Source organism: Paenibacillus thailandensis, assembly GCF_042685365.1.
Classification (GTDB): Bacteria; Bacillota; Bacilli; order Paenibacillales; family Paenibacillaceae; genus Paenibacillus_AP; species Paenibacillus_AP thailandensis.
This window is the reverse complement of record NZ_JBHUMY010000002.1, coordinates 1-45,460: the sequence shown is the minus strand read 5'-3', so window position 1 is coordinate 45,460 and position 45,460 is coordinate 1. Positions and strand designations below refer to the sequence as shown.

The 45,460-nt window shown below is 55.7% G+C and carries 36 protein-coding genes and 3 riboswitches; of the genes, 30 read left to right on the top strand and 6 right to left on the bottom strand.

Features of this window, described 5'->3' with window-relative positions:
* Positions 1–93: 93 nt before the first annotated feature.
* From ACFSW5_RS03560 to ACFSW5_RS03545, 4 genes are all read left to right on the top strand, one after another.
* Positions 94–786 (top strand): ABC transporter ATP-binding protein, encoded by a 693-nt coding sequence (locus tag ACFSW5_RS03560; RefSeq protein ID WP_379269974.1) that lies wholly within the window; start codon positions 94–96, stop codon positions 784–786.
* On the top strand, positions 783–2,066 hold the full coding sequence (locus tag ACFSW5_RS03555) for an ABC transporter permease (protein ID WP_379269972.1): 1,284 nt from the start codon (positions 783–785) through the stop codon (positions 2,064–2,066). Before ACFSW5_RS03560 ends, ACFSW5_RS03555 begins: the two co-directional genes overlap by 4 nt.
* 15 nt (positions 2,067–2,081) lie before the next feature.
* Entirely contained in the window at positions 2,082–3,155 is a 1,074-nt protein-coding gene (locus ACFSW5_RS03550; protein WP_379269970.1) for an efflux RND transporter periplasmic adaptor subunit, read from the top strand.
* A gap of 168 nt (positions 3,156–3,323) precedes the next feature.
* Positions 3,324–3,992, top strand: coding sequence for a DUF4304 domain-containing protein (locus ACFSW5_RS03545; protein ID WP_379269968.1), 669 nt, complete (start codon positions 3,324–3,326; stop codon positions 3,990–3,992).
* Positions 3,993–4,422: 430 nt separating this feature from the next.
* Here ACFSW5_RS03545 and ACFSW5_RS03540 read toward each other — a convergent pair whose 3' ends face one another.
* Positions 4,423–5,427 carry a LacI family DNA-binding transcriptional regulator gene (locus ACFSW5_RS03540; RefSeq protein WP_379269966.1) on the bottom strand — a complete coding sequence of 335 codons (1,005 nt, stop codon included), beginning with the start codon at positions 5,425–5,427 and terminating at the stop codon, positions 4,423–4,425.
* Positions 5,428–5,936: 509 nt separating this feature from the next.
* Here ACFSW5_RS03540 and ACFSW5_RS03535 point away from each other — a divergent pair.
* The 11 genes from ACFSW5_RS03535 (at position 5,937) to ACFSW5_RS03485 (ending at position 23,313) form a co-directional block, all read left to right on the top strand.
* On the top strand, positions 5,937–7,310 hold the full coding sequence (locus ACFSW5_RS03535) for an ABC transporter substrate-binding protein (protein WP_379269964.1): 1,374 nt from the start codon (positions 5,937–5,939) through the stop codon (positions 7,308–7,310).
* 226 nt (positions 7,311–7,536) lie between these two features.
* Positions 7,537–10,488 carry an extracellular solute-binding protein gene (locus tag ACFSW5_RS03530; protein ID WP_379269960.1) on the top strand — a complete coding sequence of 984 codons (2,952 nt, stop codon included), beginning with the start codon at positions 7,537–7,539 and terminating at the stop codon, positions 10,486–10,488.
* Between the two features lie 18 nt (positions 10,489–10,506).
* The gene (locus ACFSW5_RS03525; RefSeq protein ID WP_379269958.1) at positions 10,507–11,469 is read left to right on the top strand and encodes a carbohydrate ABC transporter permease; all 963 of its coding nucleotides are present in this window, start codon (positions 10,507–10,509) and stop codon (positions 11,467–11,469) included.
* 4 nt (positions 11,470–11,473) lie between these two features.
* Positions 11,474–12,340, top strand: a complete 867-nt coding sequence (locus ACFSW5_RS03520; protein ID WP_379269955.1) for a carbohydrate ABC transporter permease — start codon at positions 11,474–11,476, stop codon at positions 12,338–12,340.
* A gap of 12 nt (positions 12,341–12,352) precedes the next feature.
* On the top strand, positions 12,353–13,822 hold the full coding sequence (locus tag ACFSW5_RS03515; protein WP_379269953.1) for a gluconolactonase: 1,470 nt from the start codon (positions 12,353–12,355) through the stop codon (positions 13,820–13,822).
* Positions 13,803–14,423: a Yip1 family protein gene (locus ACFSW5_RS03510; RefSeq protein WP_379269951.1), complete on the top strand. Its 621-nt coding sequence runs from the start codon at positions 13,803–13,805 to the stop codon at positions 14,421–14,423. Before ACFSW5_RS03515 ends, ACFSW5_RS03510 begins: the two co-directional genes overlap by 20 nt.
* Positions 14,424–14,437: 14 nt before the next feature.
* Positions 14,438–17,026 (top strand): DUF5696 domain-containing protein, encoded by a 2,589-nt coding sequence (locus ACFSW5_RS03505; protein WP_379269948.1) that lies wholly within the window; start codon positions 14,438–14,440, stop codon positions 17,024–17,026.
* Entirely contained in the window at positions 17,013–17,954 is a 942-nt protein-coding gene (locus ACFSW5_RS03500) for a carbohydrate ABC transporter permease (protein WP_379269946.1), read from the top strand. Before ACFSW5_RS03505 ends, ACFSW5_RS03500 begins: the two co-directional genes overlap by 14 nt.
* 50 nt (positions 17,955–18,004) lie before the next feature.
* Positions 18,005–19,003: a carbohydrate ABC transporter permease gene (locus ACFSW5_RS03495; protein WP_379269943.1), complete on the top strand. Its 999-nt coding sequence runs from the start codon at positions 18,005–18,007 to the stop codon at positions 19,001–19,003.
* Positions 19,004–19,144: 141 nt separating this feature from the next.
* Positions 19,145–20,578: a glycosyl hydrolase gene (locus ACFSW5_RS03490; RefSeq protein ID WP_379269941.1), complete on the top strand. Its 1,434-nt coding sequence runs from the start codon at positions 19,145–19,147 to the stop codon at positions 20,576–20,578.
* A 173-nt stretch (positions 20,579–20,751) separates the two neighbouring features.
* Positions 20,752–23,313, top strand: a complete 2,562-nt coding sequence (locus tag ACFSW5_RS03485) for a glycoside hydrolase family 2 protein (protein ID WP_379269939.1) — start codon at positions 20,752–20,754, stop codon at positions 23,311–23,313.
* A gap of 103 nt (positions 23,314–23,416) precedes the next feature.
* Here the strand turns inward: ACFSW5_RS03485 and ACFSW5_RS03480 are convergent, their stop codons facing one another.
* Positions 23,417–24,775, bottom strand: a complete 1,359-nt coding sequence (locus ACFSW5_RS03480) for a TrkH family potassium uptake protein (protein ID WP_379269937.1) — start codon at positions 24,773–24,775, stop codon at positions 23,417–23,419.
* 153 nt (positions 24,776–24,928) lie between these two features.
* On the opposite strand from ACFSW5_RS03480, the gene ACFSW5_RS03475 reads away from it, so the two are divergent.
* Genes ACFSW5_RS03475 through ACFSW5_RS03465 form a run of 3 tightly spaced genes read left to right on the top strand, consistent with a single transcriptional unit; the run spans position 24,929 to position 27,733 of the window.
* On the top strand, positions 24,929–26,161 hold the full coding sequence (locus ACFSW5_RS03475; protein ID WP_379269935.1) for a DUF445 domain-containing protein: 1,233 nt from the start codon (positions 24,929–24,931) through the stop codon (positions 26,159–26,161).
* Positions 26,162–26,221: 60 nt separating this feature from the next.
* On the top strand, positions 26,222–26,968 hold the full coding sequence (locus ACFSW5_RS03470) for an ABC transporter ATP-binding protein (protein ID WP_379269933.1): 747 nt from the start codon (positions 26,222–26,224) through the stop codon (positions 26,966–26,968).
* 3 nt (positions 26,969–26,971) lie between these two features.
* Entirely contained in the window at positions 26,972–27,733 is a 762-nt protein-coding gene (locus ACFSW5_RS03465) for an ABC transporter permease (protein ID WP_379269931.1), read from the top strand.
* A gap of 369 nt (positions 27,734–28,102) precedes the next feature.
* Here the strand turns inward: ACFSW5_RS03465 and ACFSW5_RS03460 are convergent, their stop codons facing one another.
* A complete protein-coding gene (locus ACFSW5_RS03460; RefSeq protein ID WP_379269929.1) occupies positions 28,103–28,798 on the bottom strand; it encodes a hypothetical protein in 696 nt (231 codons plus the stop codon).
* A 4-nt stretch (positions 28,799–28,802) separates the two neighbouring features.
* A riboswitch (cyclic di-AMP (ydaO/yuaA leader) is annotated at positions 28,803–29,005 on the bottom strand.
* A gap of 383 nt (positions 29,006–29,388) precedes the next feature.
* Positions 29,389–29,621, top strand: a riboswitch (cyclic di-AMP (ydaO/yuaA leader).
* 90 nt (positions 29,622–29,711) lie between these two features.
* A riboswitch (cyclic di-AMP (ydaO/yuaA leader) is annotated at positions 29,712–29,906 on the top strand.
* Positions 29,907–30,170: 264 nt separating this feature from the next.
* On the opposite strand from ACFSW5_RS03460, the gene kdpF reads away from it, so the two are divergent.
* From kdpF to ACFSW5_RS03435, 5 genes are all read left to right on the top strand, one after another.
* Entirely contained in the window at positions 30,171–30,248 is a 78-nt protein-coding gene (gene kdpF, locus ACFSW5_RS03455; RefSeq protein ID WP_379269976.1) for a K(+)-transporting ATPase subunit F, read from the top strand.
* 83 nt (positions 30,249–30,331) lie between these two features.
* Positions 30,332–32,011, top strand: coding sequence for a potassium-transporting ATPase subunit KdpA (gene kdpA, locus ACFSW5_RS03450; RefSeq protein WP_379269927.1), 1,680 nt, complete (start codon positions 30,332–30,334; stop codon positions 32,009–32,011).
* Between the two features lie 16 nt (positions 32,012–32,027).
* Entirely contained in the window at positions 32,028–34,061 is a 2,034-nt protein-coding gene (kdpB, locus tag ACFSW5_RS03445) for a potassium-transporting ATPase subunit KdpB (protein ID WP_379269924.1), read from the top strand.
* 32 nt (positions 34,062–34,093) lie between these two features.
* A complete protein-coding gene (gene kdpC / locus ACFSW5_RS03440) occupies positions 34,094–34,702 on the top strand; it encodes a potassium-transporting ATPase subunit KdpC (protein WP_379269922.1) in 609 nt (202 codons plus the stop codon).
* 582 nt (positions 34,703–35,284) lie between these two features.
* On the top strand, positions 35,285–35,458 hold the full coding sequence (locus ACFSW5_RS03435) for a hypothetical protein (RefSeq protein WP_379269920.1): 174 nt from the start codon (positions 35,285–35,287) through the stop codon (positions 35,456–35,458).
* Between the two features lie 22 nt (positions 35,459–35,480).
* Here the strand turns inward: ACFSW5_RS03435 and ACFSW5_RS03430 are convergent, their stop codons facing one another.
* Positions 35,481–35,786, bottom strand: a complete 306-nt coding sequence (locus ACFSW5_RS03430) for a winged helix-turn-helix transcriptional regulator (protein ID WP_379269918.1) — start codon at positions 35,784–35,786, stop codon at positions 35,481–35,483.
* A gap of 251 nt (positions 35,787–36,037) precedes the next feature.
* Between ACFSW5_RS03430 and ACFSW5_RS03425 the strand changes: the two genes are divergently transcribed.
* The 5 genes from ACFSW5_RS03425 to ACFSW5_RS03405 all read left to right on the top strand — a co-directional run bounded on the left by ACFSW5_RS03425 (position 36,038) and on the right by ACFSW5_RS03405 (position 40,603).
* Positions 36,038–36,802 carry a DODA-type extradiol aromatic ring-opening family dioxygenase gene (locus ACFSW5_RS03425; protein ID WP_379269916.1) on the top strand — a complete coding sequence of 255 codons (765 nt, stop codon included), beginning with the start codon at positions 36,038–36,040 and terminating at the stop codon, positions 36,800–36,802.
* A gap of 30 nt (positions 36,803–36,832) precedes the next feature.
* Positions 36,833–37,588, top strand: coding sequence for a GTP cyclohydrolase II (locus ACFSW5_RS03420; RefSeq protein WP_379269914.1), 756 nt, complete (start codon positions 36,833–36,835; stop codon positions 37,586–37,588).
* A gap of 107 nt (positions 37,589–37,695) precedes the next feature.
* A complete protein-coding gene (locus ACFSW5_RS03415; protein ID WP_379269912.1) occupies positions 37,696–38,685 on the top strand; it encodes a hypothetical protein in 990 nt (329 codons plus the stop codon).
* A 134-nt stretch (positions 38,686–38,819) separates the two neighbouring features.
* Positions 38,820–39,785 carry an aldolase catalytic domain-containing protein gene (locus ACFSW5_RS03410; RefSeq protein ID WP_379269910.1) on the top strand — a complete coding sequence of 322 codons (966 nt, stop codon included), beginning with the start codon at positions 38,820–38,822 and terminating at the stop codon, positions 39,783–39,785.
* A 227-nt stretch (positions 39,786–40,012) separates the two neighbouring features.
* Positions 40,013–40,603: a response regulator gene (locus ACFSW5_RS03405; protein WP_379269908.1), complete on the top strand. Its 591-nt coding sequence runs from the start codon at positions 40,013–40,015 to the stop codon at positions 40,601–40,603.
* On the opposite strand, the gene ACFSW5_RS03400 is transcribed toward ACFSW5_RS03405, so the two are convergent.
* Complete coding sequence (locus ACFSW5_RS03400; RefSeq protein ID WP_379269906.1) at positions 40,590–42,065, bottom strand: sensor histidine kinase; 1,476 nt, start codon at positions 42,063–42,065, stop codon at positions 40,590–40,592. The genes ACFSW5_RS03405 and ACFSW5_RS03400 overlap by 14 nt on opposite strands.
* A 101-nt stretch (positions 42,066–42,166) precedes the next feature.
* The gene (locus ACFSW5_RS03395) at positions 42,167–42,487 is read right to left on the bottom strand and encodes a hypothetical protein (protein ID WP_379269904.1); all 321 of its coding nucleotides are present in this window, start codon (positions 42,485–42,487) and stop codon (positions 42,167–42,169) included.
* 183 nt (positions 42,488–42,670) lie between these two features.
* Between ACFSW5_RS03395 and ACFSW5_RS03390 the strand changes: the two genes are divergently transcribed.
* Positions 42,671–43,984 (top strand): vWA domain-containing protein, encoded by a 1,314-nt coding sequence (locus ACFSW5_RS03390; protein WP_379269902.1) that lies wholly within the window; start codon positions 42,671–42,673, stop codon positions 43,982–43,984.
* A 164-nt stretch (positions 43,985–44,148) separates the two neighbouring features.
* Positions 44,149–45,460, top strand: a 1,312-nt coding sequence (gene pxpB, locus ACFSW5_RS03385; protein ID WP_379269899.1) for a 5-oxoprolinase subunit PxpB, incomplete at its 3' end; no start/stop codon positions are given.

Genomic DNA, 45,460 nt, shown 5'->3' with positions numbered 1-45,460 from the left:
GACTGCTTGGGTTTAGAGACTTACGTTGGGTGTAAATGGAACGAATCTTGTTCAGCAAGCCCTATGTACCTTATTTAGGAGGAAACTGCGGAAATGCTAGAAATCATAGACTTATCCCACAGCTTCCGGAATGGGGCCGAAGAGACCAAGGTGCTCGACGGAATCAATCTGGTTGTCGATAAGAAAGAGGTTGTCGCACTGCTCGGAAGCTCGGGATCGGGGAAGTCTACTTTGCTAAACCTGATGGCAGGCTTGATGAAGCCGACTAAAGGTTCCATCCGGATTGCCGGACAACCGATCGAGAAGATGAATGAAAATCAGCTCGCCGAGTTTCGCAGAGGGAATATCGGATTTATATTTCAATCCTACGAGTTGATTCCTCATTTATCCGTCATCGAAAATGTGGAGCTCCCGCTTATTTTCCAAGGGGAAAAGCCAAAATTGCGAAAAGAAAAGGCCGAAGCGATATTATCGCAGGTCGGCCTGGAGGAAAAGAGCAAATTGTACCCGTCGCAATTGTCGGGCGGCCAGCAGCAGCGCGTCAGTATTGCCCGTTCGCTAGTCACTTCGCCGTCCATCGTGTTCGCCGATGAGCCGACGGGCAATCTGGATACGAAGACGGAGGAGGAAATTATCGGGCTGCTGCTCGATTTGAATGCCAGATTAGACATCACCTTTATGATTGTCACGCATGAGCAGGAAGTGGCCAGGCGAGCGGAGCGGACGATTGTGCTTCGTGACGGCAGGCTGGTATCGACGGAAGAGTCGAGAGGTGCCGCCGAATGAGATTAAGAGATTACATCGTGCTTGGCTGGGATCAGCTGAGACGAAGAATGGTCGTTACACTGTTATGCGTGATGGGGATTGCCATCGGCTCCTCCGCAATTATCGTCGCTTTATCATTCGGCGAATCGATTTCCCATTATGCAAGGGAGCAGATGAACAGCTTTCTTAGCATGGATGAAATTACGGTGGAGAGTGACGGCTCCTACGGGGATCGCGACAGCACGCACAGCCTTAACGATCAGAAGATGGACATTATCCGCCAGCTGCCGCATGTGAACAGCACCCTCCTCATTAAGCCGATGGATTACGTCGATTTTACCGTTGACGGAAGCAAAACCGGATCGTTCCAACTCATCGAGACGGACATTGCGCAATTGCCCGAGTTTGGCCTTGACCTGTCGCAAGGAACGTTCGCCGATCAGAGCAATGGCGTTATTATAAGCTACTCCGCAATGTATGACATTTACGATCCAAGGCTCCGTCAGCTCCAAGCCGAGCAAGGAGAGGAAATTCAACGGATTATGTATCCGTTATATCAGAAAACGATTACCCTTTCGATTCCGGTGTACGGGGGTTCGGACATTTCCCATATGGAGGAGTTGCCTGTCCGGGTGGTCGATATTTTGAAAAAACCGGATGGAGCCGAAGGATACCAAGGCGATAAAATCGCTTATATTTCCCCTGCTTTAGGGGAACGGGTCGCGCAGCTGCAGAACTCGGAAATGGACGACGATAGGAACACCAGCCCCCCGCGTCTTACCGTCAAAGTAGACGATCCTTCGAACGTCACCCAGGTAGAAGAATTGATTAAGAAGCTGGATTTATATACGCAGTCCAATATGCATTACCAAGAGACGACGAATACGCAGTTTCAAATTATAAGGCTTATTTTTGGAGGGGCGGGCTTGTTTATTTTGTTCGTCGCCTCCATATCGATCATTGTTGCGATGACGATGTCGACCTACCAGCGGCGCAGGCAGATTGGCATTATGAAGGTGCTGGGAGCCAACCTTGCCCAAATTCGCAATATGTTCGTCGTAGAATCCGCATTGTTAGGCTTCATCGGCGGATTGGCCGGCATTCTAATCTCCTATTGGGTCATCTGGGGCATTAATATCGTGCTGCAGAAGTTCGCAAAAAGCGATGAAATTTTATTTATCGACAGCTGGGTGCTTGGCGTAGGCTTGTTCTTTGCATTGCTGACCGGCGTTGCGTCCGGAATTTATCCGGCCGTAAAAGCGTCCAAGACGGATGCGCTTACCGCTATAAAAAGAGAGTAGACGGGAGTAAACGGAATGAAGAAAAAATCGACTTGGATTTTGATTTTACTGGCGGTTCTTATTCTATTAATATCTGTATTGCTGTTTACGATGAATCGAAATGCAGGACTGTCCACTAGCGCGCCTCCGGAAGCGAATGTGATCCGGCTGAAGGCGACCGTTGAGGATATTACGAATACGATTGAAGTAAAAGGCAAATCGTCTTATGCGGAAGAGGAGAACGTATACGCCCCGTTTGCCTCCGAGATTGAATCATGGGAGGTTCAGGAGGGCAGCCAGGTAAAGAAGGGACAAGTATTGTTCCGGATGGAAGATTCGGAGCTTCAGAACAGCATTGCGTTAAGCCGCGCGAATATTGAGAAGCAAGAGCTTGAGGTAAAGCTGAGCAAGATGCGCAGGGAATTGAGCGAGGAGAATGGCGAGACGCAAGAGTTGGGCGATAAGAGCAGCGCTTTCGAGGAATATGCCGGCACGCAGCAAAGCGAGTTGGAAGCCCGTTTAAGCGAGCTGCAGCTGGATGTTGCGCGCAGGGAGCTGGAGGCAAACGAACGCAAGCTGGCTTTATCGGCGTATAAAGCGCCTTCGAGCGGAATTTTCTTGTTCGGCGAGGAGAAGGAGCCGAAGCTGGTTGAAGATCAGGATCTGCTCGGCAGAATCGTCGATCTATCGAAGCTTCAGTTGATTAGCACCGTATCCGAATATGAGGTGTTTAAAATTAAAGAAGGCATGGAAGCCGATATCAGAGCCGATGCGTTTAAAGATTTGAAGCTGAAGGGAGTCGTGCAAAGCGTCTCCAAATTCGCCAAAGCCGGAGCCGATTCCGCCCAATTCGAGGTTGTAATTTCGCTCGACAACTCGGAGGGGCTAATCGCGGGCCTAAGCCTGACAGGCTCGATTGTAACGGACCGGAAGGAAGGGGCGGTTGTCGTGCCTACGCTTGCCGTAATGCGCGAGGATGACGAATATTATGTATATGTCGAGCAGAACGGCGTCATTGAAAGAAGAACCGTCGAGCTTGGGCTTGAAACGCCGGACAAAACCGAAATCGTAAGCGGCGTAGCCGAAGGGGATACGATTGTTCTGCAATAACAGGCGATGCTAAAAGTTGCGAAGAAGTTTATGAAATGACCTGAGCTATCGTCCGCGGGAGATTGCTTTTTTTAACGGATTAGTCATCCTCGTTGCGGGCGGAGCTCTTTATCAATCCTCGTGATTATGTAATCATGTAAGGGAATATATAGCTAGAGGTATTCTGAAATGAAAACAAGCGAATTCAGAAAGCTAATCAGGAAACATTTAGCACCATCACTCAATGAAATCGGATTTACTGGAACCGATCATCATTTTGTAAAAGACAACAAGAACCACGTAATTAACGCTATCGTGATCCAGGCTGATAAGTATGGGGGATCGTGCGTTGTAGAACTCGGGGTTCATTTTGACTTCCTCCCCGATACAAGTGGGAAGTTTATTCCTGTGAACAAACTAACCGTCTATGATTGTGAATTTAGAACTCGATTGGTTCATGAGTTAAACTGGTTTCAGACAAATGTTCTTCGTAAGAAGAATAGTGAAGTTTGGTTTCGATACGGACATACAGAGGAAGAGGCAAGGACCGTATTACAAGAAATGAAAGAAATGATTATAACTCAGGGAACAAGTTACTTTACACAATTTAATGATTTTCCTCATGCACTTACCTCAATAAAACCGGTAGAGTTATCTAACCGTACAAAGAGATTAGACCGTTACGGAGCACCTTTGAATTTAAGATTAGCTTTGTTATTAGCACGTACACATACATTTCTCGGAAATGGGACTGAGGCCGCCAATTTTGCTCGTTGGGGACTTGAAAACATAGATAGGGCAACAGGACTGATCCAGGATTTTACCGAGATAATCAATTGCACGAAAAGAGAACGATAAATTGAAACAAAGCGGCTACCTCATGCAAGCTAAGAAGAATTTTTTAATATATTCGGTCGTAAGAAGCAAGACGGGACAATAATAAAGTTGTGCTTTTTGATGAGATGCTATTTTATCTAGGGGGTTCCAAAATGTTGACTTTTAAGGAGTTGATAAGTAACACGCCATTTGAGAAAGTTAAAGAAAAACTTTTCATCCATGTCCAAAGAAAGTTTTATCGCTCATTGTCTATGGGAGATGAACTTTTTTAAATAAATTTAACGATCAGAGAGATTTTGATACGGACGAATGATGAGGGGCAAACAAATGGAAGCCGGTGGGTTCCCCGATACGTTTGAAAACCGTTCAATCAATCAGCGGCGGTTAGGACAGCATGTTCGCGTCCTGACCGCCGCTGACACTTTTACGAGGGGAATCCTCCAAGCTTCTTCTAATCCCTGAAAATTACGTCTGCTTGCAGCAGCGTTTTTTCGTAATGGCTTCCGGGATTGACGATTCGGCGCAGCAGCTGGTCTACCGCTCTCATGCCGATCAGCTCCTTATTCACGTCGACCGTAGCCAATATCGGATGATCGGAGTAGACGTTGTCGAAGCCGGTAACGGCACATGAAGCGGGGACGGCACCGCCGTGGCGCTTCTTCAGAACATCCAGCACGGTAATCGCATAATAATCGTTTGCGCAAACGAATACGTCCGGCAGCTCTCGACCGTCGATCGCCTCGAGAAAGGTCGTTTCGAACTGGTCGAGTTCCGGACCGATCAGCGGCTTCCATTGCTGCAGCTCCACCCCGAAGTCTTCCAGAGCGGACCTGAAGCCAAGCCAACGCTCGTAATAGCTGTGCGCATCAGTAATATTGCCGACGAACTGATAGCTTTTATAGCCTTTTTGAATGAGCTTCGCCACCATCTCGCGCATGCTCGACAGATTGTCCGCGAACAAGCAGTCGCACGGAAAAGCCGGATCGAGATGATCGACCATGACGGTAGGGATGCCAAGCCGCTTTATTTCCAGCAAGATCGCAGTGGAGACGGAGCCCACGGTCAAAATGCCCTTGATCGCCTGCGGGTTCAGCAATGAAAATACCGAGTCGCCCGAAGGCTCGGTCAATGTTAGAATCGTTAGCCCTTTTTGGTTCAGCCGCGCGGAAATTCCTTCAAACACCGGCCCCCAATATACGGAATCCTTGTTCTGATAACGCACGTTCGGAAAAAGCACCAGCACCGTCCCCGTCCACGTCATTGCTTCGGGGTCTTGCAAATCTCCCGGCAGGTCGCTTAACGGTTCTTTGAAATAACCAAGCTGGCCGGCCGCTTTAATGATCATGCTCCGGGTTTGTTCGCTTACCCCCGTTTTGCCGGCAAGGGCGCGCGACACGGCAAACTTGGAAACCCCCGTAAAATCCGCGATATCCTGAATGGTCACTTTATTTCGCATCGAATCAGCCTACTTTATTAAGAGTGATAGGGCGTTTGTTACCGCATCCAAAAGTTTATGTTTTTGTATACCGTTAGCGTACTGAATCGTACGAACCGGCGATAAAATCAACCTTTAACCGCTGCCGCTCCTAATTGAACGGCCTGAAAAAAGGTTTTTTATTGTTGTTATTATCAAACATAACAAAAAAAACGAATCGGGGCAATCGAAATCTATAATTTCAAGCTATAACTTTATGGATAAAAAACACGGCGAATAAGAGCTTTTTAAAGAGATTCGATAGTTTTGGATCGCGAACAGGAAGATGAAAGGTCCACATAATAAAGCGTTTTCAAAAAATGGATTGACGGGAGAGAAGCTCGATGTTATTATTTGTTTTGTAAAATGACTAACAAAATACTAATAAATTAGTAGTCTCTGTTTGATTGGTGGCGCGGGCGTTATGGAGGATTTTCAGCGAAATCCGGGGGCTGCGGGCAACAAAATGATATTTACGGGAGGTAGGTATCGTGAAAGCAAGCAAAGTTTCAGCGAAAATGAAAGTGCTTACATTATTGGTCGGCCTCATGTTGTTATTATCCGCATGCAGCGGCGGCGCAAACAACGGGCCCAGCTCCGAGCCGTCCGTAAGCGCGGATACGCCTAGCGCGGCATCTTCGGCCGAGCCAAGCCCGTCCGGGCAGCCGGTCGATCTGGGCGGCCGGGTGATTAAAATCGCGGCATGGTGGGATTTGAAGCCCGCCGGAGAAACCGCATCCGACAAGGCGCGCCTCGACAAAATCGCCGAGGTCGAGAAGAAGTACAACGTGAAGCTGGAATTCGTAAACGTTCCTTTCGAAGAATACATGAACAAGTTTACGACAACGGTGCTTGCCGGCGAGCCGTTCGCGGACATCGTGCAGATGGAATACAAGTCCGCCCTTCCGGCGATTTTGAAAGGCCAGCTGCTGCCGATCGGCGAGTTTACGACACCGGACAACAACATTAACAAGGAAGGCAACCTGCTGACGAAGTATCCGGCTATCGCCGGCGGGGAATACGGCTTCGACAATCCGGTTACCCTCGGTCTCGGCTTGCATTACAACCGGGACATCTTTAAAAAGCTCGGCTTGCCGGATTTGCAGGAGCTGTATAGCAAGGGAGAATGGAACTGGGATAAGTTTCTTGAAATCGCGAAGCAGGCGACGAAGGATACGGACAACGACGGGAAAATCGACGTTTACGGCGTGTCCGGCTGGGCGCCCGATATCGTGCGCCACTTCGCTATCGCGAACGGAGGAATCATCGTCGACGAGACGAACGGCAAAGAAGGCCTGACCGATCCGAAAACGATTGAAGCCGCAGAATTCATCAATCGTCTCTATAACGTAGAGAAAGTCGTTCGAGTCAAATCCGGCGACATCATGAACTGGGAAGAGTCCAACACGTTCAAGGACGGAGATGTCGCGATGTTTCCGGCCGCCGAATGGCAGCTCCCGGATTTGACGTTCGATGCCGGCGTGGTGCCGATTCCGATTGGTCCGGGCGGCAGCGAAGATAAGACGTACGCCTACACGGCCGCATCGGCCAAGTTTATTCCGAAAGGCGTCAAAGATCCGCAGCTCGTTTATCAAATCTATGAAGAAACATTCGACATTCCGCAAATCGAGGAATATCCGGGCCAAGACTACCTGGAAAGCCTGTACGGGCACGAAGAGGATATTCAAATGATCCGCGAGCATATTGCCGGAACGGGCGTTATCGTATTGGACGGCGCGTATCCCGATTATCCGTTTAACAGCTATGTCGAGGACATTATCGTGAAGAACGGGTCGGTAACGGCCACGGCGGAAAAATACAAGCAGCAGGCCGAGGCTGCGATAGCAAAGCTGGCCGCCGAATGACGGATCGTATCGGCAGAGGAAGGGGCTGCCTCGCGAGGCATCGCCCCTTCCTTGCGGATTAAGATTCTCACAAAACTTAAGCCGATGCTTACGAAGCAAGTTTTGTCTCCGAGGTCGTACCACGACCTCTTCTTCCACAAAACTCTAGCTTATGCTTTCGAAGCAAGTTTTGTTTCCGAGGTCGTACCACGACCTCTTCTTCCACAAAACTCTTAGGAGGATCGAGATGTTCAAGCGGATGGCAAAGAACGCCCGAAGGCTGCCGTTAATCGCGCTCGCAAGCATGCTCTTGCTGCTTCCGGCGCAAGCCGGCCTGCAAGCCGCCGGCAGCGCCGTCCAACCCGGCGGCGAAAGCGACGCCGGAGAGCCGGCCGCCTCGTTGACGGACGGCTTCGCCGCATCCGGCGCTCCAGGAAGCCGATACGCCTATGTCCAATATAAGCGGGATCATGCAGACGCTCCCCGCCCGGCGCGGGAGATTGTGATCGAAGCCGGGCAATACAGCCGGCTGGAAGGCGACGGCTTCAAGAGGCTGGAGCATTTCGAAGGGTTGGACGGCGTCTCGCTGCTGACCGGCGAATCCGGGGAAGCGGAGTGGAAGGTGAACGTCGAAGAAGCGGGGATGTACAACATTTCCGCGGTGTACTTCCCGATCGCGGGCAAAAGCGCGACGATCGAGCGGGCTTTTCTGATCGACGGCAAGCTTCCTTTCGAGGAGGCCGCTTATTTGCAGTTCGACCGCATTTGGGGAAACAAGCTGGATCGGGTGCAGCAGGACAACCGGGGCAACGACCTGCGGCCGAAGCAAACGGAGAAGCCGGCTTGGAGCGAGGAGACGTTCGGCGACTCCAACGGCTATGAAGAGGATCCTTTTTTGTTTTATTTGGATAAAGGAGTACATACGCTGACGCTCCGGTCGACGCGGGAGCCGATGGTGCTCCGGCAGCTGAAGCTGTTTCGGCAGGAGGAGCCGCCCGCTTACGAGGAGGCCGTACGGCAATACGAGGCGGACGGCATTAAGCCGGCATCCGGCATCTCTCTCCGGGTCGAAGGGGAAGCCGCCTCCGCCAAATCTTCCCCTACGCTGTATCCGCTTAGCGAACGGTCCAGCCCGGCCGTATATCCTTACAGCGCCTCCAAAGTAAAGGTCAATACGATCGGGGGCTACAATTGGCGCCTGCCGGGCCAATGGATCGAATGGGAGGTCGATATTCCGGAAACGGGCCTGTACCATATCGGTTTCAAATCGCAGCAAAACTACGTTAGAGGCGTCTATTCGACGCGCCGGCTGACGATCGACGGAGAAGTTCCGTTCGCCGAGATGAAAAAAGTGCCGTTCCGCTACAAAAGCGGCTACCGGATCGATACGCTCGGCGGCGAAGAGCCGTATCTGTTCCGGCTCGACAAGGGCAGGCACGTCATTCGGCTCGAGGTCAGCCTCGGCGATTTCGCCCCGCTTATCCGCGAGGTCGAAACCAGCTTGTACAACCTGAACGCGATGTACCGCAAAATATTGATGATTACCGGCACCAAGCCGGACGAATTCCGCGATTACCGGCTGGAGCGGCAAATTCCGGACCTGCTTCAGGTGTTTCAGGCGGAGCATGACCGGCTGTCGCACGTCACCGCCAAGCTGAAGGAGCTGTCGGGCGGAACGAGCGATCAGGAAGGGCTGCTCAAAACGATGACGGCGCAGCTTAAGGAAATGACCGAGGAGCCGGACACCGTCCCGCGGCGGCTCTCCGCTTATAAAACGAACACCGGAGGACTGGGCACCTGGGTGCAAAAGGCAAGGGAGCAGCCGCTGGAATTCGACGCATTGTTTATCGTTTCGCCCGATAAGCAAATCCCGAAGGACGGCATGGGTCTCTTCTCCAAAGTCAAGCACGAGGCGATGACGTTTATCCATTCTTTTTTTATCGATTATAACCGGATCGGCAACGTAAGCGAGGCTGCCGATCGGCGGACGGTGACGGTATGGATCGGCACCGGGCGCGACCAGGCCAACACGATGAAAGCGCTCATCGACGAGACGTTTACGCCGGAAACCGGCATTAACGTCAACCTGAAGCTCGTCAATATGGCCTCGCTGCTTCCGGCCGTGCTGGCGGGCCAAGGTCCGGACGTAGCGATGCAGATCGCAAGCGACCTTCCGGTCAACTTCGCGATGCGCGGCGCGGCCGTCGATTTGACGCAGTTTGCGGACTACGCCGAGGTAGCGGAGCGGTTCAGGCCTAGCGCTCTTGTCCCTTATACGTACGAGGACGGCGCCTACGCCTTGCCGGAGACGCAGACGTTCAACATGCTGTTTTACCGGAAGGACGTGCTGGAGGAGCTTGGCTTGTCCATCCCGCAAACCTGGGAGGAAGTCGCCGAAACTCTTGCCGTGTTGAGCAAAAACCATATGGAGTTCGGCTTGCCGGTCGTCACCCAGGCGACGGTGCAAGGGCAGAACATCCCGCCTCATTCCATGTACGCCACGCTGCTGTTTCAGAACGGGGGAGCGTTCTACCGCGACGGCGGCAAGGAATCCGATCTCGATTCCCGGACCGGTATCGAGACGTTCAAGCAGTGGACGGAGTTCTATACCGATTACAAGCTGGAGCGGGAATACGACTTCGCCAACCGGTTCCGGACGGGCCAAATGCCGATCGGCATAAACGACTACACGATGTATAACCAGCTGTCCGTATTCGCGCCGGAAATTCGCGGCCAATGGGGGTTCGCACCCGTTCCGGGTACGTTGCAGAAAGACGGCAGCATCCGGCGCGACGTGCCGGGCGGGGGCACCGGAGTGCTAATGCTGGAGGATGCCAAGGACAAGGACGCGGCCTGGCAGTTTATGAAATGGTGGACGAGCGACGAGGTGCAGACCGAGTTCGGACGGGAGATGGAAGGGCTGATGGGAGCGGCCGCCCGTTATCCGACGGCCAACATCAAGGCGCTGGACAGCTTGCCGTGGCCGGCCTCCGACTATAACAGCCTGAAAGCGCAATTCGAATGGGTGCAGGGCGTGCCGGAAGTGCCCGGCGGATATTTTACCGGCCGGCATCTGTTCAACGCCTTCTACAAGACCGTTGTCGGCGGGGTCGAAGCGCGCGAATCGATTATGGATTACACGGCGTATATTCAGGACGAAATCCGCACGAAACGGAAGGAATTCGGATTGCCGCAATAAAGGGGGGACTTAAAGACGATGCGACCATCCATCACGGCGGAGGCAAAGCCAAGCGGGTTCAAGCCGTCCCGGCGGCTGCGGGCCCGGTGGAGCTTGAAATGGCGCGAAATCAAAGCAAATAAGCACTCCTATGTGCTCCTTGCGCCATATATGCTGCTGTTTGCGTTGTTTACGGTCGTGCCGGTGTGCATTTCCATTCTGATCAGCTTTACGTACTTCAACATGCTGGAGTTTCCCCGGTTCATCGGCTGGCAAAATTATACGCGGCTGTTTCTGGAGGACGACATCTTCCTGATCGCCGTCAAAAATACGCTGCTGTTCGCCCTTATTACGGGGCCGGTCAGCTATATCGCCTGCTTCGTGTTCGCCTGGCTCATCAACGAGCTGTCTCCGAAGTGGCGGGCGTTTATGACGCTTATCTTTTACGCGCCTTCGATATCGGGCAACGTTTATTTCATCTGGCTGATGATTTTTTCCGGCGACCGGTACGGCATCGCCAACGGCTTGCTTATCAAGTGGGGCATCATTCTCGAGCCGATTTTATGGCTGAAGACGGAAGCCTACGTGATGCCGATCGTGATTCTCGTGCAGCTCTGGCTAAGTCTGGGTACAGGGTTCCTCGCTTTTATCGCGGGGCTTCAGACGGTCGACAAGACGCTGTACGAAGCGGGCGCCGTCGACGGCATCCGCAACCGGTGGCAGGAGCTGTGGTTCATTACGCTGCCTTCGATGCGGCCGCAGCTGATGTTCGGAGCGGTGATCCAGCTGACGACCTCCTTTGCGGTCGCCGACGTCTCGATCGCCCTGGCCGGCTACCCGAGCGTGAACTACGCCGCGGAAACGATCGTGACGCATCTGCTTGATTTCGGAACGACCCGGTTCGAGATGGGGTACGCATCGGCGATCGCCACCGTGCTGTTCATGATGATGGTCGGCACCAATCTGATCGTTCAAAAATTGCTGCGCAAGGTGGGTGAATGAAGCGATGCGGATGACGATATCGCTCGGCCGCAGAAAGGTGAACCGTTCTTTTGCGGGCAACCTTTCCATGTTCCTGCTGCTGGCCGCGTTCGGCGCTTTTATGGCGCTGCCGCTTGTGTACGCGATTAACAACGCTTTTAAACCGCTGGACGAAATTTTTATGTTTCCGCCGACCTTGTTCGTGCGGAATCCGACCTTCAACAATTTTATCGAGCTGGTCAACTTGCTGAGCACGTCTTGGGTGCCGTTCTCCAGATATATATTCAACACGGTGTTTATAACCGGCATGGGCATATTGGGGCATGTCGTTCTGGCTTCGGCGGCTGCCTATCCGCTGGCGAAGCACCGTTTTCCGGGCAAAAACCTGATGTTCCAGGTCGTCGTCCTGTCGCTTATGTTTACGCCGGCGGTCACGTCGATTCCGAACTATATGATTATGTCGTGGCTCGGCTGGGTAGACACGTATTGGGCGGTGATCGTGCCGGCGTTCGCCTATTCGCTTGGACTTTATTTGATGAAGCAGTTTATGGAGCAAATTCCCGACGCGCTGCTGGAAGCGGCCAAAATCGACGGCGCCAGCGAATACCGGATATTCTGGACGATCGTCATGCCTAACGTCAAGCCGGCCTGGCTGACGCTTATCATTCTGCTGTTCCAGATGCTGTGGGGCAGCGACGGCAACGGCTTCATCTACAGCGAGCAGCTCAAAAGCCTGCATTACGCCGCGAACCAGATTATTCTCGGAGGCATATCGCGGGCCGGGGCAGGCGCAGCGGTAGCGCTTATTCTCATGAGCGTGCCGATTGCGCTGTTCGTGCTGTCGCAAAGCCGGATTATCGAAACGATGGCTACTTCGGGCATGAAGGAATAAGGAGGGATGCGCGTGCAGCGGGTATGGAAAAGATGGGCGTTTGCGGTTGCCGCCGCATCTCTGCTGTTCGGCTCGGCATCTCCCGCCGCGTCGGCGGCGGCCGCGCCGTACGAAAGCTACAACTATAACTACTGGGGGGAAGCGGTTCCTTCGCCGGCCCCTTATTTGCCCGCCCGAGCGGTAACGGGAGACAGCCTCGGCGTCGGAGGCTTCAAGGAGCCGGGCGACGTATACGTATCGCCGAACGGCCGGATTTACATTCTGGACAGCGGCAATAACCGGATTATCGTATTGGACCGGGACTGGAGCGTGAAGCAGGTTATCGCCGGCTTCGCGAGCGAAGGAGCGGAGGACGGATTCAGCGGCCCTTCCGGACTGTTCGTGGACGACAACGAGCGCATCTACGTAGCCGACACGGGCAATCGGCGGGTCGTCATTTTGGACGGAAGCGGGAAGCTGGAAGGCGTTATAAGCAACCCGAAGTCCGATTTATTTAGCGCCGATTTTCAGTTTGCCCCGCTTAAAGTCGCCGTCGACAAGGCGAACCGGGTCTATGTGGTCGCCCAAGGGGTGTTCGAAGGCATTATGCAGTTCGACGACAAGGGACGCTTCATCGGATACGTCGGCACGAACAAGGTGCGGCGCGACTACACCGAATATATTTGGCGGCTGCTCTCGACGAAGGCGCAGCGGGCCCAAATGGTGCTGTTCATTCCGACCGAATTTTCCAATCTGGATATCGACCCGAAAGGATTTCTGTATGCCACGAACATCGATCCGGGCTCCCGGGAGCCGGTCAAACGGATCAACCCGTCCGGCGAAGACGTGCTGAAGCGGTTCGGCTATTTCGATGTCAGAGGGGATATCCGCTTCCGCAATTCCGTCGGGCCGTCGAAGATGGTCGACGTGAAGCTGCTCGGGAGCGGCATGTACGGCGTGCTGGATTCTACGCAGAACCGGATTTTTACGTATGACGACGAGGGCAATTTGCTTTATGTTTACGGCGGCAAAGGCAACCAGCTCGGGACGTTCAAGACGCCGGTGGCCATTGAGCAGGCCGGCAGCGCGATGCTGGTGCTCGACCGGGGCAAGGAGAGCATTACGGTATTCGAGCCGACCCGGTTCGGCAGCGCCGTCAATCAGGCGGTCAAGCTCCATTACGACGGGGAAGATTCGAAGGCCGTCCCTTATTGGAAAGAAGTGCTGAAGCTCAATTCGAACTACGATATCGCGTACCTCGGCATCGGCAAATCGCTGCTGATGGAGAAGAAAAACAAGGAGGCGCTCGAATATTTCAAGCTTGGCATGGACCGCAAAGATTATTCCGTCGCCTACAAAAGGTACCGCAGGGAAGCGATGAAGGAGCATTTCGGCGCTTTTCTGACCGCTTTGCTCGCCGCAGCGCTCGCCTTCGCCGCGTTCAAGGCGTTTAAAGCCAGAAACCGAAGGAGGGGAAACCGGCATGAAGCAGGATTATATTAAGTTCCCGCTGCATCTGATCGTACATCCTTTCGACGGCTTCTGGGACATGAAATACGACGGCAAGGGAAAGCTTCGGGTCGCGATCTTCATTCTGGCGCTTGTCGCGGTTGCGGTCATCCTGCAGAAGCAATATTCCGGCTTTCTGGTCAATTACAACGATTTGCGGTACTTGAACAGCTTCAGCGACATTTTGACGATTGTCGTTCCTTTTTTGCTATGGTGCGTGGCGAACTGGTCGATTACGACGCTGATGGAAGGAGAAGGAAAGTTCAAAGAGATCGTCATGGCGACCGGCTATTCGCTTGTGCCCATCGTGCTTGTCTATATTCCCGCGACATTGGCAAGCCGCTTTATGGTGATGGAGGAAACGGCTTTCTATTATTTGCTTAACGCGGTTGCGTTTCTATGGTTTGCCGGTCTGCTGTTCGTCGGGACGATGACCGTCCATCAATATACGGCGCTCAAAACGGTGTGGACGATGGTGCTGACGGTCGTCGCGATGGGGCTGATCGTGTTTCTGGCGGCGCTGCTGTTCAGCATGCTTCAGCAAATATACGACTTTGTCGTCAATGTTTACCGAGAGCTTATTTTTCGCGCGTAAAGGAGGCCGCATCCGTGACAAGACGAAAACGATTAACGGCGGTAGCGGCAGGAGCCGCCGCGCTTCTATGCGTTGCGGCGGGAGCGTTGTGGCTCGCGAACCGGGGCGCGCCGGCCGTTAACGCCTCCGAGTTCGTGACGCAGACGCCCTCGACCGCGGACGCAAGGGAGCTTGAATTTTTGCCGGACTCAAGCGAAGGCGTTCCGGGCATGGAGCTGGTTGCCGAGAACGCCAAGCTGTCGCTTTATTACGACCCGGAGACGACGGAGATCGCCGTCCGGGATAACGGAAGCGGGCACGTATGGCGCAGCAATCCGGCGGACCGGCAAGAAGACGCCGCCTCGTCGCCTTACGAGAAGGAAGTGTTGTCGTCCCAGCTGACGATTACGTTCCGGGACGGAGCCGGCACGCTGGAGACGTATCCGAACTTCACGCGGAGCATCGCCGGCAAGCAGTTCAAGGCGGAAAGCTTGAACGGCGGGATCCGGATCACGTATACGCTTGGCGATACGTCGCTTGGCATCGAAGCGCTGCCGAAGCTGATCGGCAAGCGGCGTCTGGAGGAGAAGGTGCTGTCGAAGCTGGACGAGTCGACGGCCAAATACGTCTCCGCCCGCTATTATCCGTCAAGCGGCAATCCGGACGTGCTGGAGCGGCTGGACGGCCAGATCGAGAAGCAGCTCGTGCTGAACAAAATGCTGGCCGCATTTGAGAAGGCGGGTTATACGCCGGAAGATTTGGCTTACGACAATGCGGAGAACGGCATCGGCGCCGGCGGCGGCTCGCAGAAGCCAAGCTTTGTCATTCCGGTCGAATACCGGCTGGAGGAAGACTCGCTTGCCGTTACGGTGCCGCTCAGCCAAGCGGAGGAGAGCGCCGGCTATAAGCTGCGCAGCCTCGATTTGCTTGCCTATTTCGGCGCGGCCGGTACGGAGGAGCAAGGGTACATGCTGGTCCCGGACGGCTCCGGCAGCCTGATCCGGCTGAACAACGGCAAAGTGAAGGAGGAGCAATACGTACAGCGGGTGTACGGCTCCGACCCGAACGACAACAGCGTCAGCCGGGGACAAGTAACCGAGGATGCGAGAATGCCCGTGTTCGGGCTGAAAAGCGGCGACCGAGCATGGTTTGCGGTCATCGAGGAAGGCGACGCCATCGCAAGCGTTACGGCCGACATCAGCGGCAAGCAAAACAGCTATAACCACGTGTTCGGCAGCTTCGCCCTGCGCGGCGAAGACGAGCTGGAGCTGTATACCGGCTCGGAATTGCAGGAAATCCAGCTGCTCAACGACCGGCTGTATGAAGGCGATCTTCGCGTTCGCTACAGCTTCCTGTCCGGCGAGCGGGCGACTTATTCGGGCATGGCCGAGCTGTACCGCAACATGCTTGTGAAGCAGCATGGCTTGAAGCCGCTCGATGCGGAAGGCGGCATTCCGTTCTACCTCGATGTCATCGGAGCCGTCGAGAAGCGAAAAACGCTGCTTGGCATTCCGTACCGGTCCGAAGCGGCGATGACGACCTTCGAGCAGGCAGGCGAAATGGCGGAGCGGCTCAGCCGGGACGGCGTAGGCCGGGTGCAGCTGCGGTATTTGGGCTGGTCCGCCGGCGGCGTCAATCATAAGGCGCCCGTCAGCCCGAAAGCGGACGGCGGATTGGGCGGGCAATCGGGGCTTGCGCAATTGGCCGAGAGGCTGAAGCAAGCCGGCGGAGCTCTATACCCCGATGTGGCGTTCCAGCGCATCTATCGCGATGACGGCGGCTTCGTTCCTTCGTCGGACGCGGCAAGGTTCGTCACGAGAGAGGTCGCTCGGCTGAATCCTTACAACCGCGCCTTGAACCGGATGGACAGCGACCTCGGAAGCTATTATTTGCTGTCGCCGGCGAAGCTGCCTTATTACGCGGACCGCTTCACGGAGCGGTACGGCCGTATGGGCCTCGACAGCGTATCGCTTCGCGACCTCGGCGACGTGCTTAGCTCGGATTACCGGGACGGCCGCGTCGTGCACCGCCAGACGGCGAAGCACATCGTCGAGGAACAGCTCGAACGGCTAAGCGCCGATTATCCCGACATGATGGCGGCAGGCGGCAACGCTTATGTATGGCCGTACGCCAAGCATCTGGTCGACGTGCCTTCGTCGTCGAGCGGATTTGGCATTACCGACGAGGAGGTTCCGTTCTATCAGATGGCCGTGCATGGCTATATCGAATACGCGGGCGAGGCGATGAACCAAAGCGACGAGCAGGACATGCGGCAGCAGCTGCTTCGGGCGATCGAGCTTGGCTCCGCGCCGCATTTTCTATGGACGCACAAGCCGTCCTCGGAGCTGAAATATACGCCGTTCGATACCGCCTTTTCCACCTTGTACAGCGATTGGTACGAGGAAGCGATCGTCTTGTACAAGGAAGCGAACGAGGCGCTGTCCCCGGTAAGGAGCGTGCCGATGAAGGAGCATATCCGGCTTGCGGACGGCATCGTTCAAGTCGTCTACGAGAATGGCGTATCGATCGTCGTCAATTATACCGGCGAACCGGCGACGGTGGACGGCATGACGGTAGCCGCCCGCGGCTACGCGATTGGAGGTGGGGAACATGAAGCCGGCTAAGCTGGAGACGAGCCGCGATACGGCGCGGCCGAAGCTTCGCAAGCTGACGTTAACCCGGCGTCGGGCGCTGCTTGGATTGTCATTTGTCGCGCCTTGGCTGATCGGCTTTCTGTTTCTGTTTGCCGTCCCGCTTGTGCAATCGATCCGGTTCAGCTTCAGCAAGCTGACCGTTGCGGCTTCCGGCTACGAGCTGACGTTTGCCGGATGGACCAACTTCAAGGAAGCGCTTCTGGTAGACGCCAATTTCAACCGGATCCTGACGGGCTCGGTATGGGCGATGGTGTTGAACGTGCCGATGATTTTGTTTTTCAGCTTGTTTTCGGCCGTCATCCTCAACCAGAAATTCCGGGGACGCGCCGCCGCCCGCGCGATCTTCTTCCTGCCGGTCATTCTCGCCTCCAATGCGGTCGCTTCGGCCGAGGCTTCCGGACTGATCAACCTGATCGGCGACGCGGCTGCGGCGGAGGAGATGGGGCAGGCGTCGTCGACGTACAACATCATTTCGATGGTCAGGCTGCTCGCCAACGCGGGGCTTCCGATGTCTTATATCGACTATATTATTGAAGCCGTCATGCGGATTTACGAGATTATAAGCAGCTCCGGCGTGCAAATTTTGATCTTTCTGGCGGCGCTTCAGTCGGTGCCGTCTTCGATGTACGAGGTCGCGAAGCTGGAGGGCGCGACCGCATACGAATCGTTCTGGAAAATTACGTTCCCGATGGTGAGCCCGCTGATATTGACGAACGTCATTTATACGATCATCGATTCCTTCTCGGCCAGCGCGGTTACGGAAACGATCTATACGACGGCGTTCCAGACGCAGAACTTCGGGCTCAGCTCGGCGATGTCCTGGCTGTATACGGTGATCGTCGGCGTTATTCTCGTAATCATCGGGCTGATCCTGTCCAGACGGATCCATTACAATTAACCGCGAACCGCTTGCGAAGAGCATGCCGAAGGGAAGGGGGATGGGCATTTATGGAAGCAAGTGCAGCCAAGCAAGCCGAAATACGTAAGTTTAAGCTGCAAAAAGCGCGGAACAAAGCGGCAGACTGGCTGTTCGGATTGTTCCGGTATTTATTGATCGTCGGCATATCGTTCATTATTATTTATCCGCTCCTGCTGAAGCTGTCCGTAGCGTTCAAGGATAAGCAGGATATTTACAATCCGACGATTTTTCTCGTTCCGGTGCACTTCACCTGGGACAATATCAAGCTGGCGATGCAGGTGATGGATTATTTCCCGCTGCTCGCCAATACGCTGTTGTTCGTCGTCGTGACGACGCTGCTGTCGACCGCCTCCTGCGCCCTGGCCGGCTACGGCTTTGCGCGCTTTTCCTTTCCGGGAAACGGACTGCTGTTCGGTTTTGTCGTCTTGACGCTGCTCATTCCGACGAGCACGCTGATGCTTCCGATGTATTTGCACTTCAGAAGCTTCGATATTTTGGGTATCGTTCAGCTCTTTACGGGCAAGGAAGGCGTCAATTTGCTCAATACGTATTGGCCTTCGGTCATTACGGCGGCTTTCGGGGTAGGGCTTAAGGCGGGTCTGTTCATCTATATATTCAGGCAGTTTTTTAAAGGGATGCCGAAGGAGATGGAAGAGGCGGCCCTGATCGACGGGGCCGGCGGGTACCGGACGTTCGCCCTCATCATGCTGCCGAACGCGGTGTCCCCGCTCATTACCGTCATCCTGTTCTCCTTCGTATGGCAATACAACGATACGCTTTACACGACGCTGTTCATGAGCGAAAGCGCGCTTATTCCGCTTAAGGTCGCGTCCTTGCCGGCCCAGGCGAATCAATTGATTCCGAGCCTGATCGGTATCGGCGGCGCCGGCGTGAAGGCCGATCCGAACCATGTGGCGATGATCGTCGACACCGGCATTTTGCTGTCGATTGCGCCGCTTATTCTCATTTATCTCGTCGTGCAGCGTTATTTCGTGGAAAGCATCGAACGTTCGGGCATCGTCGGATAGAAGAAAGCGGCTGCGCGATTTAGCGAAAGGCGGAGGGATGGGACAGATGGAAAAACGGGAGCGCGCGTTGCCGGAGCTCGCCCTTGGCGAGCCTCGAGCATCGGGGCCGGGAACCGGTTTTCGGTTAGAAGGGGCGAAGCCGTGAGCGCCCGCGCGGTGCGGCTAATTGCCGCGGCGGCAATTCTGATTTTGATTGGCGTTACAGCCTTGCTGGGCTCGTCCGCGACGCCAAGCAAAGCGGCCGTCTTCGAGGCGGAGACGGGGATTCTTGCCGGAACGACGGTAGAGCGATCCGCGGAAGGGTATTCCGGCAGCGGGTATGTGACCGGGTTCGAAGCGGACAGCGACGCCGTCGCCGTGACCGTGCAGGCGCCGCAGCGATCGCTCTACCTTGTGACGGTAGGCTACCGCTCGCCGAGCGGCGACAAAGCGGCGGAGCTGCTGCTCGACGGCCGGCCGTTCGGCCAGCTGCAGCTGAAGCGGACGGAGCGGTTCGCCGAAGCGTCCGCGGGCAAGATGCTGCTGGACAAAGGCGAGCACGTCGTTCAGTTCAAGCGCGGCTGGGGGTATTACGATATCGATTATGTGAAGCTGGAGGCGACGAAGGCTGTGAAGAAGCATGAGGTGACAAGCCGCCTTTCCAATCCGGAAGCGACGGCGGAAGCAAAAGCGTTAATGAGCTATTTGACGCAAGTTTACGGGAAACGGATATTGTCCGGGCAGCAGGAGCTGGACAACGTCGACTGGATCGAAAAGCTGACGGGGCGCAAGCCGGCTGTCGTCGGCTTCGACCTGATGGACTATTCGCCTTCGCGCGCCGAGCGCGGAGCAAGCAGCTACGAGATCGACAAAGCGCTCGGCTGGCACCGGCAAGGCGGAATCGTCGCGTTCGTCTGGCATTGGAACGCGCCCAAAGGGTTGATCGACGAGCCCGGCAAGGAATGGTGGAGAGGCTTCTATACCGACGCCGTCGCGTTCGATCTGGACTATGCGCTGAAGCATCCCGATTCCGAGGACTACGCGCTGCTGCTTCGGGATATCGACGCCATCGGGGAGAAGCTGTCCGTCCTGCGGGAGGAGAGAGTTCCGGTTCTGTTCCGGCCGCTGCACGAAGCGGAGGGAGGCTGGTTCTGGTGGGGGGCGAAAGGCCCGGGGCCGGCGAAGGAGCTGTTCCGGATCGTATATGACCGGCTGACGAACGGGCATAAGCTGAACAATCTGATCTGGGTATGGAATTCGGAGGACCCCGAATGGTATCCGGGAGACGATGTCGTCGATATTGTGAGCGTCGACAGCTATCCGGCCGCAGGCGATCATAACCCGGTCAGCGGCCGTTACGACAATCTGGTTAGGCTTGTCGGAGACAAGAAGCTCGTGGCTTTAACGGAGAACGGGTCGATTCCGGATCCCGATCTTATTTTCGAATACGGCGCGCATTGGAGCTGGTTCAGCACGTGGACGGGGGAGTTTCTGACGGACGGCGTTCACAACGACCAAAGCTTTTTGCAGCGGGTGTATTCGCATCCGAAAGTGATCACCTTGGACGAATTGCCGGATTTGTATGCCGGGCGATAGAGGCGGGCGTTCGGCGATGCGATCCCGATTTTTTTGTTTAACAGCGGAAAATGCCGGGCCGATGCCTATATAATGGAGATGGATGAATTTTCAATAATGCCATGTTTCATCGTTCGGCCCGCTTGACCGTGCCCTTGCCGGGCAATTATGAACACAAACTTCAGGAGGCTGTCATGGTACAATACGCGATGCATTTAACGGAATGGAAATTCAGAGGGAGCGGCGAGGCGGACTGGCTGCCCGCGCAGGTGCCGGGATGCGTGCATACGGATCTTCTTCGCAACGGGCTAATTGCCGATCCGTTCTACGGAACGAACGAGCACGGCCTTCAATGGATCGACAAGAAGGACTGGGAATACGAAACCAGCTTTGACGCGGATCCCGGATTGCTTGCGTCCGAGCACGTCAGGCTGGTGTTCGACGGACTCGACACCTACGCCGACGTTTACGTGAACGGCAAGCATGTGCTCGCGGCGGACAATATGTTCCGGTCCTGGACCGCCGACGTCAAAGGGCTGCTCGCCGAGCGGGACAACAAGCTGTTCGTCCGATTCCGTTCCCCTGTCCATGAGGATTTGCCCAAGCTGGAGCGGCTCGGCTACGATTTGCCCGCCGCTAACGATCAATCGGAGCTTGGCGGGCTCGGCGACCGCAAAATAAGCGTCTTTGCGCGTAAAGCCCCTTATCATTACGGCTGGGATTGGGGGCCGCGCTTCGTGACGAGCGGCATCTGGCGCCCCGTACGGCTGGAAGCATGGTCGGGCAGCCGCATAACGGATTTGTACATCCGGCAAGACGATGTATCCGCCTCGGAAGCGAGACTGACCGCGGTCGTCGAAATCGAAGCCGGCGGCGAAGGCGCCGGACTGCTTCGCGTTCGGACGGGACAGCGGGTATGGGAAGCGGAAGCGGCGCTTGCGAAGGGCGTTCGCACCGTCGAAGTGCCGATCGTCATCGAGCAGCCGGAGCTGTGGTGGTGCAGAGGGCTTGGCGAGCCTCATCTGTACGCGTTTGAAGCGGAGCTGATCGCGGCGGACGGGAGGCGGGCATCCGTCAAGCAAGCGGAAACGGGCCTGCGTTCGGTCCGTCTGGTCAGGGAGAAGGACGAAGCGGGGGCTTCCTTTTATTTCGAGCTGAACGGGGTTCCGGTATTCGCCAAAGGCGCCAATCATATTCCGAACGACAGCTTTATTACCGAAGTAACGGAGGAGCGGTACCGGCAGGAGATCGTGTCCGCGGTCAAAGCGAACATGAACATGGTGCGCGTATGGGGCGGCGGCGTATACGAAGACGATGCGTTCTACAGATTGTGCGACGAACACGGCTTGCTCGTATGGCAGGATTTTATGTTCGCCTGCAGCATGTATCCGGGCGACCAAGCTTTTCTCGACAGCGTAAAGGCGGAGGCGGAGTACAATGTGAAGCGGCTGCGCAATCACCCTTCCGTCGTGCTCTGGTGCGGCAACAACGAGATCGATTCCGCCTGGGCGCATTACGACGAGGATGCCGGCTGGGGCTGGAAGAAGCAGTATACGCCGGAGCTGCGGGAGAAAATATGGGCGGATTACGAAGCCTTATTCCACCGGCTTCTGCCGGACGTGGTCGAGCGGCTGTCGCCGGGCGTCGATTACTGGCCTTCATCGCCGCTTGTCCGCTTATCCGGCGACAAAGAGCAGCATGCGCATCCGTTGACGGGAGAAGGCGACATTCATTACTGGGGCGTATGGCATAACGTGGAGCCGTTTGAGAACTACAAGGCGAAAATCGGCCGTTTTATGAGCGAATACGGCTTCCAATCGTTCCCGGAATACCGGACCGTGCGGACGTTCGCGGAAGAAAGCGACATGGAGCTGGAGTCGGCCGTCATGCTGGCCCATCAGAAAAACGGCAACGGCAACCGGCTGATCAAGGAATATATGGATATCTACATGAAGGAACCAAAAGACTTTCCGTCGTTCCTGTATATGAGCCAGGTGCTGCAGGCCGAAGCGATGAAGACGGCGATCGAAGCTCACCGGCGTAAGAAGCCGTATTGCATGGGCTCGTTGTACTGGCAAGTGAACGACTGCTGGCCGGTCGCCTCCTGGGCGGGCATCGATTATTACGGCCGCTGGAAGGCGCTGCATTATTACGCGAAACGCAGCTTTGCCGATTTGCTGCTGTCGGTCGACCAGTCGGACGACAGACTGGACTTTTACGTCGTGTCCGACCTGAAGAAGCAAGCGTCAGGCGAGCTTCGTCTCCGTCTGTTCGATATGGCGGGCAACAAGCTGGGGGACGCGATGTACGATTACCGGGTAGAAGCGGGGGAATCGCGCATCGTCTGGTCGGCGGAGAAGGAAGCGCTGCTGCAGGAGGCCGACCCGGCCGGCGTCGTGCTGCTCGCGGAGCTTCTGCGCGATGGGCGGACGGTTTGCCGCGACACCGTTTATTTTGTCGGAGACAAAGCGCTGGCGCTTGAGCCGGCGTCGATTCGGGTGAAGCGGGAAGCGAATGAAGACGGCGTCCGTTATACGCTGGAGACGGACCGGCTTGCGAAGCAGGTGTGGCTGTCCGCCGACGCGGAAGGCATATTTACGGACAATTTCTTCGACCTTATACCGGGTGTTCCGTATACGGTGGAATTCCAGGCCGGCACGGCCGGACTCGGAGAGGCGGCTCCGGACGCGGGAGCTCCCGCGGTAACGGCGAGATCGATGATCGATTTCGTGCGCGTCGGCACGCCGGCAAACTAATCGAAACGAAAATCGGCCCGGAACGGCATAACTGCTGCCGTTCCGGGCCGATTTTTTTATGCGGAGAGGGCTTTGCGGCCGGCGTTAATTCGGCGGACAGCCGTTAACCGATCGTAATTTTGCCTTCCGGATATTTGAACAACTCCTTCTCGTTGCCCCGCTTCAGGCTGTACGCGAGCGTAAGCGGTCCAAGCCGCCCGATGAACATCATGATGATGATCAGCACTTTGCCGGGTTCGCTAAGCAGCGTCGTCAGCCCCATCGACAAGCCGCACGTGCCGAAGGCGGATGTAACCTCGAACAAAATCATGAGCAAGGAGGCGTTTGGTTCCGTTACGGACAGCAGCATCGTAAACAAAATAATCACGAACAGCGAAGCAAGGGTCATCGTCAGCGCCTTGTATACCCTCTCGTGCTGCAGCCGGTGGCGGAACAGCACCACGTCTTGCTTGCCGCGCATCATCGTATATACGGCCGCGGCCAAAATCGCGAACGTCGTCACCTTGATGCCGCCGCCGGAGGAGCCCGGGGACGCCCCGATAAACATCAACAAGACGATAAAAAACTGCGTCGCTTGTCTCATCTGGCTGATGTCGAGCGTGTTCGCCCCGCCGGAACGCGGGGATACCGACTGGAACATTGCGCTTAGCAACCGGCCGGAGAAGGAGAGCTGGCCGGTCGTTTTGGCATTTGTGAACTCAAAGACGAAAATAACGATCGTCCCGACCGCAAACAGCAGCAGCGTCGTCGACAGCACGACCTTGGCGTGCAGCGACAGTTTTTTCCGCTTCTGAAAATCGACGATTTCCGCAAGCACGACGAAGCCGACGCCGCCGAGAAAGATGAGCAGCATTACGACAACGTTAACGACCGGGTCGTCGACATGGCGGGTCATGCCGCTGTACGGGCCGTGCAAGGCGCCCATAATGTCGAAGCCGGCGTTCGTAAACATGGATATACTATGAAAAACGCCCAAGTATGCCGCTTCTCCAAGCGGAAGCTCCGCCGACCAGCGGGCGGCGAGAATAAGCGCTCCCGCCAATTCGATCAGCAAGGAATACAACAGCACTTTGCGGATGAGGGAGATGATGCCCTCGAGCGAATGCTGGTTCATCGCCTCCTGCAGCACGAGCCGGTCTTTCAGCGAAATCCGCTTGCGGAACATAAGCGCGAACATTGTGGCCATGGTCATGAAGCCGAGGCCGCCGACCTGCATCAGCGTCAGGATGACGACTTGTCCGAAAACCGAATAATGCGTGCCGGTATCCACAACGACGAGGCCGGTGACGCAAGCGGCCGACGTTGCGGTGAACAAGGCGTCGAGGAACGGCGTCCGGGTGCCGCCCGCGGAAGCTTGCGGCATCGAAAGCAGCAGCGCGCCGAGCGTTATAATCAAGAGAAAGCCCAGCGTCAGCAGCTGGGGAGGGTTTAATTTACGGTAGATGGATTTGACTAGCGACATGGTTGCAATCTCCTTGTTTATTCTCAAAAAGCTAACTCGGGTACCTGGCGATCGTAATCGAAGAGTACGAATAGCGGTTTTGCTCAATTATAACGCAAAATTTTGGTATAATCATTGTTAACCGTTCAGACAGTAAGCAACCGGAGGACATTCATGAAAACAAAATACGTGGCGATCGTATCGCTCGCCGTCATGGCCGCGGGTTTCCTGGCCACAAGATGGCTTCCCGAAAGCTGGTGGGCCAACATGCTGCATACCGGCTTCGAGGCGGGGCTGGTCGGAGGCTTGGCCGATTGGTTCGCCGTAACCGCCTTGTTCCGCCATCCGCTCGGTATTCCGATTCCGCATACGTCCCTGCTTCTGAAGAACAGGAACCGAATCGTAAACGCGTTAATTTCGGCTATGGAAAACGAGCTGCTCAAAAAAGAAAGCATTACGCAAAAGCTGAAGCAGCTCGATCTGTTCAAGCTGCTGGGATCGGCGGCGGTCCGGTTCGCGAGGAAGCGTTCCGTCCGGCTTGGCATCATAAGCTTCGCGCGCTCGGCCGCGGAACGGGTTCCGCTCGATAAGCTGGCGAAGCTCATCCGGCAAGCGGCAGCCGGGTATGCGGAACGCGTGGAGCTTCGGCCGTTGGCCGCAAGCTTCATCGATAAAGCGGCGCGGGAAGGCTGGGACGAGCGGGCGCTCGACTACGCCCTTGCCGAAGCGAGGCAATGGGCGCTGAAGCGCGAAACCGAGGACATGCTCGGCAAGCTGGCGATGCAGAAGCTGGACGAGCTTCGCGTCGGCGGGTTGGCGGGCTTTGCGGTGCAAGCGTTCATCGGGTTTATGAGCGAGGAGAAGCTGGGCTCGATGCTGCAAGGCATTGTGCTTTCCGTTATTCGGGAGTTAAGCTTGCCCGGCGGCAATTCCCGCAGGAAGCTGATCGCGGCTGTCCGGGAGCAAGGCCGCAAGCTGGCGGACAACGACAAGCTGATGGAAGCGGCGCAGCAATTCGTGCGGGAGAAGGCGCAAAGCGAGGAGCTGGAGCTATTTATCGTAAACCGGCTCGCCGAGCTTCGGCAGCTTCTGTACGATTGGCTGGATGAGCAGCAGCGGAACGGGGGACGCATCGTCGTGACGGCTTTGCGTTACGCCGTGGAGCAGGCGGGCAAGCATCGGGAGGCGATGGACCGGTGGGAACGGCTTCTGCTTGATTTTGCCGTGCGCCAAATCGAAGCGAACCATTACCGGCTTGGCGTGCTCGTCCGGGAAAACTTGGACCGGCTCGACGACAAGTCGCTTGTTCGGATGCTGGAAGAAAAGATCGGCAGCGACCTGCAATGGATTCGCGTCAACGGGGCGGTATGCGGATTTCTCGTCGGCATCGTGCTGTCGTTTATTTAAAAGATTTCGTTTATCCACAATGCTTCGTTAGAGGTTTTTTGACGCAAGGAGTGTACCGTTTTGGACATTTTATTGAAAGCAAGGGGAATCGGGAAGCTGACGTCGCGCAATCCGGATCGTTATCTTTTTCGCGATGTCTCGGCCGGCGTCGGCGAGGGGCGCCGGATCGTTCTGCTGGGAGCCTCGGGCCAAGGCAAAAGCACGCTGCTGCGCATCTTCGCCCGTCTCGATGCGGCGGATGCGGGCGAGCTTGAGCTGCTGGGCCGCCCGGCATCGCAGTGGAAGCCGCAGCAATGGCGGCAGCAGGTATTGTACGTGGCTCAACAGCCCGTCATGCTGACCGGCACGGTGGGCGACAACTTGCGTACCGCAAGTATACTGCATGGGCGGCCGTTCGACGAGCCGCTTGCCGAGCAGCTGATGGACGAGCTTGGCCTTGGCGGCATAGCGTGGGACAAAACCGCGGACGAATTATCCGGCGGGGAAAAGCAGCGCGTCGCGCTTGTCCGTTCGCTGCTGCTGAAACCGAAGCTGCTGCTGCTGGACGAGACGACCGCATCGCTCGATCCGGCCAGCAAAGCTGCGGCGGAGCGGCTGCTTCTCGAATGGTCGCGCCGGGAAGGCAGCGCCCAGCTATGGATTACGCACGATTTAAGTCAAGCCCGGGAAGTCGGCGAAGAAGTATGGTTTTTGGAAGGGGGGCGCTTGCTTGAGAAAACGTCCGCAGAGCGTTTCTTTGACAAGCCGGCCACCGGGGAAGCGCGGCGGTTTGTCCAGGCTGCGGCTGACGCAAGGCAAGGAGTGTGAGCCGTGTCCAATGTTGCGCTGATTTGCACGCTCGCTTTCGTTGCGGTTACGGTTGTTTTATCGATCCGAAAAAAGCTCGGGCTCGAAAAAGATATCGTCGTCGGAACGGTGCGGACCGCCGTGCAGCTGCTCTTTATCGGCTATGTGCTCCATTTCGTATTTGATGCGGAGCAGCCTTTGTTTATCGTGCTTATCGTGCTGCTCATGATTACCGTTGCGGCTTGGAACGCCGCCGGCAAAGCAAAGGGGATCAAAGGGCTGCGTATTCGCATCGCCATGTCGCTGCTGTTTACGGAAGCGGTCGCGATGGCTTTGCTGCTGGGGCTTCGGATCATCGAGCCGACGGCTCAATACATTATCTCGATCAGCGGCATCATCGTGGGCAGCTCCATGGTTGTATGCGGTTTGTATTTGAACCGGATGAAGCGGGAGCTGGAAGCTTCGCGCGGCGAAATCGAGGCGCTGCTCGCGCTTGGTGCGTCCGCTCAGCAGGCGATCAAGCTTTCCGCCAAGCGTTCCGTCCGCAGCAGCCTCATTCCGACGCTGGACAGCATGAAGACGGTAGGGCTTGTCCAGCTGCCGGGGATGATGACGGGAATGATCGTGGCGGGCGCGGACCCGATCGAGGCGGTCCGTTACCAGATTTTAATCATGTTTATGCTTGCATCTTCCGCGGCGACGACCGCCATTGTGCTGAGCGGCATGACGGGCGGCATATGGTTTACGGAAGATTTGAGGCTGCCGCGGGACAAGGAAGAGGCGTGAAGCGCGAGCAGCCGAAAGCGGCTTTCACGGCGGACTGCACGGTCCGCCATGAAACCGCCGGCTAGCATGCTAAGTCACCCGAAGGGCGATTTCGTCCGGGCAGTTCTGTACGATCGGCAGTTTATCATCCGAGGCTTTCGCAGTAGGAAAGGAACGTGGGTTCGGGCATGACGGCGAGCGGAACCGGTGGCCCGCAAACCGTCTCACGGCCAGGCTTCGTCGACCCCTTCGAGCTCGGGGAGCCCCGCCTTGCGCCGCTGTTCGATGATGTATTGTACGTAACCCGAATGACCGAGCAAGTCCCGATATCTCGATTATAGCAACAAGGCGACCTTCCGGCACGGAACGTTTATTGTTGACGCTTAACAATTAAAAAAGCGAAATGTAGCATTCGGAGCGAGCCAATAAGGCGAGGTCCTCCGTTTGCCTGCTCAGTGCCTGCTCGCGCTTGGCGTCGATCGGGATGGCTGGCCGAACGCCGGCTAGACGATAAGCGCCGGAGACCGGGTCGTCCTGAAGGACGGATGGAATGTATCCGGCGCGGGCTTCCGCGGAACCGGTCTCGTTCAATGCGCTGCTCTCCCCAAGCTTGCCGGAGCGCACCGCTGCCGGGGAATCTGTCGAAGCCGCGGAGGACGCCTCGACCAAGCTTGCCGTTTCCGCGAAGGCGGGGCTGTCGTTCCCGCCGTCAGTCTCGCTCGCAGCGGCCGCGCTGAAGCCGGCGCCGACGCTTTCCGCGGCGGCGTGAAGCATTTGCCGCAGCCTTTGGTCCAGCGGATGAGCCGTTTCGTCCCATTCCTCCCCGCCGTTTATGCAATGAACGAGGTTGCTGCTCCACTGAACCCAATCCGAAGGCTTCTCCTTCTTCTCGATAAACGTTTCGCTCCAACCGTACCCGTACGCCGTTGTCAAACGCATGCAAACGCGGTAGCCGGGCATATCGACGCCGATCGCCGGAATGACAAACAATTCGATCCGTTTCATGCGAAGCTCCGCCGCGAACGGCAAATCTGCCGTCAAAGCGCCGGGCAGACGTTCAATAAGGGATTCCGCCGGTAAAAACATATTTCTTCTCTCCTTCGTTCGCTTACGAGGTTAGCTGTCGGATTCGGGCTAGAGAGACGCCCTATGCCTGGCTAATGCCAAGCGATTCACCCCAAAGGCAATACCCGTTGCCTTCTAACGAAACTTCTGTATCCGCCTAAGCACGACAGAAGCTTCTTGTGGTTCCCCCGCTTTTTCGTTATCCGAAAAATTCAGCGCAGTTTGGTCGTTTGCCGTTTATATTAAACCCCAATCGCGGCTTTGTAAATGGTTCATTATTCTGTATATGCATTACATTGACCGGAATTTCCCGAATTCTTCGATTTTCGCTGCAAAACTTCGTTATCTCTTCACGATATTCATCGATGCTTATCCTTATTCGGCTGCGCTTGCAGTTGGGTCGATGCCCGATACTTAAAAGACAGATAAGCGGCCGGCACAAATACCGTAAGAGAGAGACATAACGCGAAATAGGGAGAATAATGAAGCTTGATAAAAATGAAAGCGATTAAGCGGAACGGAGGGAGGCTGTTTTAATCCACAGCGGGGCGTACGCGTTCTTTACAGCATCAGAAAGCAGGAGTATGATTCGATTCATGCAAGACGATAACATTTTCCAATCGCTGAGTTTCCGCGATATGCGGAAAACGGGGGAACCAACCGCCCAGCAAGCGTGAATCGCTTGACGGTGCGGAACGCCGGGCCGGCGCCGATGTGAGAGTCGGACAGCCGAGTGCGGCAGGGGTGAATCGTTAGACGGAAGCCATGGATTCCGTCTAACGTAGGGCGACTCTCACCGCCCGAATCCGTCAGCTAACCTCGTAAGCGTCGATCGGGAGAGGATGATGAAGCTTGTGACGTTTTAGACGGGTCACAGGGGTCATAAGGCCTCTGTGGCCTTTTTGCATCTTGGCATCGACATTTCATGACAAACAATCCTTTATCGCTTAATTTTGCCCGTGCGGCAAAAGCGGGGGAACCAATCGGATAGGCAGACGGCTGCATAACGGCTTAACGCCTATCCATGGGGTGAATCGCAAAACAAAGCTTCCAAAACAAGCTTGTTGCGTAGGGCGACTTCCGCGCCCGAATCCGTCAGCTAACCTCGCAAGCGTACTCGGGAGAGGCAACTATAACGCGCGCCGTTCCAGCAGGCGGCGGGGGTCGGCTTCGTCATGGGCGAAGTTTGATTCGCGCTGCCGTCAAGCAGAAGCCGCGGGAGACGTTCCTCTGCTCCCAAGGCTTCTTTTTTTGTGTCCGCAATCTGTTTGGATGGAGGGAAAGCCATGATGGATTTATATATGGTGTTAACGCTGGCCGTATGCTTCGGAATATGCATCCTGTTTGCGTATTGGTGCGGCAAGGTCATTCGGGATGAGGGAGAGGATCGGCCGTGATCATCGTGTCTGTCGTAACGGTGCTGGTATTTATTTATCTCGTCTATGCTCTGCTTCATCCCGAAAAATTTTAGCGGATGCTTCCGAAGCAAGATTTTGTTGCGAAGAAATTTTCATGGAAGCGGCGCTCTCCACAAAACTTTCAGGAGGCTAAGACATGGATATTTTGCAGCTTGCGGTTGTCGTCGGGCTAATACTGCTTCTCGTCAAGCCGCTGGGCACTTATGTCTATCACGTATTTTCGAACGAGCCGAACCGGACGGACCGGCTGTTCGGCCCGTTCGAGAGATTCGTCTACAAGCTGATCGGTCTTAAACACCGCTCCGGCATGAGCTGGAAGGGATATGCGATCAGCTTTATCGCAACAAACATCGTGCTGGTCGCGATCGGTTATCTGATATTGCGGCTGCAGGCGGGTCTTCCTCTTAACCCAAGCGGAATATCCGCCGTGGAAGAGACGCTCGCCTTCAACACGATCATCAGTTTTGTCACGAACACGAACCTGCAGCATTACAGCGGCGAAACCGGGCTATCGTATTTCTCGCAGATGGCGGTCATTACGATGATGATGTTTACTTCGGCGGCAACCGGATTTTCCGTCGCCATCGCTTTCGTTCGCGGCATTACGAGCAGAGGAACAACGATCGGCAACTTTTTCGAAGATTTCGTCAAAGCGCACACGCGCATATTTTTGCCTCTGGCTTTTGTTATTACGCTGCTCCTTGCAGCGCTTCAGGTGCCGCAGACGTTTGATCCGACGCTGACGGTGAAGACGCTCGAAGGAGCGGTCCAGCAAATCGCGATCGGGCCGGTCGCTTCGCTGGAGTCGATCAAGCATCTCGGCACGAACGGCGGCGGCTTCTTCGGGGTAAACTCTGCCCATCCGTTCGAAAATCCGAATCCGCTCACGAACGTTATCGAAATATGGTCCATGTGGGCGCTGCCCGCGGCATTGCCTTATACGTTCGGCCTGTTCGCCAAAAACCGCAAGCAAGGCTGGGTTGTCTTTTCGGCCATGATGGCTTTGTTCCTCGTGTTTCTGGCGACCGCTTATCTATCGGAGAAAGCCGGCAATCCCGTTCTGAACGCGCTTGGCGCGGATGCGTCCGAAGGCAGCATGGAAGGGAAAGAGGTCCGCTTTGGCATTGCCCAGTCCGCTTTGTTCACGACCGTGACGGCGGCGGCGGCGACAGGCACGGTCAACAATATGCACGATACGCTGACGCCGCTCGGCGGACTGGTGCCGCTTGCGGAGATGATGCTGAACGTCGTGTTCGGCGGCAAAGGCGTAGGGCTTGTCAACATGCTGATGTACGCGATACTTGCCGTATTTATTTGCGGCCTCATGGTCGGGCGGACGCCGGAGTTACTCGGACGCAAGATCGAACCGCGCGAAATGAAGCTGATCGCCCTTGTTATCCTTGTCCATCCGTTTATTATTTTGGCGCCGACCGCGCTGGCGCTGGCGGTTGACTCCGGCAATTCGGCGATAACGAATCCGGGCTTCCACGGGATCAGTCAGGTGCTTTACGAATATACGTCCTCGGCGGCAAACAACGGCTCCGGCTTCGAAGGGCTTGCGGACAATACGGCGTTCTGGAATATCAGCACGGGGCTCGTCATGCTGTTCGGCCGCTACATTTCGATGATCGCGATGCTGGCGGTCGCCGGATCGATCGCACGGAAGCGGCCCGTCCCGGAAACGCGTGGCACGTTCCGCACGGACAACGCCTTGTTCACGGGGCTGCTGGCGGGGACGGTCATCCTGATCGGCGCATTAACCTTCCTGCCGGCGATTGCGCTTGGGCCGGTCGCGGAGCATTTGACATTATGGTAACGATGAGGTGGTAACGATGAACGATACGCGTATCCAAAAGCTGCTTACGCCGGAATTGGCCGGAGCGGCCGTCAAAGACAGCTTCAAGAAGCTGAATCCCGTGACGATGGCGAAGAACCCCGTCATGTTCGTCGTCGAAATCGGCACGCTGCTGGTGCTGCTCGCCGTGCTGTTTCCGGGCTGCTTCGGGACGGAAGGGCGGATCGGTTTTAATATTGCGGTATTTTTGGTTCTGTTATTTACGGTATTGTTCGCGAATTTCGCGGAGGCGCTCGCCGAAGGAAGAGGCAAGGCGCAAGCCGACTCGCTGAAACGGACGAAAACGGATATTCAAGCGAAAAAGGTTGTTCCCGGCGGAATCAAAGACGTTCCGGCTGCGGAGCTTCGCAAAGGCGATGTCGTCGTCGTCTCCGAAGGCGAAATGATTCCGGGCGACGGCGAGGTGATTCAAGGACTTGCTTCCGTCGACGAGTCGGCGATTACCGGGGAATCCGCTCCCGTTATTAAGGAAGCGGGGGGAGATTTCAGCTCCGTAACGGGAGGAACGCGGGTCGTCAGCGACTCGATCCGGGTGCGCATTACGGCGGATCCCGGCGAATCGTTTATCGACCGGATGATCTCGCTTGTCGAAGGGGCGAAACGGCAAAAAACGCCGAACGAAATTGCCTTGAACACGCTTCTGATCAGCTTGACGTTAATTTTTATGATCGTTGTCGTCACGCTGGGCCCGATTGCCGGGTATCTGGATATCTCGCTGGAAATTCCCATTCTGATCTCGCTCCTCGTCTGCCTTATTCCGACGACGATCGGCGGGTTGCTGTCGGCTATCGGGATTGCCGGCATGGACCGGGTCACCCGCTTCAACGTGCTGGCGATGTCCGGCAAGGCGGTCGAAGCGGCGGGCGACATCAATACGATGATTCTCGACAAAACCGGGACCATTACGTTCGGCAACCGGATGGCAAGCGAGTTTATTCCCGCAGGGTCCGCGGGATTGGAATCGCTGGCCGGGTGGGCGGCCGTCAGCTCGCTGAAGGACGAGACGCCGGAAGGACGTTCCGTACTGGATTATTTGAAGATAAACGGAATGACGTACGACCTTTCTCTTGGCGAAGGCGGAGAGTTCATTCCGTTTAAGGCCGAAACCCGCATGAGCGGCATCGACCTGGCGGACGGCCGCAAGGTGCGCAAGGGCGCCGTCGATGCGGTCCGCAAATGGGTGCTTCAGCAAGGCGGAACGGTGCCTGCGGATTTGGAACGGAAGGCGAATACCATTGCTGCGGAAGGCGGTACTCCCCTTGCCGTGGCGGTAGACGACGAGATCTACGGCTTTATTTATTTGAAGGATACCGTCAAGCCGGGCATGAAGGAGCGGTTCGAGGAGCTGCGGCGCATGGGCATCAAGACGATGATGTGTACGGGCGACAATCCGCTCACGGCCGCCACGATCGCGAAGGAAGCCGGCGTGGACGGCTTTATCGCCGAAAGCAAGCCGGAGGATAAAATCGCGGTCATCCGCAAGGAGCAGGCCGAAGGCAAGCTGGTCGCGATGACGGGGGACGGAACGAACGACGCGCCGGCGCTGGCCCAGGCCGATGTCGGCCTCGCGATGAACAGCGGCACGGCCGCGGCGAAGGAAGCGGCCAACATGATCGATCTCGACTCCGACCCTTCGAAAATCATCGAGGTCGTCGCGATCGGCAAGCAGCTGCTGATGACGCGCGGAGCGCTGACGACGTTCAGCATCGCCAACGACGTCGCGAAATATTTTGCCATCATTCCGGCCATGTTCATGCTGGCGATCCCGGAGATGTCCGCGCTGAACGTGATGCGGCTCGGTTCGCCTCTGTCGGCGATTCTCTCGGCGCTTATATTTAACGCCGTCATTATTCCGCTGCTTATTCCGCTGGCGATGAAGGGCGTCAAATACAAAGCGATGAGCGGAAACCGGCTGCTTTCGCGCAACTTGTTCATTTATGGATTGGGAGGCCTCGTTGCTCCGTTTATCGGCATCAAGCTGATTGACTTCATCGTCCATGCGTGGGTATAAAGCTGATTTAGAATAGAAAGGAATGAACGGCTATGGCGGATGCCACCGGAACGGGACAACCTTCATTTGCGAATTGTATAGGCGTTACGGTACGTCTAAGTGTCGTATTTATATTATTGTGCGGAATCGTATACCCGCTTGTCAGTACGGGAGCAGCCCAGCTGCTGTTCCCGCGGCAGGCAAACGGAAGCCTGGTCAAGAACGGCGCAGGCGAAGTCGTCGGTTCCGAGCTCATCGGCCAAAACTGGACCGAACAGGCGTATTTTCACGGACGGGTAAGCAGTATCGAGTATAAAGCCGAAGCTTCGGGCTCGAACAACTATGCGCCTTCGAATCCGGCTTTGCTGGAGCGGACGCAGGCCAGCATCGAAGAGTGGAAGCGGAACAATCCGGACGTTCCGGTAGACCGGCTGCCGCTGTCGCTCGTTACGAACTCCGGCTCCGGCCTGGACCCGCACATTACGCCGGCTTCGGCCGAGGCGCAAATTCCGCGCATCAGCAAGCTGACGGGGATATCGGCCTCGGAGCTTCAAGAACTTGTCCAAGCGAATACCGAAGGCCGCGATCTCGGCTTGTTCGGAGAGCCGAGGGTCAACGTGCTGAAGCTGAACCTTGCTTTGTCGGAAAAATTGGCAAAATAACGCGATCGAGCGGGAGGGCGTGCGATCCGGCAAAGCCTCTTACCAGAGAGCAGTCTGCTTTCAAGCGCTCTTTAACGAGGTTGACGGCCAAGATCGGTGCGGCTTTCGAGGAGCGGCCACTTCGCAGCAAGCGGATGTTTCCGAGGTCCGTTGTCCGTTTTGCGTCTGGCGAGCATATAACCCGTATCGTTATGGGGCATTCGAAAGAAAGCAGGCTGAGCCAGCTTTTATCGGGCAATATGGCCGCCGGATAACGGCGCTGTCGGATCACCGCAACCTGAAAAAGCTGCTTCAATCGGCCCGTCATATGGACTTGCTGATTGCAGCACCGTGAAAGAAAACGAAACCGGCGTTGAAGGCAAGCCGGGAACGATAGCTCAAATAACAAACGGCTTAGGACGATCGATTATGTCCGTAACTGCCGTCGTTTGTTTTTGTTCATCATAACAAATGAGTCCATCTTCAGGCCAACGGACTCGATGCCGGGATGGCTTGCACAAGCGGCTCGGGTGCATGTTTTCGTCCTTATCGGCAGTATCCCATAGGCTCAGAAGAAAAGGCGAAGATTCGAGGAAGAATCGTGTGATTAGCTATCAGGTGATGATGCTGAGCGAAGGGGATATTACCCAAAAGAGAGAAGAGGATCGGGTTATGCTCTCATATAGGCCGTATCCCCAAGACTCAGAAGAACAGGCCGATGACACGGAAAAGAAGCGGTCGATCGGCAGGAAGGTGATGATTCTTGGAGCCCTTTAGGGTTTTAAGGGGGGGGTCGATCTTATATCCATTGCTGCGACCATTTCTCGATTTCCCGGATGACGGGCTCCAGCGCGCGCCCTTTCTCGGTCAGCGAATATTCTATACGAACGGGCACCTCCGGATAGACATGCCGGTTGACGATGCCCTCGGCCTCCAGCTCCTTGAACCGCTCCGACAGCAGCCTGCCGCTGATCGGCAAAGACGTCTGAACGGCGCAAAACCGCTGCGGACCGTTCAGCAGCTGGTGAATAATGAGGCCGGTCCATCTTTTGCTTATAATATCCATCCCTTTCTGAAAACGGGGACATAATTCCGATTGCTCCATAAAAGGTACACCTCTTTCCGTGCCGAAAAACAGGTAACGCATATGCCGGAGAGAGACAGGAACTCTCCGTTCGGCTATTCAAACTGTTGACTTCATTATAAACTTAATATCGAAAGTATACAATCAAACTTTTTGAATATTAGTAACTTGACTCTCGTTAATACAAAATATATAATTTGTTACGAAAAGTAACTAACTCAATGTATAACGAATCCCTTAACCTATGTCCCCTGGATCGGAGGCTTAACTTTATGTCCCCTTTATTTTTGGCTCATGGATCGCCTATGCTTGCCATAGAAGAAAACGAATACAGCGCGTTTTTGCGCGAAACGGGCGCTTCGCTGCATCCCGGCGCAATCGTTATATTTACGGCCCATTGGGAAACCGAAGACGTAACCGTTACGTTCACCGACGGGGTCTACGAAACGATTTACGATTTTTACGGGTTCCCCGACGAGTTATACCGAGTCCGATACCCGGCCCGCGGCTCCAAAGAGGTCGCCTCGCTCGTGAAGAGCATGCTGGAGACGAACGGCATACCGGTCCGATTCGACGGAACGCGGGGGCTGGACCACGGATCCTGGACGCTGCTAAAACATTTGTTCCCAAATGCCGATATTCCTGTCGTACAGGTATCGGTCAATCCGTACCGCAGCGTGGAGGCGCATTACGAGATCGGGAAAGCGTTGCGCGGATTGAGCGAGAATAATATACTCGTAATCGGCAGCGGCGTTACCGTCCATAATTTGCGCATCATCAAATGGGGCCAGGAAGAGCCCGAACCTTGGGCCGTCCAATTCGACGATTGGCTTATCGACGCGATGAGCCGCGGCGAGTTGTCCGCCTTGTTCCAATACGATACGCTTGCTCCGTTCGCCGGGCATGCCGTTCCGCGCGCGGAGCATTTCGTTCCTTTATATGTTGCGCTCGGAAGCGCGCAGCCAAACGCAAAACCGGAAGTTATTTTCAGGGGGTATCAAGCAGGCACCCTAAGCTATCTTTGCTTGCGGTTTTAACCAAATTATACGGATAAAGGGTGTAATCGGATGATTTATAACAATATAATCGAACAGCTGGGCGATCGGATCCGGCTTATTCAAGACCGGGAGGACGGCGTTCTGTTTCTGGCGGGTCCGATACGTCTTCCGGTCGATCTGGACGGAGAAACGGTCTTCTTCCAATGGTACAGCTGGATTCGCACGGATAAGCATGTCGCCGGCTCCGTGGAGGAGCTGCTGCCTCACCTGGCGTCTTCCCGTTACGCGGAGCTTCAACAATCCAGCGTGCTGGTATACGGAGATTTCGCGAACAGCCAGGATGCGGTGATCCGGATGCACAGCATTTGCCATACCGGTGACATTTTCGGAAGCAAGCGCTGCGACTGCGGATATCAGTTGAAACAATCGATGCGCCTCATCGTTTCGCATGGGGCTGGCGCTTTATTTTATCTCGCGAATCACGAAGGCAGAGGCATCGGCTTGTTCAGCAAGGCCCTCGCTTATTTGCTCCAGGAAGACGGGATGGATACGGTCGACGCGAACCTTGCGCTTGGATTCGAAGACGACTCCCGCGATTACGGCGACGCGATAACGGTGCTGCAGGCGCTGCGCCCTGCGCCGGTTTCAATCATTACGAACAATCCGCGCAAGGTCGAAGCGCTTCGGAACGCGGGAATGAATATTCGGTCCCGGATCCCGCTGTGGGGCAATTCGTCCGTACACAACGAAAAATATTTATCGACCAAAGTGAATAAATCGGGCCATTACGGCTTCGAAACGGAATATCAATCTGCATCGAAGTAAACGATAAAAACCTGAGCCCCGCGCAACTATTTGCGAGCAAACCCGTCTAAAGATGTAAGGCATCTTGAATGGACGACCTACTTGGGCAAGGTGGTGATACGACAACAATGCATGCGATATTTCCGTTTTCGATACGGCATTTCTTCTTCGCCGCGTGCGGGGCGTGCCTGCTTGTTTTTGCATCGGGCTGCGCTGCGGCCGATACGGATAACGAGACGGCGAAGGCGCCGAAAGCGGCCGAAGGAGAAGCGGTTGCGGAAAACCAGAAGCAGCTTCTGGAGAAATATAACGCGGTCGTCAAAGGTGCAAAGGAAGCCGCAACGATCGTTTCCTATTTGAACGAAAATTTGCCGCAAGCGGACGTCACGACGGCCGATGCGATGGTTCGCGGTTTGAACGCGTTTTACGATAAGGATTTGCAGCCGACGCAGGAGTCGTTTTTCCAGGGCAACGTTCAGGAGGTGCTGGCGGGTGCGGAATGGCCGATAACCGCGGTTAACGCATCTTCCATTCCGGACGAGAAAGTAAGGCAGCTTGTCGCGACAAAGCTTGCGGGCGGCTACAAAATGGTTATGGTCGAAGGCATGATTTATCCGATCGTCGATTACGAGCTGCAGAAGACGTTTACCAAAAAGCTGTCCGACGATTTGAACGCTTACATCGCCATACAGGCGGAAGAGTCGCGGCAGCCGACCGCGATGGACGCCAGCCTTGTCATAAGCTGGAATGAACTGGCCAAACGGACGATTAACACCGAATCTTATTTGAAGCAATATCCGGGCGCGCCGGAATCGGATTCCGTTCGGCAGCTTTTTATAAACAGCTATTTGACCATGTATATTATAGGCTTAAACAATTCGCCGGTGTTTGATTACGATACGTTCAAGCTCCGGAACGAAGTGAAGGAAAGCTACGAGGAGACGGTTCGCGAGCATCCGGATTCCGTAACCGGGCAAATCGTGTCCGCCTATATGAAGCTGCTGGAGTCGACCGATTGGAAAGTATATGAGAAGCGGAACGGCCAGCAGGCCGATATTCCGGAGGTCAAGCAATTTCACGACCGCTTTGCGGCGGACGCTCAAGGCATGCTGCCGTAATGTCGCTTAACGATAAGCCGCCGGTTTCCGCCAACGGAAATCGGGCGGCTTTGCTTTCATATGCCTTTGCGTTCGATATCGTTTTCAAGTATGATGGGTAAAGAAACAAGCCAGCGATTTAAAGGAGCAGAGCGATGAAATCAAAAACGAGCCATTGTAAAATTGTCGATTGCACGGTCCGCGACGGCGGACTCGTAAACAACTGGGATTTCAGCATCGAATTTGTTCAGTACTTATACAATAGCCTTAATGAAGCCGGCGTCGATTACATGGAGATCGGTTACAAAAACTCGCCCAAGCTTCTGAAAGGCGCGGACAGCGCCGGGCCGTGGCGTTTTTTGAACGACGAATTCCTGCGAAAAGTCATTCCGAACAAAGGGAACACGAAGCTGTCGGCGCTTGTTGACGTCGGCCGCGTCGACGAAGCCGATGTTTTGCCGCGCAGCGAAAGCATGCTGGATTTGATCCGCGTCGCTTGCTACATTCAAGATGTCGACAAGGCGCTGGAGCTGATCCGCATGTTCCACGAACGCGGCTATGAAACGACGCTAAACATTATGGCGCTTTCCAATGTAATGGAAAATCAGCTTCTCGAAGCCTTTGCCCTTATCCGCGAAAGCGTCGTCGACGTCGTCTACATCGTCGATTCGTACGGCAGCCTGAAGCCTAACGATATGAGCTATCTGGTGGACAAGTTCAAGGAGCATCTGCCGAACAAACGGCTTGGCGTCCATACGCACAACAATATGCAGCTCGCTTTCGCCAACACGCTTGTAGCAGCGGAGAAGGGCGTTGAATTGCTGGACGCATCCGTTTACGGCATGGGCCGCGCGGCGGGCAATTGCAACACGGAGCTGCTGGTGACGAGCTTGTCGAACACGAAATACAGCGTCCGCCCCGTGCTGGACATGATCGAGAAATATATGATACCGCTCCGCGAGAAGGAAGAGTGGGGCTACATCATTCCGTATATGATCACGGGCATGCTCGATGAGCATCCGCGTTCCGCAATGGCTCTCCGCGATTCGGAGGACAAGGACAAGGCGGTTGATTTCTACGATCGCTTGACGACGCCGGAAGTTGCCCACGCCCGGAAATAATAGGCTTCAACCATAAGGATGCTCTCTTCGTCCGCAGCAAGCTGTTGACGTAAGGAGCATCTTTTTTTAGTTTAACGCGCGTCCGCTCGGCGGGGGGTGATGAAATTTCACCCTGCCGTGAGCATCGGGTGTCTGCTATACTACTCTCGATATCGATTTTTGCGCGATCGCAGGATCGGCCCGGTTGTTAGCACGTTGCATAATTATAAAAAAGGGCGGGTGATGAGATGGATCGCATTCGGGTCATGCTGGTCGAGGACGATCCGTTCTGGCAGGAGAACATTAGCCGCGACTTGGCGGAAGAGCCGGACATAGAAGTCGTCGCGGTGACGGGAACGAAGGAGGAGGCGGTGCAAGCTGCCCTCGGCAAAGAAATCGACGTCGTTCTGATGGACATCAACTTGACGGAAAACCGATTGGACGGCTTGGAAGCCGCCCATGAGCTGACGACGCTGATCCCCGAACGCCGCCGGATAAAAATCATCATGCTCACTTCGCTTTCGGACAAGGAAATTATCGTAAAGTCGTTCCAGCTCGGTGCGATGAATTATATTACGAAGCAAAGCTATAAAGATATCGTCCGCGCCATCCGGGATGCGCACGAGGACCGTTCGTCCATACATGCCGACGCAGCGGACGTCATGCGCAGCGAGGTTCAATTGATGACGCTGACGCCGGTGGAGCGGGAAGTGTTCGAGCTTCGCCGGCAAGGATTCAGCAAGCAGCAAATATCCGACAAGCTGCACAAATCGACGAATACGATCAAATCGCAGCTGAAGAGCATTAAAGCGAAATTGTACCCGTTCAAAAACGAGTGAATCTCCGGCCTGCGGAAGCGAAAATGCCGGGAGCGTAACGATGGACGCGGGCCGCCGGCCGGAAACGGCTTAGCGGAAAATAAAGCCCGATCGCCGTTCCTTTGCCGGCTTCCGATTCGATAACGGCAATGTCGCCTTTATGCTTATGCATGACGGCGGCACAGTAGGAAAGGCCGAGACCGAAGCTTAGCGCATTTTTTTTCGTCGTATAGAACGGTTCGAAAATTTTGGCCTGACGGTCCTTCGGAATGCCGCAGCCGTTATCGCAAACCTCGATAACGAAATGTTTCTTGACGAGGCATGCCCGTACAGTCAACTCCCCGCCTTGCTCCGGAACGGCGTCCGCACCGTTGTGCAGCAGATTGGACAGCGTTTCCTTCAAGTGAACGGGATCGCACCGCAGCGTCCCGTGCGTCTCAACGCTCACCTGCAGGCCGATTCCCCGTCCCTCCAGTTGAGGCTTTAGCGGACCGGCAACGGAATCGAGCAGCCAGTCGATGTCGCAATCTTTTTCGATCAGCTCGATATCGTCGGCTTTCTCTTTAATCCGGCTGACCATCATCAGCATATGCCGGGCGACCTTATGAACCTGCTCGATCGTTTGCTTCGATTTTTCCGTTTGGCCGGATACGATATAATCGTTTGTTTTCTCAGCCAAATAGCTTATTTTTTGAATTTCGTTTTTGATGGAATGATTCAGAATCGATACTCCCATCGTCAAGGCGCGCATAGAGGAATGCAGCCGTTCGCGCTCGATCCGCAGCTTGATGCCGAGAAAACCGTATTTGATCGTATAATACATGACGGCACCGACGAGCCCGAGTATTACGAACACATTGTTCTTCCACGCCTCGTTGCTTGCGAGCTCAAAGCGCCACTCTTCCAGCTTCAACGTCCGGAAGCCGAGAAAATCGGCCGTAAACGCCCAAACGACAGCCGCGGAAAACAATAAGGCGACCCTTCTTTTCGCCCGCTTGGCGTAATATTCCTTCTCCAGGGCCCAGGACAGCAGATACAAGCAGCAGCCGAGGCCGAAAAGGAGCCCGCTCCACCAGCGGAACGAGCTAATCGTAAAGCTGTTCCACGCCTCGTTTAGAAGACGGTTACCAAGCAGGACGGCAGGAGGAAGCGCGAGAATGAAGGTAAGCAGCAGTACGATTTTGCGGTTTCGCACGGCTCCGAACCGGAGGCCGCTTATGCAGAATACGTAAGGAAATAAATAAAAATATACGGTCATCGCGAAGACGCTAGCCAAGTAAAGCGGTCGGCTCGCCCATGGCGCGAGCCAGTCGTGGTCTTGCAAAAAGGGGACGATCGTCAGATGGACGGAAAAGGCGAAGCTCGCCGTCCCGCCGCACAGAAGGGAAAGGCCGGCCCACAGATTTTGCCGGAAATGCTGGGACATAATGAATATGCCAAGCGACCATAGCGAGACAAACATCGCAACATATAACCAGTTCAATAAAAGGCCCTCCAATGACCTATAGTCATTCGCAACGCTAGGGAGTACACCTCATTGCAGCATAATATCTAATTTTATCCATATGCTTTTTGGCTTACCGCTTATCCGTTCGTTTCCGCTTGCTTTTGAACAAGCTCGCCGTATCCGCGAATGGCCGCCCCTCGATGCCGCTCGTTCGGATGGAAGTAACCGGTTCCTTCGAAAATCTCTCCGCTTCCCGTCCCCGCCTTAAGCTCGACGCAAATGTTTTCGCTTTCCCCGAAATGCCGCAGCAAATCCGTATCCTGTATGCCGTTCACGTCGATATACCAGAGGGCGGTTCCGAATTCTTTGACGATGACGAGCTCCGCCGATTGAAACGCCAGTCTTCTCGTTTCGTTTTCATATATGAATTCTATGGCTATAAGATCGAAAGTTTCCACGTCCGGCTCCACTCTTTCATGCATTATTTCAAATCGTTTAAATATCAGTATATCCGTAGATTTGCAATCCGCAACCGATTCGCCGAAGGACAGGCATAATTGGAAGTTGATGTGAGAAATGCGGCAACAAAGAACGCCGGAATCCCGTCAGTAATAGAAAATATATTCAAGGGGGATGAACGCATGCTATCCGAAAATTCCTTGAAGGGAAAAGCGGGATTTCGGCGTCGGTTGTTTGCGGCGGGAATGGCGGCCGTCATTGTATTAAGCGGGTGCTCCGCGCCGGTCCGGGACGATGCAGGGAATGCCGGAGCAGCCGATCTAGCCGCTCCGGGCAGCGGCGATGCCGGGATGGACTCTACGACAACGGATCATTCCATTGCGGTTTACCCCAAGGAAAGCGAAATACGGGATGACGCCCCACGATTCAGAGGGGATGACGCCGAGGTTGTGCAGGCGGGCCAATTGACGGCCGGGGAATGGGATGACCTGGCGGCATGGGAGAGGTTCGGCAATTTGCTGAACAGCGAGGAGGGAGACCGTAATTTGCGGTATTGGGGGTACCGGGCGTTTAATCGCCTGGAGGTAATCGTCTCTTCCGACGGCCGTGCCGTTGCGGACGCGGAGGTGCTGCTGATAGACGAGCAGGACAATACGGTGTGGGAAGCGAAAACGAATGCCGGAGGCACCGCTTATTTGTTTGCCGGATTATTTGAAACAGACGAACGGCAAGAACGTTCCTCGTATACGGTCATGATACGGGCGGGTAATGCGGAGAAGGAGACGGGCGGCATCCGGATCCCCGATCAAGGCGTGCTGAAGGTGGACCTCGACGGGGCTGCCACGGACATAAGCGAACGGGCGGACATCATGTTTGTCGTGGACACGACCGGGTCGATGCAGGATGAGCTGAACTATTTGGAGGCGGAGCTGAAGGATGTCACGGAACGGGTCGGCGAGCGGCACGGCGGCCAGTACGGCATTCGGATCGGCACGATTTTTTACCGCGACAAACACGATTCGTATGTCGTAAAGCCGTATCCTTTTACGGACAATGTGGATAAGGCCGTGCAGCAGATCGCCGACCAGAAAGCGAGCGGCGGCGGCGATTACCCCGAAGCGGTCGACCTGGCGCTGCGCGAGGCCGTCAGCGGGCAGCAGTGGAGCGGGAATGCGGCGGCAAGGCTGCTCTTTCTCGTGATGGACGCCCCGCCGCATCACGACGAGCCGCAGACGGTAGAAGAGATGCAGGATTTGGCGGCGGACGCCGCCAAGCAGGGCATCCGGATCATTCCGGTCGCCTCGAGCGGCGTAGACGTCGAAACCGAATATTTGATGCGTTTTTTAGCCGTAGCGACAGGCGGCACATACTTGTTTCTGACGGACGACAGCGGCATCGGCGGCGACCATCTGGAGCCGGCCGTCGGCGAATACGAGGTCAGGCTGCTCAACGATTTGCTTGTCGATGTCATCAGCCGCTATCTGGAAGGACCGTAACGGTAAAGCCGCATTCGCCGCTTTCGTTCGAAAGGATGGAAGCGGCCGTTTTTTTGCTCTATGATGGAGACAAAACAAACCGATAGCTTCCGAAGCGAGATTCGGTTGCGGAATCAAGTTCCGCGAAGCTATGTTATACCAAATGTTTAGGAGGGGGACGGGACGTGGACTATGTAATCCACCCTTTCGGCGATAGAGCGGCCGTCGCACGCCTCCGGGCCGGAGACGGAGGAACGGAAGCGCGGCGGCGTTTGGCCGCCGCGGCGGAACGGCTGCGCTTATGCCAAGAATCGTGGCTGACGGACATCGTTCCGGCTTACGAGACGATTACGGTTCTGTACGATCCGGATAAGCTTCCGCTCAGCGAAAAGACTCCATATCGTTACGTGGCCGACTGGCTGGACGGGCGGCTTGCCGGCAGGCTTCAAGCCGGAATCGGAGCCGAAGATGCCGGGCGGCTTGTGGAAATTCCGGTCCGCTACGGCGGCGATTGCGGCCCGGATCTTGCGGAAGCCGCCGAGCGGGCGGGGCTGTCCGCCCATGAGTATATCAAGCGGCACGCCGATGCCGAATATACGGCGGCCATGATCGGGTTTATGCCGGGCTTTCCGTATTTGACGGGGCTGCCGGAGGAGCTGGACCAGCCGCGCAAAGCAAAGCCCCGATTATCCGTGCCTGCCGGTTCGGTCGGCGTAGCGGCCGGCCAAAGCTGCATTTACCCGTTTGAAACGCCGGGCGGCTGGCAGCTGATCGGAAGGACGCCCGTCCGGCTGTTCGATCCGGAGCGGGCGGAGCCGTCGCTGATCAGGGCGGGAGTCCGCATCCGTTTCGTGCCGGTCGGCGAAGCGGAGTTTGCCCGTATGGCGGGCGAACAAGATTCGGCGAGAAACGAAAACGGCGTCAGTGCGGCGAAAGCCGGGAACGGTCCGAAGCCGGCAAGCGACGAAAAGTCCGATTTCGCGGGAACGGACCGGGAAGGCGGCGAAGGAACGGAGACCGCGCCCGGAACGGGCTTGTCCGGGGCGGGAGTTGGAGGCGGCTCCGAAGACGCCGGATGCGGACTGCGGGTTGTACGGCCCGGCGTTGCCGCATCGGTGCAAGACCTCGGGAGGTTCGGCTATCGCCATATCGGAGTCGGTTCGTCCGGGGCGATGGACAGCTATGCGCTGCAGGTTGCCAACCTTCTGACCGGCAACGGCATAGACAGCGCGGCGATCGAATTCGCGGTCGCGGGCGGAGAACTGCTCGCCGAAACCGAGCTGTTGATCGCGTTATGCGGCGCGTACATGGTGCCGACGGTAGACGGCGAGGAGCTGCCCATGTGGCGGCCGGTGCTTGTGAAACGCGGCGCGGTTATCCGCCTGCGCGGGGCATCCAGCGGCTGCCGGGCGTATCTGGCTGCCGCCGGCGGCATCGGCGTGCCCGTCGTCATGGGCAGCCGAAGCACGGACGCGCGCGCCGGGCTCGGCGGCTTGG

Coding starts and splice junctions, on each gene's coding strand:
- ACFSW5_RS03560 (WP_379269974.1), top strand. CDS start 94: ATGCTAGAAATCATAGACTTATCCCACAGCTTCCGGAATGGGGCCGAA.
- ACFSW5_RS03555 (WP_379269972.1), top strand. CDS start 783: ATGAGATTAAGAGATTACATCGTGCTTGGCTGGGATCAGCTGAGACGA.
- ACFSW5_RS03550 (WP_379269970.1), top strand. CDS start 2,082: ATGAAGAAAAAATCGACTTGGATTTTGATTTTACTGGCGGTTCTTATT.
- ACFSW5_RS03545 (WP_379269968.1), top strand. CDS start 3,324: ATGAAAACAAGCGAATTCAGAAAGCTAATCAGGAAACATTTAGCACCA.
- ACFSW5_RS03540 (WP_379269966.1), bottom strand. CDS start 5,427: ATGCGAAATAAAGTGACCATTCAGGATATCGCGGATTTTACGGGGGTT.
- ACFSW5_RS03530 (WP_379269960.1), top strand. CDS start 7,537: ATGTTCAAGCGGATGGCAAAGAACGCCCGAAGGCTGCCGTTAATCGCG.
- ACFSW5_RS03525 (WP_379269958.1), top strand. CDS start 10,507: ATGCGACCATCCATCACGGCGGAGGCAAAGCCAAGCGGGTTCAAGCCG.
- ACFSW5_RS03520 (WP_379269955.1), top strand. CDS start 11,474: ATGCGGATGACGATATCGCTCGGCCGCAGAAAGGTGAACCGTTCTTTT.
- ACFSW5_RS03510 (WP_379269951.1), top strand. CDS start 13,803: ATGAAGCAGGATTATATTAAGTTCCCGCTGCATCTGATCGTACATCCT.
- ACFSW5_RS03500 (WP_379269946.1), top strand. CDS start 17,013: ATGAAGCCGGCTAAGCTGGAGACGAGCCGCGATACGGCGCGGCCGAAG.
- ACFSW5_RS03495 (WP_379269943.1), top strand. CDS start 18,005: ATGGAAGCAAGTGCAGCCAAGCAAGCCGAAATACGTAAGTTTAAGCTG.
- ACFSW5_RS03485 (WP_379269939.1), top strand. CDS start 20,752: ATGGTACAATACGCGATGCATTTAACGGAATGGAAATTCAGAGGGAGC.
- ACFSW5_RS03480 (WP_379269937.1), bottom strand. CDS start 24,775: ATGTCGCTAGTCAAATCCATCTACCGTAAATTAAACCCTCCCCAGCTG.
- ACFSW5_RS03475 (WP_379269935.1), top strand. CDS start 24,929: ATGAAAACAAAATACGTGGCGATCGTATCGCTCGCCGTCATGGCCGCG.
- ACFSW5_RS03460 (WP_379269929.1), bottom strand. CDS start 28,798: ATGTTTTTACCGGCGGAATCCCTTATTGAACGTCTGCCCGGCGCTTTG.
- kdpA (WP_379269927.1), top strand. CDS start 30,332: ATGGATATTTTGCAGCTTGCGGTTGTCGTCGGGCTAATACTGCTTCTC.
- kdpB (WP_379269924.1), top strand. CDS start 32,028: ATGAACGATACGCGTATCCAAAAGCTGCTTACGCCGGAATTGGCCGGA.
- kdpC (WP_379269922.1), top strand. CDS start 34,094: ATGGCGGATGCCACCGGAACGGGACAACCTTCATTTGCGAATTGTATA.
- ACFSW5_RS03430 (WP_379269918.1), bottom strand. CDS start 35,786: ATGGAGCAATCGGAATTATGTCCCCGTTTTCAGAAAGGGATGGATATT.
- ACFSW5_RS03425 (WP_379269916.1), top strand. CDS start 36,038: ATGTCCCCTTTATTTTTGGCTCATGGATCGCCTATGCTTGCCATAGAA.
- ACFSW5_RS03420 (WP_379269914.1), top strand. CDS start 36,833: ATGATTTATAACAATATAATCGAACAGCTGGGCGATCGGATCCGGCTT.
- ACFSW5_RS03415 (WP_379269912.1), top strand. CDS start 37,696: ATGCATGCGATATTTCCGTTTTCGATACGGCATTTCTTCTTCGCCGCG.
- ACFSW5_RS03410 (WP_379269910.1), top strand. CDS start 38,820: ATGAAATCAAAAACGAGCCATTGTAAAATTGTCGATTGCACGGTCCGC.
- ACFSW5_RS03405 (WP_379269908.1), top strand. CDS start 40,013: ATGGATCGCATTCGGGTCATGCTGGTCGAGGACGATCCGTTCTGGCAG.
- ACFSW5_RS03390 (WP_379269902.1), top strand. CDS start 42,671: ATGCTATCCGAAAATTCCTTGAAGGGAAAAGCGGGATTTCGGCGTCGG.